The organism is Comamonas aquatilis, assembly GCF_965139575.1.
In the GTDB taxonomy this organism is placed as follows: domain Bacteria; phylum Pseudomonadota; class Gammaproteobacteria; order Burkholderiales; family Burkholderiaceae_C; genus Comamonas; species Comamonas aquatilis.
The window spans coordinates 1-55814 of sequence record NZ_CBCSIW010000021.1 but is presented as its reverse complement, the minus strand read 5'-3'; the positions used below and the strand labels follow the sequence as shown (position 1 = coordinate 55814).

Sequence of the window (55814 nt, the reverse complement as noted above, 5' to 3'; positions counted from 1 at the left end):
AACGCCGCCGGGTGGAAATCGCCCGCGCCCTGGCCACGCAGCCGCGCTTCATTTTGCTCGATGAGCCGTTTGCCGGTATCGACCCCATCGCGGTGATCGAAATCCAGCGCATCATCGGTTTCTTGAAAGAGCGCGGCATTGGCGTGCTGATTACCGACCACAACGTGCGCGAAACCCTGGGTATCTGTGACCACGCCTTCATCATCAGCGACGGCCATGTGCTGGCCGAAGGTACGCCAGAGCAGATTGTGGACAACGCCGATGTGCGCCGCGTCTACCTGGGCGAACACTTCCGCATGTGATGCGTGAGTTGACCTCCGCGCTCCCCCGTTTTCTGTGGCTGCTGTCCCTGCATCGGGGACATGCCGGGGGCGCTTGCACATCAAGGATGTTCAGTTGATGAAGCCGGGCCTGTCCTTACGCGTATCCCAGCATCTCTCGCTCACGCCGCAGCTGCAGCAGTCGATTCAGCTGCTGCAACTGTCCACGTTGGAGCTGGCGCAGGAAGTTGAACAGATGCTGGTGGACAACCCGTTTCTGGAGCGCGATGGCGACGACGCCGCCGATGTGCCGATGGATGCTCCTGCTATGGAAGCGGCTACCGCTGAATCCATGGGCACTTCAGATAACTACTCATCTGAATCTGAATATTCATCAGCGCAAACAGCTTCGGAAACCATAGCTGAGGCGCCGACCGCTGAAACTCCCGAGACGCTGGACTGGAGCGGCGACGGCGCCGACGGACAAGACGGGGAGTGGGGTGGCGAATCCAGCAGCGAATGGGATGGCCCCTCCTCGTCCGGCAGCCGCAAAAGCGATGGCGACGAGGAAACCGACGCCATCGACCTAGCACGCGAGCATGAGAGTCTGAGCGATTTTCTGCACCGCCAGGCGCTCAGCTTGCGTCTGAGTGCCGAAGACTGCGCAGCGCTGCGCTTTCTGATCGAATCGCTGAACGACGACGGTTATCTGGAAGAGCCGCTGGCAGATCTGGCCTATAGCCTGGCCTGTGACGACCTAGAAGAGCGCGAAGAGCTGGAGCAGCGCTTTGCCATGGCGCTCAAGCTGCTGCAAAGCCTGGAGCCCGTGGGCGTGGGCGCACGCGATCTGGCCGAATGCCTGCAGCTGCAGCTGCGCGATCTGATTCGTCTGGCCGAAGATGAGGGCACGACAGCAAAGCACTGGGATGTGCTGCAGCTGGCCCTGTCCATGTGCTGCCAGCCCATGGACTTGCTGGCACGACGCGATATGCGCAAGCTCTCCAGCCTATGCGGCGCGCGCGAGGAGGCTCTGCGCGAGGCCCTGGCCCTGATTGCGCGGCTGGAGCCGCGACCCGGCCGCCGCTTCGTGGATGTGGAACGCCATATCGTGGTGCCCGATGTGATCGTGCGCCCGGTGCGTGTCGGCTCGGGCCGGATGGAGTTTTCCGTTCGCCTCAACACCGAAGTCATGCCGCGGCTCAAGGTGCATGACATCTATGCCGGCGTGCTGCGCCGCCACAAGAACAGCGAAGGCCATGCGGCACTGCAGCAGCGGCTGCAGGAAGCGCGCTGGTTCATCAAGAACATCCAGCAGCGCTTTGACACCATCTTGCGGGTGTCGGAAGCGATTGTGGAGCGGCAGAAAAACTTCTTTGTGCATGGCGAGCTGGCCATGCGTCCGCTGGTGCTGCGCGATATTGCCGATGCCCTGGGCCTGCACGAATCCACCATCAGCCGCGTGACCACGGCCAAGTACATGGCCACACCCCAGGGCACGTTCGAGCTCAAGTACTTCTTCGGCTCGGGCCTGGGCACCGAGACCGGCGGCAGCGCCTCCAGCACCGCCGTGCGGGCGTTGATCAAGCAGTTTGTGGACGCGGAAGACACGAAAAAACCGCTGTCGGACGCCAAGCTGGCCGATATGCTCAAGGAGCAAGGCATTGAATGCGCCCGCCGCACCGTGGCCAAGTACCGCGAGCAGCTGAAGATCCCGACCACCACGCTGCGCAAGGCGCTGTAAGCCACGCCCAACAAAAAAAGCCGCTGATGCCATGCTCAGCGGCTTTTTAATTTGGTGCGCAAAGCGCCTCAGGGGGTATCAATCAATTCGGTATCAACCACCAGATGAACAAAGCCAGCACGCCAATCATCAGCCCGAATTTGAGCACTTTGTAGAACGTGGGGTTCCAGCTGCGGAAGGCGCGGCGGTACTTGCCGGCGTAGAAGGAAATCTTGAACAGCTTGCTGATCATGCCGCGGGGATCGCCCTCGTTGTTGGGCGAGCTGGCGGCGGCCACCACGTTCTTACCCAGCCAGTGATTGAGCCACTGGGCAAAGCCGTTGGTCATGGGGCGCTCCACATCGCAAAACAACACGATGCGATTGCCTTCCGAGCGGTTCTCTGCCCAGTGCATATAGGTCTCGTCGAAGATCACGCCTTCGCCCTCGCGCCAGCTGTAGGGTGTGCCGTCCACTTCGATCATGCAGCGGTCGTCATTGGGTGCCAGCACGGCCAAGTGGTAGCGCAGCGAACCCGCATAGGGGTCGCGGTGCAGATTGAGCTTGGCGCCGGGCGGCAGCTCGGCAAACATGGCGGCCTTCACGCTGGGAATGGATTTGACCAGCGCCGTGGTCTTGGGGCACAGCTCCATGGCCGAGGGGTGGGCATCGCCATACCACTTCAGATAAAAGCGCTTCCAGCCGGTCTTGAAGAAGGAGTTGAAGCCTGCATCGTCATTGTTGGCGGCGGCCTTGATCTGCATGTTTTTTTGCAGATTGACAGCTTCTTCGCGGATTTCGCGCCAATTGGCTTGCAGCGGCGCCAGCTCGGGGAAGGTGCTGGTGGGTAGATAGGGTGTGCGCGGCACCTTGCTGAACATCAGCATGAAGACGTTGAAGGGCGCGGTGAAGGTGGAATGATCAAACAATTGCTTCACCACCTTGTGACGCACCTTGCCGCGCAGGTGCATGTACAGCCCGCAACCGAAAAACAGCACTACCAATGCCAGGACGATGATTTTTGCCATGGCGGCAATTTTACCGGGGTGCTCCAGCCGAGGCCATGGCACAGGTCAAACAGCGTTTTTCTTGAGGGCTCTCAAAGTTGATAGCTGCAGGCGCCTACTCTTCAATGGCTTGAGTCGATATTGATGCCGATCCACTGAATATCGGTCCGGCTTGGTGCCGCCGGGCCGCTCGTCGACGGGAGAAATCGACGTCTAGACAGGCAGGGGATTATTCCTACCCCTATGCACAAAGCCTGAGCCTATAAAACAAGGACTCGGTTAAGGGATTGAGCGCTTGAGGTCTATTTGCGTGGGCTCGGGTTAATACCGATGACAAACCTATAATCCGGCCCTTTTTTCCAAATTGATGGGCCTGAGGCCCGGGAGAGCGGTATGTTGCAACGTCGTCACGCAGTGGTTTCGGTCGGTCTGACAGCCTTGGCACTGGCTGGCGTCTGGGCTCCGGCAGCTCAAGCCCAGGACAAGCCCAAGGTGGCCTTGGTCATGAAATCCCTGGCCAATGAGTTCTTCCGCACCATGGAAGACGGTGCCAAGGCGCACCAGAAAGCCCACGCAGGCGAGTACGTGCTGCTGAGCAACGGCATCAAGAACGAAACCGACACCGCCGCCCAGATCAAGATGGTCGAGCAGATGGTGGCCCAGAAGGTGGATGCGCTGGTGATTGCCCCGGCTGACTCCAAGGCTCTGGTGCCGGTGCTCAAACAGGCGGTGGACAAGGGTGTGCGCGTGGTCAATATCGACAACCGCCTGGACGCCGCCGCCCTCAAGGAAAAAGGCCTGGTCATTCCTTTCGTCGGCCCCGACAACCGTGTGGGCGCTCGCCTGGTGGGCGAACACCTGGCCAAGCAGCTCAAGGCGGGCGACAAGGTCGGCATCATCGAGGGCGTGTCCACCACCACCAATGCGCAACAGCGCACGGCGGGTTTCAAGGATGCGATGACCGCAGCCAAGATGAACGTGGTTGGCGTGCAATCGGGCCAGTGGGAGATCGACAAGGGCAATACGGTGGCCGCCGGCATGCTGCGCGAAAACCCAGACCTGAAGGCTCTCCTGGCCGGTAATGACTCCATGGCCCTGGGCGCTGTGGCTGCCGTCAAGGCCGCCGGCAAGGCTGGCAAGGTGCTGGTGGTGGGCTACGACAACATTCGCGCCATTGCGCCCATGCTCAAGGATGGCCGCGTGCTGGCCACCGCAGACCAGTTTGCGGCCAAGCAAGCGGTTTTCGGCATTGAAGAAGCGCTGAAGGCCGTCAAGAACAAGACGCCGCAGGCCCAGATGCCTGCCGAAGTGAAAACGGACGTGGTGCTGGTGACCAAGTGATTGCTGCCGACAACCACCAGGGGCGGCGCGGCACGCCGGTGCTGACGCTGCAAGGCATGGGCAAGGACTATGGTCCAAGCACCGTGCTGGATGGCGTTTCCCTCGATCTGCGCGCCGGCGAATGTCTGGCGCTGACGGGGGAGAACGGCGCCGGCAAATCCACGCTGTCCAAAATGCTGTGCGGTCTGGTGACTCCCTCGCGCGGCATCATGCAGCTCAATGGTCGGGCGTTCGCGCCCAAATCCCGTGCCGAGGCCGAAGCGCTTGGCGTGCGCATGGTGCTGCAGGAGCTGGGCATGGTGCCCACCCTGACCGTGGCCGAAAATCTGTTGCTCGATCGCCTGCCCCAGCGTTGGGGCTGGCTGGATCGCGATGCCCTGGCCAAAGCTGCCCATGCGCAGCTGGCCAAGATGGGCTTGCAGCATATCGACCCCTTCACGCCCGTGGGGCAGCTGGGCATAGGCATGCAGCAAATGGTGGAGATTGCCCGCAATCTGCGCGATGGCAACCGCGTGCTGGTGCTCGATGAGCCCACGGCCATGTTGACCGCCAAGGAAATCGAGCATCTGTTCGAGCAGATCGATCTGATGAAGGCTCAGGGCGTGGCCCTGGTCTATGTGTCGCACCGCCTGGAAGAATTGCAGCGCGTGTCCGAGCGCGTGGCCGTGCTGCGCGACGGGCGCCTGGTGGATGTGCTGCCCATGCAAGGCCTGAGCGAGCCCGAGCTGGTGGAGCGCATGGTGGGTCATGCCGTGGAGTCGCTGGATACCAAGCCGCGTCGCAAGGCCGGTTCGGTGCTGCTGCGGGCCCAGGGCTTGCGACGCGGCAAGCTGGTGCAGGGCGTGGATGTGGAACTGCGCGCTGGCGAGGTGCTGGGCGTGGCCGGACTGGTGGGTGCAGGCCGTACCGAGCTGCTGCGCCTGCTGTATGGTGCCGACAAGGCCGATGCCGGCTCGATCGAGCTGACCGGCCTGGCCCAGGGCTTGTCCACCTGTTCCGTGACTCCTAACTGGAGCAGCCCCATGCAGGCCACTCGGGCCGGCATTGCGCTGGTCACGGAAGACCGCAAGGCACAAGGCCTGCTGCTGTCCCAGTCCATCCGGGTCAATACCTCGCTGAGCCATATGGGCTCGGTCTCCGGTGCGGGCTGGCTCAAACCGGCGGTGGAGTCGGATCTGGCCCGGCGCATGGTCAAGCGCCTGCGCATTCGCGCGCACAACGCCGAGCAACCGGTAGGCACCTTGAGCGGCGGCAATCAGCAAAAAGTGATTTTTGCCCGCTGGCTGCACCGAGACTGCCCCATCGTGCTGCTGGACGAACCCACGCGCGGCGTGGACGTTGGCGCCCGCGCCGACCTGTATGCCGAGCTCGATGCCATGACGGCCCAGGGCAAGGCGCTGATGGTGGTGTCCAGCGATCTACGCGAGCTGATGGAGCTGTGCGACCGCATCAGCGTCATGCATGACGGTCGCATTGTGGCCACTTTTGAGCGTGGCCAGTGGACGACCCAAGCCTTGCTGGAAGCCGCTTTTGGCGATGCATCGCGCCCTGGCGAGCCCGTGAAAGAACAACTATGAATTCAACCTCTTCAACTCCTGTCGCTGCGGCGCCAGACACCAAGCCTGTGCGCAGCGCCTTGCGCCAGGAACTGGGTACCTATCTCGGCCTTTTCGTGGTGCTGGTGGCCATGGTGGCCTTGTTCAGCAGCCAGTCCGAGTACTTCCTCACGCGTGAGACGCTGCTGTCCATCGCCAATGAAATTCCGGCCCTGGCCGTGATGGCTGTCGGCATGACTTTTGTGCTCATCATTGCGGGCATCGACCTGTCCGTGGGCTCCGTGCTGGCGCTGAGTGCAGCCGTGAGTGCCGCCGCCATCCTGCAATGGGGCATGGGCCCCTGGCCTGCAGCCGCTCTGGGTCTGCTGGTCGGTGTGGTCTGCGGTGCGGTGACGGGCGGCATTTCCGTGGCCTGGCAACTGCCCAGCTTCATCGTCTCGCTGGGCATGCTCGAAGCCGTGCGCGGCGGCGCCTATCTGGTCACGGACTCGCGCACCCAGTACGTGGGCGATGCCATGGGCGCTCTTGCGGCCCCCTGGCTTGGCGGTCTGTCGGCTGCGTTCTTCATCGCGCTGCTGGTGGTGGTCGTCGGGCAGATGGTGCTCAGCCGCACGGTGTTCGGCCGCTATGTGGTGGGTATTGGCACCAATGAAGAAGCCATGCGCCTGGCCGGTGTGGACCCGCGCCCGGTGCGCATTGCCGTGTTTGCCATCACGGGCTTGCTGGCGGCGCTGGCCGGCCTGATGCAATCGGCCCGTCTGGAAGCTGCCGACCCCAACGCCGGTGCCGGCATGGAGCTGCAGGTCATCGCCGCCGTGGTGATCGGCGGCACCAGCCTCATGGGCGGCCGCGGCTCGGTGATCAATACTTTTTTTGGCGTGCTCATCATTGCGGTGCTTGAAGCCGGTCTGGCCCAGATCGGCGCCAGCGAACCCAGCAAGCGCATCATCACCGGCGCCGTGATTGTGGTGGCCGTGATTGTCGATACCGTGCGTCAGCGCCGCGCAGCCCGCCATGCTTGAGCGCGGCATGACTTCCAGCCATCCCATGAACGCGACAACTACCTCCTCTCCAGCCCTCAAAACCGCACGCGTGGCGGTGGTGGGCAGCCTCAATATGGACGTGGTGTTGACGCTGGCTCGCGTTCCCGCAGCAGGCGAAACCGTCGCTGCCGATGATCTGAACTACCTGCCCGGCGGCAAAGGTGGCAATCAGGCCGTGGCCTGCGCCCGCCACGGTGCACAGGTCAGCCTGTTTGGCAGCGTGGGTGCCGATCACCACGGCCAGACCCTGAAGTCTGCCCTGCAGGCCGACGGCGTGAATGTGGAGCATGTCAGCGAGCATGCCGGCGTGCCCACCGGCACCGCCGTCATCATGGTGGAGCCCGACGGGCAAAACCGCATCTGCGTGGTGCCTGGCGCCAATGCCGGGCTGGTGCTGCCTGAGGCGGCTTTGCTGGCGGTGCTGGCGCAGTCCGACTATCTGGTGCTTCAGTTCGAAACGCCTGTGGCGGTGGTGCAGCAGGCGCTGCAGACCGCGCAAAAAGCAGGCTGCCCGGTGGTGCTCAATCCTTCGCCGGTGCGCGAGGTTCCCGATGCATGGTGGCCCTGGATTCACACCCTGGTCGTGAACGAGCACGAAGCGGCGGCCTTTACCGCAATGCCGATTGAGAGCCCGCAAGCGGCAGAGCAGGCAGCGCGCGCATTGCTGGCGCGTGGCGTGCAGCAAGTGGTGGTCACCCTGGGCGCGCAAGGCGCGGTGGCGGTGGCGCAGGGCGCAGCCAGCTTTCACCCGGCTCCCGTGGTCTCCGTGGTCGATACCACGGCGGCCGGCGACACTTTTCTGGGCGCCATGGTCACCCGTCTGGCCGAAGGCAGCGCGCTGGCCGATGCCGTGCCCTGGGGCATACGTGCCGCCAGCCTGTGCATTGGCAAGGCCGGTGCCCAGCCTTCCATCCCCACGCGTGAACAGGTGCAGGCCTGAGGCCGGATCTTCTAGGAGTTCAGATGAAAAAAGCCTTGCTGTTGAACGCGCCCTTGACGGCCGTGATTGCTCGCATGGGCCATGGCGACCGATTGGTGATTGGCGATGCCGGCCTGCCGATTCCCGCAGGCGTGGAACGCATCGATCTGGCCGTGAGTGCCGGCATTCCCGCAATCGCCGATGTGCTCAAGGCCGTGGCTGCCGAGATGCAGGTCGAGCGCGTGGTGCTGGCGCAGGAAACGCTGGATCGCAGTGATGTCATCCCCGGCTGGCTGCCTGCCGAGTGGGCGCAAAGCCTAGCCGAACCCGTGTCGCATGAAGAGTTCAAGCGCCAGTGCGCCACGGCGCGTGCCGTGGTGCGCACCGGTGAATGCACCCCGTATGCCAACGTGATGCTGATTGCCGGCGTGACTTTCTAAAGCGACGTGTCAAGCATCAAATTCAGTAGCTTAAAGCGTATATCCAATGTTGGTTTGAGCCACTTTCCGATATATTTTTTGACTGCTGAAGAGCTTGAGCAAAAGTAGCCCGCCTCGCCCCGTGGCTGGGGCGTCTCGCGTATCCTTGGCGCCCTGCTATGAACCAATTGCACCTGTTTTTGCCCTGCGCCGCCGGCGTTGAGGGCTTTTTGGCCGACGAAGTCCATGCCATCACCGGCGCCACCGGGCAAGATTTGCTCGTGGGTCGCGGTGGCGTCATGTTGCGCGGCATGTGGCGCGACGCGCTGCTTCTGAATTTGCACAGCCGTCTGGCTCAGCGTGTGCTGATCGAGCTCTCGCACACCATGTACCGCAGCGAGAACGATCTGTACCGCGCTGCCAGCGAGGTGGCGTGGGAGATCTGGTTCTCGCCCAAGGAGACCTTCAAGATCGAAGTCACCTCCCAGCACAGCCCGCTGACCAGCCTGAACTTTGCTGCGCTCAAGGTAAAGGATGCGATTGCCGACCGTTTCCGCGAAAAGCGCCACGGCGTGCGCCCCAGCGTGGAAACCCATCACCCCGATGTGCGCGTGCACCTGCACCTGACCACGGACGGCGCCACCATCTACATCGACACCTCGGGCGAGGCGCTGTTCAAGCGCGGCTGGCGCGAGGACAAGGGCGATGCGCCGCTCAAGGAAACCCTGGCAGCCGCCATGATTGCAGCCAGCGGCTGGAATCCGCATGGCGACAATCCTCAGCCGCTGTACGACCCCTGCTGCGGCAGCGGCACGGTGGTGATCGAGGCGGCGCAGATTGCGCGCAAGATTCCGGCCGGCATTCTGCGCCGCTTTGCGTTCGAAAAGCTGGTGCCGTTCCAGCGCCATGTCTGGGAAGCCATGCTGGATGAGGCCGAAAGCCAGATTCTGGCGGAAAGCCCGGTCGGCATTTACGGCTCGGATATCTCTTTCCGTATGGTCGACTTTGCCGAGCGCAATGCCGAACGTGCGGGCGTGGCCAAGACCGTCCAGCTGCGCGGTGGCGATGCGCTGCAGCGCATGCCGCCTTGCGATGAGCCCGGCATGATGCTGCTGAACCCGCCCTATGGCGAGCGGATTGCTGCCGCCGGTGTGGCCGGTCAGAAGGCGCAGGAGCGCATGGAAGTGGTGGAGCGCGCAGGCCGCGAAACTGCGCAGACCGAAGACGGCGGCGAGTTCTTCAGCCAGCTGGCCACGCACTGGAAGAAAAACTACAGCGGCTGGAGCGGCTTCATGCTGACGCCCGACCTCAAGCTGCCGGGCAAGATGCGTTTGAAGGAATCGCGCCGCACGCCGATGTGGAACGGTCCTATCGAATGCCGTCTGTTCCGCTTTGACATGATCAAGGGCGCGGTCAAACCTCGCAAGAATGCCCCAGGCTCGGCCGCCGAAGGCGACACGGCGCAATGAAGATTGCTCCGCTGCGCTGGCCGTCTTGCAACGACGGCTACGAAGGCCCGTTGCCGCGTCCCGTGATACTGGATACCAATGTGGTGCTGGACATGCTGATCTTTGACGATCCGCATATCCCGCCTATCCGTGAATTGGTGGCCAGGGGCGAGCTGCGCTGGATTGCCGACGAAGCCCAGCGCATCGAGCTGGGTCGCGTGCTGCACTACAGCCAGATCGCTCCGCGCGTGAGCTTCTACGGCAAGACGCCCGAAGGCGTGATGGCTGCCTTTGATGCGGCCGTGGAATATGTGGCGCCTGCGCCCAGAATCCGCTTTATCTGTACCGATCCCGACGATCAGCATTTCCTGGATCTGGCCAGCCAGCACCAGGCGCTCTTGGTCAGCAAGGACCGAGCCGTGCTCAAGCAGCGCAAGCGCGTGGCCACGCACTATGGTGCGACCGTGGGCAATATCGTGCTGCTGGAAGAGGCGGCTGCCGAAGCCTGCTGAAATACGGGCTGCGGATTCAGTTTTTCAAACAAAAACGGGCTGAAGCGCCGTTGAGTAAAGCGCTTTCAGCTATCAAACTGAAAGTGCAACTGTCGCGTGGCAACCACCCATGGCCCGCTCGGTAAAACGGCTTGCCCCGGGCCTGCGCTAACATCCAGGCTTCTTTGATGCGGGGACGACCCCGCCGATTGCAGTGCAAGCTGCAACCCCTCTTGCCGCCGGGACGACCTGGCCATCCATCTCTTCAGGAGTTAGTTATGGCTTGGGTTTATCTGTTGATCGCTGGCGTGCTGGAAGTGATTTGGGCCTTCACCATGAAGCAGTCCAATGGCTTTACCAATCTCAAATACAGCGTCATCACCATCGTGGCCATGATTGCCAGCTTTGGCCTGCTGTCGATTGCCATGCGCAGCCTGCCGCTGGGCACGGCCTATACCATCTGGACGGGCATCGGTGCCGTGGGTGCCTTTGCGGTGGGCATCACCGTGCTGGGCGAGCAGATCAGTGCTATGCGCATTGCGGCGGCGGTGCTGATCGTCAGCGGACTGGTGCTGATGAAATTGTCTGCCGGCGAATAAGTTGGTATTGCGCCGCGGCCGCACTACGGCGCGACAATAGCGGCATGACTTCCCACGCCACACCGAATAGCGGCCGCAAGGCGGCCTCCGCCGAGCAGCGTCTGCGCACGCTGGACAAGACCCGCATTGACGACACGCGCATCAAGATCGTGCGCCCGCTGCTCACGCCAGCGCTGCTGGAGGAGTGGCTGCCCATCACCGATGAGGCTTATCAGCTGGTGGAGTCCAGCCGCACCGCCATCTCGCGCGTGCTGCACGGACAGGACGATCGTCTGATCGTGGTGGTAGGGCCTTGCTCGATTCACGATCACGATCAGGCCATGGACTATGCGCGTCAGCTCAAGGTACAGGCCGATGCGCTCAAGGACGACTTGCTGATCGTGATGCGCGTCTACTTCGAAAAGCCGCGCACCACCGTGGGCTGGAAGGGCTATATCAACGATCCCTATCGTGACGGCAGCTTTGCCGTCAACGAAGGGCTGGAGCTGGCGCGTCGCCTGTTGTTGGATGTGCTGGAGCTGGGCCTGCCGGCGGGCACGGAGTTTCTGGATCTGCTCTCGCCCCAGTTCATCAGCGATCTGGTCAGCTGGGGAGCGATTGGTGCGCGCACCACCGAGAGCCAGAGCCATCGCCAACTGGCCAGCGGCCTGTCCTGCCCCGTGGGCTTCAAGAACGGCACCGATGGCGGCGTGAAAGTGGCCAGCGATGCCATGCTGGCCGCCGAGTCCAGCCATGCTTTCATGGGCATGACCAAGATGGGGCAGAGCGCCATTTTCGAAACCCGCGGCAATCAGGATTGCCACATCATTTTGCGCGGCGGCAAGGCGCCCAATTACGACGCAGCCCATGTGCAATCGACCTGCGAGATGCTGGCCAAGGCCGGTTTGCACGAGCAGGTGATGATCGATTTCTCGCACGCCAACAGCAGCAAGCAGCACCGCCGCCAAATCGATGTGGCAGCCGATGTGGCGGGCCAGATTGCGGCAGGCGATGCGCGCATCACCGGCGTGATGATCGAAAGCCATCTGCACGAAGGCCGCCAGGACATCGTGGAAGGCCAGGAGCTGCAATACGGCATCTCGCTGACGGATGCCTGCATCAGCATGGAGCAGACAGTGCCCGTGCTGCAGCAGCTGGCCGCTGCCGTGCGTGCGCGGCGGGCACACGTCAGCTGAATCAGTAGCGCGTACCGCTGATGAATCAAAGGCCTTGGCACTCATTCATGCCAAGGCCTTTTTTGAACGTGCGCCAGCAGCTATTCAAACAGGAGCGCTGCTTCAGTGCTTGATCTGAGTCGTGACCTTGGCGGCGGCTTTTTCCTCACGCTTTCTGCGGTTGAAGAACTGCTTCATATAGCGCACATCGCTGTCCGACAAATGCTTTTGCGCCTGGACGAACTGCTCTTGCTCCTCTTCGCGGATATGGTGCAGATACTCCTCGCGCAGGCCGGCAAAGCGGCGTAGCCAGCCTGGGCTGGCCATGTCGCGTGCCGCCAGATCTGCCAGCATGTCGTCGATTTGCTTGTGTTCGGCGACCGCATGGCGTGCGTCGTCAGTGGTCTTGGGATTGCGCATCACCGTGGACCACAGCGCCTGCTCCTCGGCGGCGGCATGGGCTTTGAGTTCCTTGACCAATTCCTTGAACAGTTTCTTTCGTTCGCCGGATTCACCGCGGGTGGCGGCAATCATGGCCAGTAGGGCGCGGTGGCGGTCATGGTCTTGCACCAGTCGGCCAAAGATGTCGGGGTCGCCGCGAAAGCGGGTTTGCGGCGTACTGCCGATTTGCGCCGGCACCTCGGGGGCCAGGGCCTTGGCTTTGGCAATGGAGCTGCGCTTGGCCTGTGTTGCGGGGATGATTTTGCCGGCAGACCGGCTGTGCAAGGTTTGCGTTGTGGGCATGGCGTGGTGTGCAAGTAGTTGTCGTGCAACTGTTTTAGACCGCTACGCCAGGCCTCGATGTAGGTCATGGGCCCCCATGCCCGCCGATTTGTCTACAGTTGTAGCGCAAGGCGCAGCATGTCCTTGTGCTGAACGCCGTGCTCCCAAAGCTGGGTGGTGTAGTGCTTGAGGAAGAAATCATGTGCCACGCCCGTCACGCGAAAGCCTGCGCGCTGGTAGAAGATCAGCTGGTCGCCAAACGTGCCGGTGCCGACCTCCAGCCGGGTTGCACCTTGCTCGCGCACCCAGGCAATGCAGCGCTGCAGCAGGGCGGAGCCCACGCCATGACCTTGCCAGGCCGTGGAGACGGCGATATTCATCAGCTCCCAGCTCTGCGGTGCCTGGGCCGGCACCAGCACGGCAACGCCCACCAGCATGCCCAGGCCGCTGGGCGTGAAATGCGCGGTCTGGCGGGCCGCAAAGCAGGTGGAGCCGCGCAGATAGCGTTTGACCTTTTCGCGCGAAGGATCGGCCAGAAGCAGCAGCGACCAGGGCGCTTCGTCCGGGTTCATAGGCATGACGCGCCAGGATGCCGGAGCGTTGGGGCCTGAGACGGCTGAACTCATAGGCCATCCCTCCTGTCGGTGGCGTGAGCAGCGTTAGTCTGGCGGTCCTTGTCGGACGGCCGCCGCAAACAGGCGCCGCAGCCGGGCTGGATGGCAGTATTTACGGGGCGGCCCCATCGCCTGGCCACCTGCTGCAAACCATGATCTCGCACCATTTCCACTTCCCGGGCGCATGCACAAAGAACGTGCGCGCTGCAATTTGTATTGTCAACAGCCTCTAGCGTAGCAGCCGGCGCAATGTCGCGGGGCAAGGTGGCTTTTTCGCCGGCCAAAGCGCCTGATTTTGCTGCAAAAACACGCTATACCGTCATGAATCCGCACCTTATTTTGCGTAACTCCCGGCTTTTTACTGCCGACAGGCGTCATGGTGGAGATTGGCGCCAAACAGGCACTTGGCAAAATCAGACCTGTGGTTTATACTTAGCACAAAGGGTTAACACTTAGTCGTTTTCCCCAATCTGACGGTGTTTGAGATGCCCGCCGTCCTTTGCTTGCAGTGCATCTCATGATTCAACAAAGAAAGTTCATCATGCGCCAAGCTCTCGAATCCCTGATCCAGTTCATCCAGGAAGCCCGCGAATTCCACCTGGAAGTCGCAAACCAGTAAGTCGCTTTCAGCGCAACAGAAACGGCCGCTTTTTCAAAGCGGCTTTTTTGTGCCTGCCGTCTGCTGGTTTCGGTTGCTCAGCGCGCCGCCAGCAGCCCTTGGGATTCGATGAATGCCACCACTTCGTCCAGGCCGTCCAGCGTCTTGAGATTGGTCATCACAAAGGGCTTGAGCCCCTTGGCCGTGGTGCGCATGCGCACGGTGTCGCTGCGCATGATGTCCAGATTGGCGCCCACATAGGGAGCGAGATCGGTTTTGTTGATGACGAACAGGTCGCTCTTGGTGATGCCGGGGCCGCCTTTGCGCGGAATCTTCTCGCCGGCCGCCACATCGATCACGTAAATCGTCAGGTCCGACAGCTCCGGGCTGAAGGTCGCGGCTAGGTTGTCGCCGCCTGATTCGATGAACACGATGTCGGCGTTGGGGAACTGCCCCAGCATGCGGTCGATCGCTTCCAGGTTGATGGAAGCATCTTCGCGGATGGCCGTGTGCGGGCAGCCACCGGTCTCCACTCCCATGATGCGTTCGGCAGGCAGGGCGCCGCTGACGGTGAGCAGACGCTGGTCTTCCTTGGTGTAGATGTCGTTGGTGATGGCGATCAGGTCCCATTTGTCGCGCATGGCCTTGCACAGCATTTCAAGAATGGTGGTCTTGCCCGAGCCCACGGGACCGCCTATGCCCACGCGCAGCGGTGGCAGCTGTTTGCTGCGGTTCGGGATATGGTGCAGTGCGGAAGTGCTCATGATCTAAACAGGCGTGAATACTGGTGTTCATGCTGGGCCGAAAGTATGGCCAGCATGGGCGAGAAAGCCTGGCGCGTGCTGTCGGTCAGAGACTGCGCATGTGCCACGGCGGCGGGAATTTCCTGGGCCAGTTGCGCCAGAATGCGCTGGCCTGCGTTCTGGCCCAGCGGCACGGCCTTGATGGCGGCCTGCACCATGTTTTCGGCCCAGCCAAAAGCATAGGCCAGCAGCGCTTCTTGTACGGGCGCCTGGGCATAGGTGGCCGCCAGTGCAAAAGCGATGGGATAGCTCGGCGTTCGCTGCGAGAGCGCAGCCAGCTGGTCGATCTGCGCACTGCGTTCGGCATCAGCTGCATGCTGGTTGCGCAGCCAGTCGCTCAGTGATTTGCCCATTTGCTCGGTCTGCAAGCGCAGCTCGCTGGTCTCGCGGGTGCTGAGCACCCAGTCGTTGAGCTGCTGCACCCGCGCCAGGTCCCGGTTTTGCCAGGCCGGTAGCGCCTGGGCAATGGCCGCCATGTCGCTGCGCGACTGCGCCAGATGCAGCTGCTGCAGCAGCCAGGTGGATGCTTCTTTTTCGGTAGTGACCAGCGCAGCATTGATGGCCGCTTCAAGCACTTCGGAGTAAGAAAATCCGCCAATCGGCAGCGCGGGCGAAGCCAGCCACATCAGCTGCAGAAAGCTGTGCGGCGTCAGCCCGGCTGCAGCGTCAGTGTGCATGACCGCAGTCGTGGCCGTGGGCATGGCTGTGGTGATGGTGGCTGTGGCCGTCATTGGTCACATGGCCGCCATAGGCGCCGCCTTCGGGCTCGAACGGCAGATCGGTTTCGATCACCGTCATATGCATGCTGCGCAACATGTCGGCCAGCACATGATCGGGTTCAATCTTCAGGTGATCGGGCTGTAGCTCGATGGGCACATGGCGGTTGCCCAGATGGTAGGCGGCGCGCATCAGATCGAAGGGCGAGCCATGCTCTTTGCAAGCCGTGATCTGCAGCACTTTTTGCGGCGCGGCGATCACGCGGATCAGCGAGCCGTCTTCGGCCACCAGCACGTCGCCGCCGCGCACAGCCTGGCCGCGCGGCAAAAAAACTGCCAGCGCGCGGCCCAGGCTGTCGTTGGCGGCGAAGCGGCTTTTCTGGCGCACATCCCAGTCCAGCTCTATGGTGGCCGCGCGCTTGAGCAGCACGGCAGACAGTCCCTGGCCTTGAGGCAATAGTTTGTTGGCAGTCAGCATGGTGAGTGAGAGATCAAAATAAGAGAGATGGCGTCCAGACTGGCGCGCATGTTGCATGTGTTGCTCATATACCTAAGCTGGATGATGCTAGCCCTATGACAACTTCTCTGGAAGCTTTTGCAGAAATGGATTCCCCGATTTCTTCGACCGACGCTGCGAGCGACTGGCAGGCCTGTGGCGCCACCTGCGTGGCGGTCTACGGGACCTTGCGTGCCGGTGGTGTCAATGACATTGCCAAACTCCGCCCCGGCATCGCCTGCCTGGGAAGAACCCGCTTGAGCGGGACTTTGCACGACCTGGGCTGGTACCCGGGCCTGAGGCTTGAAGGCACGCAGACCGTGCTGGCCGAGGTCTACCCCATGGACGAGCCACTGGAGCAGGCGATGGACCGCATCGAAGGGCTGTGGCCCGAGGATCTGGGCGAATACCGCAAGCGCATTCTGACCCTGCCGGTGATGCTGACCCATGGCGGTCAGCAGACCATGACGCTGCTGGTCTATGAAGCCCTGCCGGCCACCGTGCACGGCGCGCCCGTGATTGCCGCCAGTGACTGGATTGAGTGGTTCAAAAGCCAGGGCATCCAGCATCCGGGCACCGCGTTTGAGCTCAACTCGGCGCCGGGCAAAATCTAGCGCGGCGTTATCAGATGGCACGGCTCATGAAGCAACTGTTGGGGTCTGGCTGATAGCTGCCAAAGGGCTCGCAGGGCAGAAAGCCGTTGCGGGCGTAAAGACGCCGGGCCGGGGCAAAAAAGTCTTCCGTGCCCGTCTCCAGGCTGATGCGCTGGCCGCCGCCCTGCTGGGCCTGCGCCAGCACAAAATCCAGCAACTGCTGTGCTGTCCCCGTGCCTCTATGTGCCGCATCCACGCGCATGCTCTTGAGTTCAAGATGGTCGCTATCGAGCTGCTTGAGCGCGCAGCTGCCGACCAGCTTGTCGCCGGCCCAGGCCGTCCAGAAGCGGATATCGGGCTGGCGCAATTGCTCCACATCCAGTGCGTGCACGCTCTCGGGCGGCGAGATGCGGTACATATCGTCCAGATGCGCCTGCAGCAAGGCGAGCACGCGCGGGTCGCTGGCAGGGTCGAGTGCAAATCGCAAGAGAGTCATGCTGTGCTTCAGAACAGAAAGTAGCGCTGGGCCATGGGCAGGTTGTGGGCCGGCTCGCAGGTCAGCAAATCGCCGTTGGCGCGCACGGCGTAGGTCTGGGCATCCACCTCCATATGCGGTGCCAGATCATTGTGAATCATGTGCTGTTTTTGCACGCCGCGTATGCCTTTGACGGCAGACAGCGGCTTTTGCAGTCCAAAACGCTGGCCTATGCCCCCAGCCAAGCCGGCCTGCGAGACAAAGGTCAGCGAGGTCCTGGCCAGGGCCCCGCCATAGGCGCCAAACATGGGACGGTAATGCACGGGCTGGGGCGTGGGAATGGAGGCATTCGGGTCGCCCATGGCCGCCATGGCGATAAAGCCGCCTTTTAGGATACAGCTGGGCTTGACGCCGAAAAACGCGGGTTTCCAGATCACGATATCCGCCCATTTGCCCACTTCCAGACTGCCAACCTCGTGGCTGATGCCGTGGGCAATCGCGGGGTTGATGGTGTATTTGGCGATATAGCGCTTGATGCGGAAGTTGTCGTGGCGCGAAGAATCACCAGGCGACCCGCCGGGCCGCGTGTCGCCGCTCAGCGGGCCGCGCTGCTGCTTCATCTTGTGCGCCGTCTGCCAGGTGCGCAAAATCACTTCGCCCACGCGGCCCATGGCCTGGCTGTCGGAGCTGAACATGCTGATGGCACCGATGTCGTGCAGTATGTCTTCGGCCGCAATCGTTTCCTTGCGGATGCGGCTTTCGGCAAAAGCCAGATCTTCGGCAATGCCGGCATTCAGGTGGTGGCAGACCATGAGCATGTCCACATGCTCGTCCAGCGTGTTGATGGTGTAGGGTCGGGTGGGGTTGGTGGACGAGGGCAGGACATTGGCTTCGCCCACCACTTTCAAGATGTCGGGCGCATGGCCGCCGCCCGCGCCTTCGGTGTGGAAGGTGTGGATGGTGCGACCCTTGAAGGCGGCCACCGTGTCTTCCACAAAACCGCTTTCGTTGAGCGTGTCGGTGTGAATCGCCACCTGGGTATCGGTCTCTTCGGCCACCGTCAGGCAGTTGTCTATGGCTGCCGGCGTGCTGCCCCAGTCCTCGTGCAGTTTCAAGCCGATGGCACCGGCGCTGATCTGCTCATGCAGGCCTTGCGGCAGGCTGGCATTGCCCTTGCCCAGAAAGCCCAGGTTCATGGGAAAGGCGTCGGCCGCCTGCAGCATGCGCTCCATATTCCAGGGGCCGGGCGTGCAGGTGGTGGCAAACGTGCCGGTGGCCGGGCCCGTGCCGCCGCCAATCATGGTGGTCACGCCACTGGTCAGCGCCTCTTCGATCTGCTGCGGGGCGATGAAGTGGATATGGGTGTCTATGCCGCCGGCCGTGACCAGCTTGCCTTCGCAGCTGATGATCTCGGTGCCCGGGCCGATGATGATGTCCACGCCGGGCTGGGTGTCGGGATTGCCGGCTTTGCCTATGGCGGCAATGCGCCCGTCCTTGAGGCCGATGTCGGCCTTGACTATGCCCCAGTGGTCGATGATCAGCGCATTGGTCAGCACCGTGTCCATGGCGCCTTGTTCGCGGCTGCGCTGGCTTTGCGCCATGCCGTCGCGTATGGTCTTGCCGCCGCCAAACTTCACCTCTTCGCCATAGCCGCCGGCGGCCAGCGTGAAATCTTTTTCGACCTCGATGATCAGGTCGGTGTCGGCCAGGCGCACGCGGTCGCCCACGGTGGGGCCGAAGGTTTCGGCATAGGCGCGTCTATCCATGGTGGCCATTACAAATCTCCCATCACCAGGCCGCGAAAGCCGTAGATTTTTCTGTCGCCGGCGATGTCCACCAGCTCGACCGTGCGTTGCTGCCCGGGCTCAAAGCGCACGGCCATGCCGCTGGCAATATTCAGGCGCATGCCGTGGGCTTGCGCGCGATCGAATTGCAGGCCGGCATTGGTCTCGGCAAAGTGATAGTGCGAGCCGACCTGAATCGGCCGGTCGCTGGTGTTTTGCACCACCAGGGTGAGCGTGCGGCGGCCGGGGTTGAGTTCGTGCTCGCCCGCGTCCAGCAAATATTCTCCGGGGATCATGGCTGCTCCTTTGCGTCAGGCCAGGCGCGTCAGCATGAAGACACCCAGGACTGCCGTGGCTACGCCGCCCAGGCTGGCCAACCACCGGTGGCGCTGCAGCAGGGTCTGGCCCAGCACCATGCCGCAGACATGCAGCAGCGCCGATCCAAGCGCCATGCCTGCCAGCGCCCCCACGGCCACCATGCCGGTATCTGCCGCCAGCTCATAGCCGTGGGCCGCACCATGGAAGAAGGCAAACACGCCTGCCATCCCTGCGGCCGCACCCCAGGCCATTTTTTGCTGCACTGCAAGCAGCAGGCCCAGCACCAGTACCGAGGCCGCAATCATGGGCTCGACACCGGGCACCCAGAGACCGGCAAAGCCGGCCAGCGCACCCGCTACCAGCAGGGCTATAAAGGCCGCCGGAGCCCGCCAGGCCGGGCGGACCGTCAGCGCGCTCCAGGCACCCACGGCCAGCATGGCCGCCAGATGGTCGGCGCCGGTAAACGGGTGGGCGATGGCGTGGCTGAAGCTGTCGAGCAAAGAATGATGGCCGCCGCCGTCTGCGCCCACATGGGCCATGGCAGACAGGGGCACAGAGGCCGCCGCGGCGGCCGTCAGCAAGACGGTGAATTTATTGAATTTCATAGCGGTATGCGCAGATAGTCAAAGGGCTAGAGGCCGAAAACACTCAAAATTCGTTCCATGCCAGCTCAGGCAATCGGTTCATGCACCGTCACCAGCTTGGTGCCGTCGGGAAAGGTCGCCTCGATCTGGATGTCGGGAATCATCTCGGCAATGCCGTCCATCACATCGCCGCGCGTGAGGACGGTGCGGCCCTCGCTCATCAGCTGGGCCACGGTCTTGCCGTCGCGAGCTCCCTCCATCACATAGGCGCTGATCAGTGCCACGGCCTCGGGGTAGTTGAGCTTGAGGCCGCGCGCCATGCGGCGCTCGGCCAGCAGGGCAGCGGTGAAGATCAGCAGCTTGTCTTTTTCGCGAGGCGTCAATTCCATATCGTTGCAGCAGGGCTAGTCAGCTCGCGCGGTCGACGGCGTCGACAGAACGCGCGGTGTGAGTTCCATATGGGCTCCATGAAGCAAGTGCTATGCCAAAGCGGTGCGTTGGCGCAGGTGCTTCGGGGTCAAAAGGCTCGGTGCTTGCACTGAATTGGGGCGATCTGAAAGCGTTTGTGCACCAATACATTTCAGCGTGCGCGGTCTCGGTGCGTTTTGCTGCGGGGCACGATCTGAATCGGTGCATTGCATGGCACAAAGCTTGCGTTTGCCGTGGCATGAGTACCCAACGGATTCCAAAGAGCAATGCGCAGCGCAAGGCTGCTTCACCCCGGTATGCAGCGCTGGCCATAGCCTGTTTTGCGCTGATGCATGGCCATCTGTGGGCACAGCAGGCCGAGGTCCGTCTGGCCGAGGTGCAGGTCAAGGGCCAGATGCTGGATGCCGTGCAGCCTGCCTTTTCGGTGACCGAGTTGGGGCGCGACGAATTGCGCGAGCAGCCGAGGCCCGAAGTCGAGACGCTGTGGAGCAAGGTGCCCGGCGTGCACGTGAACCACTATCACCTGAGCGGCGTGGCCAACGGGCTGGTGCTGCGCGGCTTTGGCGGTGGCGGCCATGGCGGCGATGTGGCCGCCACGCTGGATGGAATTCCTCTTAACGAAGCCACTTCACATGCCGATGGCTACTTCGATCTGAACGTGGTGGTGCCGCTGGAGCTGGACAAGGTCAATGTCTATCGCGGCCCGGTTTCGGTGCTGCAGGGCAATTACAACCGCGCCGGGCTGGTGGAGCTGCGCACGCGCCGCAGCGGCAGCTATGCCGATATGGATGTCAGCGCTGGTTCGCACGGCCTGCTGGACGCGCAAGCCGCGCTGGGGCGGGAGCTGGAGGGCGGCGATCAGTTCAATTTGGCGGCCCAGCATTCGCGCGGCGATGGAGACAGGCCCAGCTCGGGCTTTGAGCGCAGCACTCTTAGCGGCCACTGGAAGCACCAGGTGCATGAAAAGCTGGATATTTCGCTGTCCGGGCGCTGGCATGAGGCGCGCGGCGATTCACCCAGCTATCTGACCGAGGCGCAGTGGCTGCAGGACCGGCAGGGCACGGATGCGCATGTGGTCGGCGATGGCGCCAACAAGCACTTTGGTACGTTACGGCTGGATGCGCAGTACGCGCTGGATGCCGACACGCGGCTGCTGGGCTTTGTCTACGGCACGCAGCAGGATTTTGTGCGCTGGTTCACCCGTCCGCGCAGCGGAACCTGGATGCAGCGCGAGGAACGCTATGAGCGCAGCGTGCTGGGTGCCGGGCTGAATCTGAATGGCAAGAGCCAGCTGGCCGCGCGCGAGCTGAACTGGATGCTGGGGCTGGAGCAGGTGCGCGAGTCCACCGACTACGGTTACTGGGATGGTTTGGTGAACCGCCAGCGCACGGCTGCTGCGCTGGACGACCGCAATACGCGGCTGAACAACACGGCGCTGTACGGACAGGGCAGCTGGCAGGCGACCAACTGGTTGCAGACCACAGCCGCGTTGCGCTGGGATCACTTTGACGGCAGCTGCCGCCTGCTGGGGGCCGAAACCGGCGGCGATGAATGCAACCGCATGCAGGGCCGCAGCCACGCCAGCCCCAAGCTGGGCGCGCTGGCGCAGCTCAACCCGCAGACGGCGGTGCGCGCCAGCTGGTCGCAAGGCTTTGCCCTGGCCAGCGACTTTGCCAAATATGCGCTACGCAACAGCGAGCTGAGCGCCAATGTCTTTCGCCAGACCGAGCTGGGCGTGCAGTGGAAGCCGTCCGGCCAGTGGCTGATCGATGCTGCGGTGTACCGCATCACGTCGAGCAACGAGATTCGCAACACCGCGCCCGGTGAATATGAAAACCTGGGCGCCACGGTGCGCAAGGGCGCGGAGCTGCAGCTGCACTGGATGCCCGGCCGTGCCTGGCATGTGGAATGGGCCTATGGCTTCAACCATTCCGAAGTCACGCAGAGCGCCAATGCCGCTTTGCTGGGCCAGCGCGTGGTGAGCGTGCCTCAGTCCACCAGCACCCTGCATGCGCGCTGGATGCCCAGCGGTGACGTTACCGTGCATGGCGTGCTGCGCCATGTGGGCCGGGCGCCCATCAATGCTACGAATACCGAATGGGCCAGCAGCTATCACTGGCTGGATTTGGGCCTGCAATACCGGCTACCAGCCAGCATGGCCCGCAATGCCAGTCTGAACCTGTGGCTGCGCAATGCGGCCAACACCCAATACGCCAGTACCACCACCCTCATCGGCGGCCAGCGTCTGGTCGCTCCCGGTGCACCGCGCAGCGTGCAGTTGGGGCTGCAGTTTTCTTTGTGATTTCCGGAGCTTCCATGTCTGTTTTCAAGACACATCAAAACATCATTGCGCGCATTCTCTGCACCACGGCCGCCGCCTGGCTGCTCTGCGCCAATCCCGTATATGCCCATAACGTCTGGCTGGAGCCCGACGCCCAGGGCGGCTATGTCATGCAGTTTGGCGGCCATGAAGGCAAGACCGAAACCTTCGACCCCGCCAAGCTGCAGCGCGTGCATGCCTATGACCTGCGTGGGCGCGAGGTGCCCAGCGATGTCAAGAACGTGCGTGGTGGGATTCGCGTCAAACCCGATGCCAAGACCGCGCTGATTGCGGTGGAGCTGGACAACGGCTATTTCAGCAGTGCCAGGCCCGAGGGCGACATGCTGCCCTTGCCCATGGACAAGAACCCCGGCGCGGTGCGCGGCGTGCATGCGCGCAAGTTCCACAAGACCGTGGTGCAGTGGGGGGCGGTGCTGCAAAAGCCGCTGGCCCAGGATTTTGAAATCGTGCCTTTGCAAGGCCGGTCGCCACATGCGGGTCAGCCGTTTCAGGTGCAGGTGTTGCTGCATGGAAAGCCCAAGCCCGGCGTTCGTGTGAGCTGGGGCGAACATGGCTCGCCCACCTTTACCGATGTCCAGGGCAAAGCCCAGATGACGCCGACCCAGGGCGCCAACAGCTTGCAAGCCATATGGCGCGAGTCCATCCAGGGCGATGTCAGAACCACGCAACGCAGCTACGAATATTTGCTGCGCTTTACGGTGCATTGAGTGTTTGTGGTGCATGGCTCACCACAACGGTGCTGCATGTGGTGCAAAGGCCGTGTATCGATCAATCTTGGTGCATGTCGGCGCGAAAGACCGGCGTAATCACCATCGCGGCGGCCATCAAGCGCGCGTGGCACACCTCTTGCTAAGTGCATTGCATACGACAAGCCCTCTGCTTGCCGTAGCCCATCCGAATCACTGATGCACAAGGGGTTGATCACCATGTTCAAGCGTAGAACTGCCATGAAAACTTTGGCTGCTGCCGCAGCCGTCGCCGGTCTGGGTCTGACGGGCTTGAGCGCCCAGGCTGCCGACACCATCAAGGTCGGCGTACTGCACAGCCTCTCGGGCACCATGGCGATCTCGGAGACGGTGCTCAAGGACACGGTGTTGATGGCGATCGAGGACATCAACGCCAAGGGCGGCGTGCTGGGAAAGAAGCTGGAAGCCGTGGTGGTGGACCCCGCCTCGAACTGGCCGCTGTTTGCGGAAAAAGCCAAGCAGCTGATCACCCAGGACAAGGTGGCCGTGGTCTTCGGCTGCTGGACCAGCGTCTCGCGCAAGTCGGTGCTGCCGGTGTTCGAACAAAACAACGGCCTGCTGTTCTACCCCGTGCAATACGAGGGTGAGGAACTCTCCAAGAACGTGTTCTACACCGGCGCTGCGCCCAACCAGCAAGCCATTCCAGCCGTTGAATATCTGATGAGCAAAGAGGGGGGTGGCGCCAAGCGCTTTGTGCTGCTGGGCACCGACTATGTGTACCCGCGCACCACCAACAAGATTTTGCGTGCCTTCCTCAAGTCCAAGGGCGTGAAAGATTCCGACATCCTGGAAACCTATACGCCCTTTGGTCACAGCGACTACCAGACCATCGTGGCCGATGTGAAGAAGTTCTCCACCGGCGGCAAGACGGCGGTGATCTCCACCATCAACGGCGACTCCAACGTGCCGTTCTACAAAGAGCTGGGCAATGCCGGTCTCAAGGCCAAGGATGTACCCGTGGTGGCCTTCAGCGTGGGCGAGGAAGAGCTGCGCGGTGTGGATACCAAGCCCCTGGTCGGTCACCTGGCGGCATGGAACTATTTCATGAGTGTGAAGAACCCCACCAACACGGCTTTCATCAAGCAGTGGGGCGACTATGCCAAGGCCAAGAACATCGCCGGTCACAAGGACAAACCCCTGAGCAACGACCCGATGGAAGCCACCTGGGTGGGCATCCATATGTGGAAGCAGGCCGTGGAAAAAGCCAAGAGCACGGACACCGACAAAGTGATCGCCGCCATGGCCGGCCAGACCTTTGTTGCGCCCGACGGCTTTACCGTGAAGATGGATGAGAAAAACCACCATCTGCACAAGCCGGTGATGGTGGGCGAGATCAAGGCCGACGGCCAGTTCAGCGTGGTGTGGAAGACCAAGGGCCCGATCAAGGCCCAGCCCTGGAGTCCTTTCATCGCAGGCAATGACAAGAAGAAGGACGAGCCCGTGAAGTAAGACTCCCCCTGAGGCGCTGCGCGCCTTCCCCCTCTCTCGATGCGTTGCATCGGGATGGTGACAACAGCCTCACTGCGGGGCGGCCCTTGCTCGCTGTTGCTGACCTTGGGTATGCCTGATCCAAAAGCAATGAACTGAGCATTTATCGCTAGGTCTATACGATGAAATTCACGCACAAGCCATGGGTATGGGCGGCGGTTGCCAGCCTCGGCGCCTTGCTGAGCTTTTCCAGTCATGCGCTGACTGCAGAGCAGGCATACGCAATGGCTGCAGCCGATGATGCCGAGCAACGTGCGCAGGCCATCAATCAGGCCGTGATGGACCCTGCGGCGCAGGCCGATGGCGGGCGTCTGTCGGCCTATCTGGCAGCGCTCTCGGCTGACGAGGTGCGCGTGGCAGGCGGCAAGGTGTTTGTGCTGGCCGGTGATGCCGCCACCGACCCGGTGACGGGCGGCAAATTGTCCCTGCCTGCCGATGCAGAAGAGGTCGTCAACAACAATTACATGCGCGGCGTGATCGACACCGCGCAGGCGGCGCTGGCGCTGCAAAGCGGCGATGTGCAGCAGCGCCGCTCGGCCGCAGAAAAGCTGGCAGCAGAACCCGACGCGGATCGTCTGCCGCTGATTGAAAAAGCGCTGGCGGCGGAGAAGGACGAGCAGGTCAAAACCCTGCTGCAGCGGGCGAAGGCCGCCAGCTTGCTGGGCAGCGACGACGCCCAGCAACGCCTGCAGGCGGTGGAGCAGTTGTCGCACCAGCAGACACCCGAAACGCAGCTGTTGTTGAACCAGCGCCTGTCTGACGAGACCGATCCGGCGGTGCAAAAAGCCATCAAGGCCGCGTTGTCCGGCATTGCCGAAGGTCTGGCCTGGGGCGACCGGCTGGGCGCAATTTTCAGCGGTATCAGCCTGGGTTCCGTGCTGCTGTTGGCCGCGCTGGGCCTGGCCATCACCTACGGGCTGATGGGCGTCATCAACATGGCGCATGGCGAGCTGATCATGATCGGCGCCTATGCCACTTATCTGGTTCAGGTCGCGTTTCAGCGCTGGGTGCCTGAGGCGGCTTTTGGCTGGTATCTGGTGGTAGCGATTCCCGTGGCCTTTCTAGCCTCGGCGCTGGTCGGGGCGGTGCTGGAGCGTGGCGTGATCCGCTTTCTCTACGGCCGCCCGCTGGAGACGCTGCTGGCCACTTTCGGTATCAGTCTGGTGCTGCAGCAAACCGTGCGCAGCCTGTTTGGCGCGCAGAACGTGGGCGTGGAAAACCCCGCCTGGATGAGCGGCGGCATTGCGCTACTGCCCAATCTCACGCTGCCCTTCAACCGCATTGCCATCATCGTGTTTGCTTTTGCCGTGCTGGGCGCCGTGGCCTTCATGATTGCCAAGACGCGCCTGGGCCTGTTTGTGCGCGGCGTCACGCAAAACCGCGCCATGGCGTCCTGCGTGGGCGTGAACACCGCGCGCACCGACACTTATGCGTTCGCCTTGGGCTCGGGCATTGCGGGCCTGGCCGGTTGCGCCCTGAGCCAGATCGGCAATGTGGGGCCGGATCTGGGTCAGAACTACATCGTGGACAGCTTTCTGGTGGTGGTGCTGGGCGGTGTGGGACAGCTGGCCGGCACCGTCTATGCGGCGCTGGGCCTGGGCGTGCTCAGCAAGCTGCTCGAAGGCTGGACCGGCGCGGTGCTGGCCAAGATTGCCGTGCTGCTGTTCATCGTGGTGTTTATTCAGAAACGTCCTCAGGGCATTTTTGCTCTCAAGGGCCGTAGCGCGGAAGCCTGAGTCATGACTACCCATACCCCAATGCAACTCCCCGCGCCGGAACCTCTGCTCAGCCGCAAGGGCTGGACGGTATTTCTCGTCGCGCTGATCGTGATCTGCGCCGTGGCTCCGGTGCTCAATCTGTGGGTGCCAGAAGGCAGCGCTCTGCACCTCTCGGACTACATGGTGGGCCTGCTGGGCAAGTTCATGTGCTATGCGATTTGCGCGCTGGCCATCGATCTGATCTGGGGCTATACCGGCATTCTGAGTCTGGGCCACGGCCTGTTCTTTGCGCTGGGTGGCTATGTGATGGGCATGTATCTGATGCGCGAAGCTGCAGGCCCCGATGCGCTGCCGGCCTTCATGGGCTTTCTGGACTGGAAGACGTTGCCCTGGCATTGGGCACTGTCGGGCAGCTTTGCGGCCACCGTGCTGCTGGTGTTTCTGGTGCCGGGCCTGATTGGGGGGCTGTTTGGTTACTTCGCTTTTCGCTCGCGCATCAAGGGCGTGTATTTCTCCATCATCACCCAGGCGCTGACCTATGCGGCCATGCTGCTGTTCTTTCGCAACGAGACCGGCTTTGGCGGCAACAACGGCTTTACCGGCTTCAAAAGCCTGGTGGGCTTTTCGCTGACTTCGCAGCGCATTCAAGTGCTGTTGTTTGCGCTGTCGGGGCTGGCGCTGCTGGGCTGTTTTCTGTTCTCGCGCTGGCTGGTGCGCAGCAAATACGGCCGCGTGTTGCAAGCCGTGCGCGATGCCGAAACCCGCACCATGTTCTGCGGCTACAACCCGTTGCCCTACAAGCTGTCGATCTGGGTCATCTCGGCCATGATGTGCGGCCTGGCCGGCGCGCTCTACGTGCCGCAGGTGGGCATCATCAATCCCAGCGAAATGAGCGTGGGCAACTCCATCGAAATGGCGGTGTGGACGGCCGTGGGCGGCCGTGCTTCCCTGGTCGGCCCCATCATCGGCGCCTTCGCCGTCAACGGTGGCAAAAGCTGGCTTACCGTGGCGGCTCCAGAGTACTGGCTGTATGTGCTGGGCGCGCTGTTCATCGTGGTGACGCTGTTCATGCCCGGCGGGCTGATTCGCCTGCCGCAACAGCTCAGGCAGTGGCGCGAAAAGCGCAGGGCGCAGGCACAGGGGTCGGCTGAAATCCGGTCGCCATCTCAGACGCCAGCGCAGCCGCAGGCTGCAGCCACAGAAGCCTCTGTTCCATTGAATCAAGGAGCCCGCGCATGACGCCCGATCTGATGCAGGAAGGCGCAGAGCGCCTGGCCGATTACCAGGCCCGGCAGCAGGCCGTGTTCGCCACGGAATCCGGCGGCCGCAGCGCCAGCATGGCGCGGCCCCTGGTGGCTGGAGAAGTCGATGTGACCCACGGCCGCATCCTCTACCTCGAAGACGTGCATGTAAGCTTTGACGGCTTCAAGGCCATCAACGGCCTGAATCTCGATATTGCGCCCGGCGAGCTGCGCTGCATCATCGGCCCCAACGGTGCGGGCAAGACCACGATGATGGACATCATCACCGGCAAGACCCGGCCCGACAGCGGCACGGTGTACTTCGGCTCCACCATTGATCTGCTGCGCTACAGCGAGCCCGAGATTGCGGCCATGGGCATTGGGCGCAAGTTTCAGAAGCCCACGGTGTTCGAGCAGCTCAGCGTGTTCGAGAACCTGGAGCTGGCGCTCAAGACGCACAAGGGCATAGCGGCCTCCATGCTGTTCAAGCTCAGCGGTGCACAAAAGGATCGCATTGCCGAGGTGCTGCACACCATTCATCTGGCCGGCAACGTGACGCGTCAGGCGGGGCTGCTGAGCCACGGCCAGAAGCAGTGGCTGGAAATAGGCATGCTGCTGGTGCAGGAGCCCAAGCTGCTGCTGCTCGATGAACCCGTGGCCGGCATGACCGATGAGGAAACCGTGCGTACCGCCGAGCTGTTCCTGACGCTCAAGGGCAAACATTCGCTGATGGTGGTGGAGCACGACATGAGCTTTATCGACACCATCAGCGAGAAGGTCACGGTGCTCTGCGATGGCAGCGTTCTGGCTGAAGGCACGCTGGCGCAAGTGCAGGCCGACGAGCGCGTGATTGAAGTGTATTTAGGACGTTAACCCCCCTGAGGCGCTTCGCGCCTTCCCCCTTTCTCTTCGGAAGGGGGACGACACCCTCGCCTGGGCGGCGCCGCTGCGAGGCGGCTCTTGCTCGGTGTCTCTGGCCGGAGGAGCGTCAGCTTTAGGGATGGTGAATCAAAAGGGATAGCTGCTTGCGCATGACATGTAAGCGTTGGAGGTCAAAAATGCTTAAAGTTCAAAATCTGCACCAGTACTACGGCGGCTCGCACATTCTGCGCGACGTGAACCTTACCGCCGAGATCGGCAAGGTCACGGTGCTGCTGGGCCGCAATGGCGTGGGCAAGACCACGTTGCTCAAAAGTTTGATGGGGCTGGTGCCCATCAAAAGCGGCAGCATTCAGTGGCAGGGCGCCGATATCGCCCGAAAAACACCTTACGAACGGGCGCGCAGCGGTATCGGCTATGTGCCCCAGGGACGCGAGATTTTTTCGCGCCTGTCGGTGCAAGACAATCTGCGCATGGGCCTGTCCTACTGCTCGGCGCGCACCCAGGTTCCAAGCGAGCTGTATGAGCTGTTTCCCGTGCTCAAGCAGATGCTGAACCGCCGCGGTGGCGATCTCTCTGGCGGCCAGCAGCAACAGCTGGCGATTGCCCGCGCGCTGGCGCCGCAGCCGCAGATCCTGATTCTGGATGAGCCCACCGAAGGCATTCAGCCCAGCATCATCAAGGACATAGGCCGGGTGATACGCATGCTGGCCAATCGCGGCGATATGGCCATCCTGCTGTGCGAGCAGTATTACGACTTTGCCGAAGAGCTGGCCGACCACTATGTGGTGATGGAGCGCGGTGAAGTGATCGCCTCCGGCCCGGGCAGCGAGATGCAGCAAAAGAATGTGCGAAGCCTGGTGGCCATCTGACATGAGGCCGAGGCAAAAAAAGGTGCCGCAAGCGGCACCTACAAACCCCGGAGTGTTCCGCAGGAGACAAATTTGATATCAGTACGCGGCGCCATGTGCGGCCAGCACCGGGTCGCCCTGAACCGCCGTGGATTCGCGGCCGTCGGCCCCCACGGGAATCTTGCCGACCAGCGTGCTGCGATAGAGCTGGCGGTCAAACTCCAGGGCAAAAATATCCTGCGGAGCCACGTGTGCCGTTGCGCGGTTGTCCCAGAAGGCCAGCGAGCCCGGCTCCCATTTGAAGCGCACCGTGAACTCGCTGCTGACGGCGTGCTCCCACAGAAACTCCAGCAGCACGCGCGATTCGCGGGTGTTCAGGCCGCTGACGGTTTTGAGAAAACCGGGGCTGATGTAGAGCACTTTCTCGCCGGTTTCGGGGTGGACGGTGATCAGGGGATGTTCGCTGACCAGGGTGTTGTTGCGCACCAGCTCCAGATACTCGGCCGATGCCGTAGCGCCCTGTGGCGCGCTGAAACGGTGCTCGCCGCGCAGAGTCTGCAAAAAAGCCTGCAGCGGAGCAGACAGCGCGTTGTAGGCCGCAGCCAGATTGGTCCATTGGGTGTCGCCGCCATAGGGCGGGATGGTGACGCCGCGCAGTATGGAGGCCGCAGGCGGGTTATGGGCCGCAGTCACATCGGCATGCCAGCCCGTCCACGGGCGCTGCTCTGCCTGGCCGCTGTGGCGGTTGGCCTTGCGATGTTTGGCAATCGAGTACAACTCGGGGTGGCCGTCCACATGGCCAAACACCGGGTGGCCCAGCGTGAGTTCGCCGAACTGGCGCGAGAAGGCCAGATGCTGTTCGTGCGTCAGATGCTGATCGCGAAAGAACACGACTTTCCAGCGCAGAAGGGCCGAGCGCACGGTGTGCACTTCCGCCGCGCTGAGAGGGCGTTCCAGCACCACACCGCTGATCAAGGCGCCGATATGGGCCGATTGAGGCGCCACGCGGATGTGGGGGGTGAGCGTGTTGGCGGCCTGCAGCTGTTCATCGAGACGCTGCAGCGGGGCGTGGGGCAAGGGCATGTTCATGAGAGGCTTCCTTCGATGCTCGCGCTTCAGCGGGCTTTGGCAATGTGGACGGCCGCGGCTGGCAGCAAGCCCAGCTCGGCAAGCAATGCATGGTTGCGCTGAACCTGGGTATGCAAGGCGCTGGCCGTTTCCTGTGGGCCGAGGAAGATGGGTTCCCACTGGTTGAGTGCCACAAAGTCCTTCCATTCGCGCGTCTCGGAGACGCGGCGCAGCGCGCCGACCCAGTAGGTCTGCTGCTGTGCGGTGGCCGCGGGGGTGGTCATCACGCCCTGAAACGAATCGCTGACATAGTCGATGCCTTGCTCCTTCCAGGTGGGGGACTGGGCGAAAGCGCCTTCCAGTCGCTGGTTGGCGGCGATGGCCAGCACGCGCACCCGGCCTGCCTGCAGATAGGGCAGCAGATTGGGGGTGGTGGCAGACACCACATCCAAATGCCCGCCCACCAGAGCCGTCATGGATTCGGCCGAGGACTTGTAGGGAACAATGCGCAGCTTCTGGATATGGACCCCGCCTTGCCGCAGCGGTTGTGCCACTCCCAGGTGGATGTGATTGCCCAGCGTGGTGGCAATGCCTATGGAGTATTTCTCGGGGTCTTGACGCAGCTGGGCAATCAGATCCTGGGCATTGCGAATCGGCGAATCCGCGCGCACCACCACGGTGGTGAATTCTCTGAACAAGGTCACCAGCGGTGTCGCTTTTTGCAGATGGGCGGGCAGGGCGTTCTGCGCCAGACTGTTGCCGTAGCTGCTGCTGAGCGTCATCAACGTATGCGCATCGCCGGCATGGCGGTGCAGGCTCTCCAGTGCGGAGATGGAGTGCGCGCCGGACTTGTTGCTGACTACAAAGCTGGGCGACAGGCCTTCTCTGGCCAGCAGCTCGGTGAGCTTGCGCGCCGCCACATCCAGCGCCGCGCCGGCGCCGCTGGGAACAATGAATTCCGGCGACTTGCTGGGCTTCCAGACGGGCGCGGCTGCGGAGCTGTTTTGTGCCGATGCGATGCCGCCCAACAGAGCGCAGCAAGCCACACCCATGACGGCCAGCCAGCGCGGCCGCTTGGGGTGAAAAGCCTGGTGTGCAAACGCTTGGGCAGACATGAAACAGCTCCTGAAATCAAGGGCCATGCGCCGTGGTCGGCATGGCATGTGAGAGACTGTAGAAGCTGCGCTGCATTGCAACAACGAACGTTTTTCTATGAGTTAACAAGCAAAAGAGCTGAGGTGTTTTCAGCACCGGTTTCTGCACAAGCGACGCAAGTCGGACGAGGCTGAAACCGCTGTGAAAAACAAGGCAGCTGAGGCGATGAAGAATGGGACGGATATGACTTGGCACGCGCAGCTTGCGCTGAACTACAGCTCGCAAACGCTTTCTGAGGGCGCACGCAAAACCTCGGTGCACTTCACCCACGATGGTCCGCTGCGCGTACTCAAAAGCCTGTATCCGGAAGGCTCGGAGATTTGCCACAACGTGCTGGTACATCCGCCCGGCGGCCTGGTCGGTGGCGATGTGCTCGATATTGCCGTGCAGGTAGAGGCCGGTGCACATGCGCTGGTGACCACGCCCGGGGCCACGCGCTTTTACAAAAGCAATGGAAAGCCGGCGCTGCAGCACACGCGTCTGAAACTGGCCGCCGGCGCGCGACTGGAGTGGTTGCCGCTGGAAGCCATTGCCTATAACGCTTGCGATGCCGTCAATCAGCTGGAGTTCGAGCTGGCCGAAGGCGCGCAGCTGCTGAGCTGGGATGTGACGGCGCTAGGCCTGCCTTTGGCGGACCAGCCTTATGCACAGGGCGTGTTCACCCAGCACCTGGAATGGCCGGGCCGTTTTCTGGAGCGAGGCGTGATCAGCGCCCAGGATGGCTTGCTGCTCGATGGCGCTCTGGGTCTGGCGGGGCGGCGCTGCATGGCCAGCCTGGTGTTTGCCAGCGGCTCGCCTATCTCGCGCCCGCTGCGCGAGACGCTGCTGGAGAGTACCCATGCGCTGCTGCAAACCTCGGCATCAAGCGCAGGGCAAGCGGTGGTGGCTGGTGTGACGGCGCCCAATGAACACATGCTGGTGCTGCGCGGCCTGGCGCCGGTGGTGGAGCCGGTGATGAATGTCTGGAAACAGGTCTGGACACATTGGCGCGCCGAACTCTGGGGGCTGCAAGGCAGCACTCCCAGAATCTGGAACATGTAGCGATCGTCGCGCGGCCAGGCTATCGATTACAAGGCCAGGACGATCTTGCTTTCGGCGGTTCTGGCGCGCGAGCAGCAGCTCATCATCTTGGTGCAGGCGGCGCGCTCCGAACGGGTCAGCACCATGTCGCGGTGGTCGATGTCGCCGGCAAGCACGGGGACTTCGCAGGAACCGCACAGGCCTTCGCGGCAATCGCATTCCACATCGATATTGGCGCTGCGCAGCGCGTCCAGCAGGGTCTCGTCCTTGCGTACCTGCAGCGTGATGCCGGACTCGCGTAGCTCCACTTCAAAGCCATGCTCCTTGGCCGGATCGAGTCCGCCCAGAGTGGAAGAAAAATGCTCCACGCGCAGGCTGTCTTCGGGCCAGTGGCGGCTGGCTTGTTCCAGGCCTTGCAGCATGCGCTGCGGGCCGCAGGCGTAGATCTGGGCGCCGGTTTTTGCGATGGCCAGCAGGTCGGAGTAATCGGCGCGCCGGCCTTCTTCGCCCACGTAAACATGCAGCCGATCGCCATGCAGCTCCTGCAATGATTTCAATAGCGCCATGCGCGCACGCTGGCTGCCGCTGTAGTGGATTTCATACGAGATTCCCAAGGCCTTGGCGCGCGCAGCCATGCTGGCAATCGGCGTGATGCCTATGCCGCCGGCGACCAAGATCAAATGCCCGGCGCTTTCATCGAGCTTGAAGTGATTGCGCGGGCCGCGCATCTGCACGCGCATGCCGGGCTGCAGCTGGGTATGCATCCATTCGGAGCCGCCGCGGCTGTGCTCTTCGCGCAGCACGGCGACTTCAAAGCTGTCGGTCTGCTCTGGGCTACCGCAGAGCGAGTATTGGCGGGAGATGCCGGTGTCGCCGCATTGCAGATCGATATGTGAGCCCGGCGTCCAGCGCGGCAGGTCGCGGCCGTCGGGGGCCTTCAGGCGCACGCGCAGCACGCCCTGGGCAATCTGCTCGGTGCTGGCAACGACCATGGAGCGGCTCACGCTGCCCGAAGATTCGCCGATGCGCACGGCTTGCTGCGCTTGCAGCACGGCCGGGTCTTTGCGCTCGGGATTTTGCGCGGTATCCCACTGCACCCACAGATGCTCGGGGCCGCGGAATGAGGTGTTGGGCACATAGCTGAACTCCTGCTCGGACAGGCGCATATGCGGCAGGCGACGGGTGAATTCTTCGAGGAAGATCTGCATTTCCATGCGCGCCAGATTCTTGCCCATGCACTGGTGCGAGCCATAGCCGAACGTCAGGTGGTCGCTGGCATTGTCGCGGTGGATGTCGAAGAAATCGGCGTCCACAAAATGCTGTTCATCGTGATTGGCCGAGGAGGTGACGATCAGCAGTTTGGATCCGGCGGGAATCGCTTGTCCGCCAATGACGGCATCCTGGGTGACCAGGCGTCGCCAGGCGGCGACCGAGCCGTTGTGGCGCAGGCATTCCTCCACGGCATTGGCGATCAGCGAGGGGTCTTCGCAGATTTCGCGCCATACCTTGGGATGCTGCAGCAGCAGCTTCATGGCATTGGCCGTGGCGTTGGCCGTGGTCTCGTGCGCGGCGACGATGCCGGCCATCATCATGGAGTGCAGATAGGAGTCGGTGACGACCTCGGGCATCTCGCGCTGCTTGCGTATGCCGTATTGCATCCAGCCCGGCGCCTCGGGGTCGGCGCGCATCTTGTCCAGCACCTTGCCGGCGTACTGCCAGAAGTTGCCCACGGCATGGGCCACGGCCACCTGCTCTTCTGGCTTGGGGCGGCCCCAGGTGTTGACGGTGTGGGCAATGCTGTACTGGCGCAGCGTGTCCATATCGTCCTTGGGCACGCCCAGAAAATGCATGGCCACCGTCAGCGGCACTTCCCACAGCATTTGATCGACTAGGTCGGCACTGCCGTCGTTGATGAAACGGTCCACATACTCGCGGGCCAGCTCGCGCACCATGGGTTCGTGATGCTTGAGCTCTTCGGGGGTGAAGGGCTCCATCAGCGCCCGGCGGCGCGGCATATGGGCGGGCTCGTCCTCGTTGACCAGCGTGCGGTTCAGCGCAAAGCCGTAGCTGGCCAGCACGGCATTGGCTTCATCGCCGGTGGGCGTGATTTTTTCCAGCGCAATCGAGGGGCTGAAGGTGAGGTTGTCGCGGAAGATGGCCTTGATGTCGTCAAAGCGGGTGACCACCCAGTAGCCCAGCTGCGGGCTGAAGAACACCGGCTCCTGCTCGCGCGCCCAGCGCACATATTCGGGCGGGTCCTGCTGATAGGCATCGCCAAAGGGATTGAAGTCGGCCGCACCGTGGCTGATGGGGCAGCCGGTCGGGCCTTTCTGGGCCGTGGCCTGGGTGAACTGGCTGTGATCTATGGGGCAGCGGGCGGGGGCGGAAACTGTCATGGCTATCTCACTCAAGGAGGCAGATTCAAGAGGCAGGCGGATGGGTCTGGAGCCATCGAAACGAAAGGCTGAGGAAAGGCAGAGGCGGCCTGCCGCCAGCCTCTGCGGGGAGCGTGCGAACGTTTAATCCAGCGTGATGTTCAAGTCCTTGATCAGCTTTTGCCAGCGCGTGCTTTCGCTGTTGATCAAGCTCTGGAACTGCTCGGGTGTGTTGCCCACGGGCTCCACGCCAAAGTCGATCAGTTTTTGCTTGACGGCCGGCTCGTTGATGGCGGCCACGACCTGCTTGTTGAGTGCGGCAATCACCGTGGCCGGCGTCTTGGCCGGGGCCACCATGCCGACCAGGGCTGCGGCCTGCACATTGGGCAGACCCAGCTCGGCAAAAGTGGGCACATCGGGCAGCTGTGGCAGGCGCGTGGCATTGGCCACAGCCAGCGGGCGCACCTTGCCGCCCTTGATGAAGCCAGCACCTGCGGCCATGTCCACCATCATCACGGGCAACTGGCCGCCGGCTACATCGGCCAGTGCCGGGGCCGCGCCGCGGTAGGGGGCGTGGGTGAGCTTGATGCCGGTCTCGCTCTTGAGCAGTTCCATGGCCAGATGGTGGGGGCTGCCGGCGCCGGCAGAGGCATAGTTGATGCCTTCTTTGCTGGCTTTGCCTTCGGCAATGAATTCCTTGGCGGTCTTGGCCTTCTCGCCCGGACCGGCCACCAAAATCATGGGGAAGCGGCCCATGAGCGTGACCGGTGCCAGGTCTTTGCCGGGGTTGTAGCTCAGGGTTTTGTAGAGCACGGGGTTGAAGATCAGCGTGCCGTTGTCGGCCGACAAGATGGTGTAGCCGTCGGCCGTGGCGCGGGCAGTTTCCGATGCGCCGATGGCGGTGTTACCGCCCGGACGGTTATCCACCACGATGGGCTGGTGGATCTGGCCACCCCAGGCCTGGCCTATGGTGCGCGCCAGGAAGTCCGAGCCGCCGCCGGCTGCGTAAGGCACGATCCAGCGCACGCTCTTGCTGGGGAATTTCTCCTGCGCTATGGCAGCTGTGGGTGCGCCGGCCAACCACAACATGCTGGTGGCCAGAACCGAGGCGGTAAAAAGGCGTTTGTTCATCGGATGTCTCCTTGGCGAGGGTGGTGTGTTTGCGGGTTTCTCGGGTGCCGCCCGGTCCGCTGTTCCGCTTTAATACGGATTCTTGATTTGCGTAATTTTGGTACGCATTGCGTAATTTCAGCGCAAGGGATTACCCGAAAACGGGCAGTTCTTGAGCGAGAATGGCCTGAAGTTGTTGATTGATAAGCGCAAGTAGCTATGAAAATTGATAAGAAAACTCGCTTGCAGACCGCCGTCCAGGCGCCACCCCCCAGTGCAAAACCGCTAGTCGAGCCAGACCAGCGCCGCCAGCGCGTGCAGGCGGCGGAAACCTGTCTGGCCGTGCTCAAGACCCTGGCCGGTCTGGGCGGGCGCGCCAGCCTGACGGCGATTGGTGCGGCGGTGGATGAGAGTCCCGCCAAGGTGCACCGCTACCTGGCCAGTTTGATGGCCGAAGGTCTGGTGGAGCAGGATCGAGGAGGCACGCAGTACGCGCTGGGCAGCGAGGCGATTCGCGTGGGTTTGGCAGCCATGCGCCAAAGCGATCCGATACGCGTGGCCGAGCCGGCCTTGGCGCATCTGCGCGAGAGTCTGCAGGTGACCAGTTTCATCGCCGTCATGGGCAACAAGGGGCCGGTTATCGTGCGCTTCGAGGAACCCGGCCTACCGGTGACGGTGAATGTGCGCGTGGGTTCGGTCATGTCTCTGCTGTGGTCGGCCACGGGCCGGGCATTTCTGGCCTTTATGGACGATCAGCCGCAGATTCAGGCCTTGCTGGAGCAGGAGCTGGCGCAGGCACCCAGGGAAAAGCGGGCGTTGCTGGATAAAACCGACCCGCTGGGGCGTTTGCGGGCCGAGATTCGTGCGGCCGGCTGCGCCTCGATTCGCGATATCAATCTGCCCGGCATCAGCGCCGTGGCAGCGCCCTTGTTCGACTACAACGGCCATGTCGTCGGTGTGCTTTGCGCGCTGGGCGCCAGCGGCGGGTTCGACCCTGACCCGCAAGGCCCGATTGCCCAGGCGATCTGCGCGGAGGCGGCGCGCGTCAGTGCCTCGCTGGGCTATCGGGCTCAGAGCTGACGAGAAAAATCAGGCCGGCTGTGGCGACTGTACGTTGACCATCCACGGCGTGCCGAAACGGTCCGTTACCATGCCAAAGCCCGGCGACCAGAACGTGGCCATGAAGGGCATGGTGACCTGCCCGCCTGGCACCAGGCCGTCAAACACGCGCTGGCCTTCGGCCTGGGTCTCCACGCCTATGGATACCCACAGACCTTGCGGTTTGCGGTAGCCGCCGCCACAGCTGTCGCTGGTCTGCGAGGGATCGGCCGGCATGGCGTCCGAAGCCATGATTGCCTGGGCGCCGACCTGCAGATGGATATGCATGATTCGTTGCTTGGCGGCATCCGAAAGTGGCGGTATGTTCTCGCCCGGCGGCATTTCGTCGAAACGCATCTGATGCAGGATCTGCCCGCCAAAAAGCTGGGCGTAAAACGCCATGGCCTCGGCGCAATCGCCGTCGAAGTTGAGGTAAGGAATGAACTGCATGGGCGTACTCTCCTGTGAAGGGTGGTGTGAACATGGGTCGCAAGGCATCGTAGGCAGGCGGTGCAGCGCTGTCCATGGGGTATTTGTCACCGTGCTGCACATCGTGTGCTCAGCTGTGACGAAGCCGCAGCCCTGTGTCAGCACGGTAAAGCGCGGCCATGGCAGACTTGCGCCTATGTCAGATCCCACTTTTCTTGTTGCCGATGATCACCCGCTGTTTCGTGCAGCGCTGATACAGATGCTGCGCGAACGCTTTGCGCTGTACAAGATTGTGGAAGCGGCCAGTGCCCAGACCGTGGGTGCTGCCATGCAGGACCATCCCGAGATCGAGCTGGTGCTGCTGGATCTGGCCATGCCTGGGGCCCGCGGCTTTTCGTCGCTGCTGCATGTGCGCGGCGAGTATCCCGAAGTGCCGGTGGTGGTGATCTCCTCCAATGAGCACCCGCGTGTGATTCGCCGGGCCCAGCAGTTTGGTGCGGCAGGATTTATTCCCAAGTCGGCCTCAGCCGACGATATGGCTGCTGCGTTGCTGGCCGTGCTGGATGGGGATAACTGGTTTCCCTCCATGGCTGCCGAGCGCTCGGAGGCCGATGCGGCGCTGGCGGCCAAGCTGGCCCAGCTCACGCCCCAGCAGTTTCGCGTGCTGCTGTGCATTGCCGACGGCCTGCTCAACAAGCAGATCGCCCATGAGCTGGGCCTGGCCGAGAACACCGTCAAAGTGCATGTGACGGCGATTCTCAAAAAGCTGGAGTGCTACAGCCGCACCCAGGCGGCGGTACTGGTCAAAAGCCTGGAGCCGGAGAGCGATCTAGGCTAGGCTGAGAACGCCAACACGTTCTTAGTCCTTCTCGCGGCGCAGCAGCATCTGGCTGATCAGTGCCCGCAAGGCTGCGGGACGCACGGGCTTGAGCAAAAAACCCCAGCCTTTTTCTGCCGCCTGGCGGCGCAGAGCAATGTTGTGCTCTGCGGTCACGAGAATGACCAGCGGCTCCTGGCCCCAGCGCTGGCACAGCTGAGGATAAAGATCAGGTCCGTAAAACTCGCCCATGCGCACATCGAGCAGAAGCATCTGTGGTGCGTTGCCGGCGGCCGCCAGATCCAGCGCGGCTTGCGGGCCGCCCGCATGCTGCACCTGGCAGCCCCAGCGTTGCAACAGAGCCGAGGTGGCCTGGCAGCTGGGGGCATCGTCGTCTATGTACCAGGCGGTGGCGCCTTGCATGCTGTCTTCTCTGGCGGGATCGGCTTGGGCCGGCGGGTCCGCCGCTTCGGGTGCGGGCACGGCTTCGTGGCCCAGCGGGACGACGACCCAGAACACGCTGCCTTTGCCCAGCTCGGAACGCAGTCCGATCTCATGGCCTAGCAGTTTGCCGAGTCTGTCCACGATGGCCAGGCCCAGGCCTGCGCCCCGGTCTTGGTCGTGGCCCTCGTTGAGGCGGCGAAACTCCTCAAAAATCTCGCGTTGCAAGCCCTTGGGAATGCCTGGGCCCTGGTCGTGCACCTCGATGCGCAAAGAGTCGCCCTGGCGGCGACAGCCTATCAGTACCCGTCCCTGGGGCGTGTAGCGGATGGCATTGGAGAGCAGGTTTTGCAGAATGCGCCGCAGCAGCGCTTCATCGCTATGAATGGTGTAGCGCGAATCGATGGCGGTGAGCTCAAGGCCGCGGCTTTCGGCAATGATGCCGAAGTTGTGCTGCATGACCTGCAGCAGCGGGCCCAGCGCAAAGTCGCGTCGGTGCACTGCCAGCTGGCCGGATTCCATGCGCGAGATATCGAGCAGGCTGTTGAGAATGCCGTCCTGGGCGGCCAGGGCTCCGTCAATGCTGTCTGCCACGTGGCGTGAGGATTCGTCGTGCAGATGGCTGCGCAGCAGCGAGCTGAACATGCGTGCCGCATTCAGCGGTTGCAGCAAATCGTGCACGGCTGCGGCCACAAAGCGGGTCTTGTAGCGGTTGGCGCGCTCGGCTTCGCGCTTGGCCTGGGCCAGATCCCGGGTGCGCTCTTCCACGCGTTTCTCCAGCGTATCGGCCAGAGTGCGCAGCTCGCGTGCCGCATTCTTGTAGCTGGTGATGTCGGCGTAGCTGGTGACGAAGCCGCCGTCGGGCAGGGGGGTGCCGCGGATTTCCAGCACCGTGCCGTCATCCTTGGCGCTTTCATGCAGATGAGCTTTGCCGCTGCGCAAATGCTCCAGGCGCCGCTCTATGGCTTCTTCCACGTCGGTCTTGCCCAGCAGGCCGCGCCTGGCGTTGTGGCGTATCAGGGTCTCGATGGGCTGGCCCACACGCATCAGCTCGGGCGGGTAGCGAAACAGCTCCACATAGCGTGAATTCCAGGCGACCAGATGCAGTTGTGCGTCGATCACTACCACGCCTTGCGGCAGATGTTGCAGGCTGCGCGAGAGGCCGGTATCGGCCTGCTTGGCGGCTTGGACAATACCGTCCTGTGCGGTGCGCAGCTCCTGGGCATGCTGGTGCAGCACGGTTTCCAGCTCCTGGCGGCTGCGTTGGCGCAAGGCCGCCAGACGCTGGCGCTGGCGTATGTAGAGCACCAGAAGCGCCACGGCCAGCCACAGGCCGCCAGCGGCCAGCGCAGCCCAGCGGCTGTGGGTAGAGGCGTTTTGCGTGTTGTGCAACAGGTGCAGCTGCCATTGGGTATCGGGCAGGTTCAGGCTTTGCCAGAGTACCGGTGCGGCAAGTGGAGGCTCGGAAAAGCGGACCAGCCGGCCGCCGTCTGCAGCCTCGTTGTCGAGCTTGTACTGCATGGGCTGCAGGTTTTCGTCCGCGAACTGGCGGGTGGCCTCCATCTCGCTGACTTCGTGTGCTGCCAGCGGGCGCAGCAGCCGGTAACGCCAGGCTTCGTTACTGGTCAGAAAGACCACGCCATGGTCGTCGGTGGCCATCACGATATCGGGCGACTGCCGCCACTCGCGCTCCAGCTCCTGCAGCTCGATCTTGATCGCCACCAGCCCCAGTATCGCGCCCTGATCGTCGCGTATGGCCTGCGACAGAAAGTAGCCGGGCTGGCCTGTTGTCATGCCTATGCCGTAAAAGCGCCCGCTGCCCATGGCCAGGGCTTGTTGCACATAGGGGCGAAAGCTGTAGTCCTCGCCCACATTGCTTTGGTTGCCGCGCCAGTTGCTGGCGGCCAGGGCTTTGCCGTGCAGATCCAGCAGGGTGAGGGTGGAGGCGCGGCTGGCGCCATTGGCCTGCTCCAGCTTGCGGTTGAGCTGATCGACCTCGACCGCAGACAGGCGGTGGCCCAGGGCGGTCTTGAGCTGCTCATCCAGCGCCAGCACTTCCGGTAGCGTGCGGTAGCGGTCAATGCGCTGGCTCAGCGTCTGGGCGTACAGCGTCAGCTGGCGCTGCACGCTGGCGCTTTCATCGAGCATGGCTTTTTGCAACGCAAGCTGGCCGGCGACCAGCATGACGATGCACATGCTGACCAGTAAAAACAGCAGGGTCCAGATCAGGCGGTGGCGTACAAATCGCATGGGCAGGCAAGGCGCAAAGGTGTTGGCAGGGTGAAATGCTCTCCAGTGTGAGCTTTTGGCGTCAAGGGATTACCCTAGGTTTGCACGGACTCTCCATAGGGAGAGCGGATTCTCTAATACCAATAGGTTATCGGCACAAAAACTGGGCAGCAGTACAACCGGACACCACGGCGCACCCACATGGTGCATTCCCATTTGCTTTTCGCAGGCACAGCATGCACGCCATACCTACCGAAGTCGCTCAGCTCGAGCGCTTGCCTTTTTACCGCCAGCTGTACTTTCAGGTGGTGTTCGCCATCATCCTGGGTGTGTTGCTGGGGCACTTCGAGCCGGCCTATGGCGCGGCCATGAAGCCTTTTGGCGATGCCTTCATCAAGCTGATCAAGATGATCATCGCGCCGGTGATCTTTTTGACCATCGTCACCGGCATTGCCAATATGACGCATCTGAGCACCGTGGGTCGCGTGTTCGGCAAGGCCATGGCGTACTTCCTGACCTTTTCCACGCTGGCGCTGATCGTGGGCCTGATCGTGGCCAATGTGATGCAGCCGGGCTCGGGCATGCACATCAATGTGGCCGATCTGGACCAGAAGGAAGTCAACTCCTATGTGGCCAAGTCGCACGACATGACGCTGACCGGCTTTGTGATGGACATCATCCCCAAGACGCTGATCAGCCCGTTTGTGGGCGACAACATCCTGCAGGTGCTGATGGTGGCCGTGCTGTTCGGCATCTCGCTGGCCATGGTGGGTGATTCGGGCAAGCCCGTGCTGAATTTCTTCGAAGCGCTGACCAAGCCGGTGTTCAAGCTGGTGAACATCGTGATGAAGTTCGCTCCCCTTGGTGCTTTTGGTGCCATGGCCTTTACCATTGGCAAGTTTGGTTTGGGATCACTGCTCAATCTGGCCGAGCTGGTGCTGACCTTCTACATCACCTCGGCCGTGTTCGTGCTGGTGATCCTGGGCACCGTGGCCCGCCTTTGCGGCTTCTCCGTGCTCAAGCTGATCCGCTACCTCAAGGATGAGCTGCTGCTGGTGCTGGGCACTTCCTCGTCGGAATCGGCCCTGCCTTCGCTGATGCAGAAAATGGAAAAAGCCGGCTGCAGCAAGTCTGTGGTGGGTCTGGTCGTGCCCACGGGCTATTCGTTCAATCTGGACGGCACGAATATCTACATGACGCTGGCGGCCCTGTTCATTGCCCAGGCCACCGACACCCATCTGACGCTGGGCCATCAGGTCGCGCTGCTGCTGGTGGCCATGCTGTCGTCCAAGGGCGCGGCCGGCGTGACCGGCGCTGGCTTCATCACCTTGGCCGCGACCCTGGCCGTGGTGCCCGAAGTGCCCGTGGCCGGCATGGCCCTGATTCTGGGCGTGGACCGCTTCATGTCCGAATGCCGCTCGCTGACCAACTTCATCGGCAATGCCGTGGCTACCGTGGTTGTCTCCCGCTGGGAAAATGCTCTGGATTACCAGCAGCTGGATGCCGCCCTGGAGGGCAAGGCGCTGCCTGAGCCCGTGGTGCAGCAGCATGCCTGATCGCTGCATGCAGAGGCGGATGTGACACCTCTGACCTGCTGATACAGCCAACCGCCCCGACGGCAAAGTCGGGGCGGTTTTTTTATGGATTTTGAATTACAGCCTTTGATGAGCCTGCGCAGTCAGCTATGAATTTTGCAGATGTGCTGTGAGCGATTGTCACCAGCAAAAACATCTGCCAGCGCCTCCTCAATACCTAGATCTGTGTGCTGAGCGCAACTCATAGCCCAACAGGTCTGACAGGGTGTTACAGAAAGCGCGGCTTTCGCTGATAGATTGTGTAGGTTTGCCCATTCACCCGGATAGAGATGAAACCAAAAATCAATTTCATTGAGAGGGAGCGCATGTTCAGGCGTGAGCTGAAAAGACGACGAGTGAAATTCTTGCCCATGCAGGTCTTGCGACGCATGTTTGAGCAAGCCGGTATCTAGCGCCGCCAAAGCGCCCTACCGGCGGCCAGCCGCAGAAAATCGCTGAAATGCCGCTTCAGTGCTGCGGCTGGGGCGCTGCAGCCAGCAAGTCATAAGCCGCGCGCACGCGCAGCGCGTCGCGGCCCAGGCGCCGGCTCAGCGGCAAAAAGCGCACCCAGGCCAGTTTGCGCACGGTCGCTGCCAGGACCTCCTGGGCATCTGCGGGCATCGCTTTCACAAAGGCCGCCCATTGCGTCTGAGCCTGGGTCATGCCCCCGCTTTCCAGCACAAACAAGGCGGTGGACTGGGCGTAGTTGAGCGCATCACGCGCCAGGCATACGGCCCGGGGCAGATGGGCGGCCGGGTCGTCTTCAAAGTCGATGAAGCCGATTACGCCATCGGCGCAGCACACCATGTTGCGGGCCACGGCCTGGCTCAGCACTTCGCCTTTGGCGTGCACCTGGGCCAGGGCATCCAGCCCCTGCTGCCAGAGGGCGAGCACGGCCTGCGCTCCCTCTGGGATGGCGCTTTCTATGGCATTGGTCAGCGATGGGGAGTCTTCGCCCGGGCGGCCCAGATGGCGCATGACAAAAGCCGTTTGCGAGACGGCCAGCACCTGGGGCACACGCAGGCCCAGAGCCTCAAAACTGCGCAGGCGGCGCACCTCGGTGGCAAGGGACTGCGCTCCGCCGGGGTTGGGCACGGGTTGCAGCACGGGGGCGCTGAACAAACGGGCCAGCCAGCGCAGCAACTGGTAGTTCAGAGCCGGGTTGCCCTGGGCCGCGCGTTTGACCCACAGCGTCTCATGCGGCAGCTCGTAACGCATGATGTTGTGCGCTTGCTGCTCATGCCCCTTCAGGAAAACTTCGTAATTGATAGCTTTATCCGCAAGCGTTGTATTGGCTTGAGGCGAAAAATGATCAGAATTCTTGGTGTCGGACACGGGAGAGTGCTATCGAAGTAAGGAACAGGGGCCGCACCTTGGAGCATCAAGTCCAGATACTGTTGCGCGACGGCAAAGCCTGCGATTGTGCCGCGCCCGAGGGCCCCGGCGCAGAAGGGCGCAGCATGGGTTCGCGCAGCGCCTGGAAACTCTGGGCCGAGGCCAGCGGCCAGTAGTTCTGAAACACCTTGTGCTGCTTGTCCAGCGAGTGCAGCAAAGCGCCGGGCTCTACCCGCAAAATCAGGTTGGACAAGAGGCTGACCTGGGTATCGTCCAGCCTGCGCACGATGTGGTGTGCCGTGATCTCGTTGGGATGCTTGAGGCCGGCGGCCTGCACCAGCTCCATCAGCGCATGCAAGGTGTTCTTGTGAAAATTGGCCACGCGCGTGGCCTTGTCCGGAACGACCAGGGCTTTCTGGCGCACCGGGTCCTGGGTGGTCACGCCCGTGGGGCAGGTGCCGGTATGGCAGGTTTGGGCCTGAATGCAACCCAGGGCCATCATGAAGCCGCGCCCCGAATTGCACCAGTCCGCGCCCAGGGCCATCATGCGGGCGATATCGAAGGCGGTGATGACCTTGCCTGCCGCGCCAATCTTGATACGGTCCCGCAAATTGGCGCCGATCAGCGTGTTGTGGACCAGCAGCAAGCCCTCCTGCAGCGGCACGCCCACATGGTCGACAAATTCCACGGGGGCGGCGCCGGTGCCGCCTTCTGCGCCGTCGACCACGATGAAATCCGGGGTGATGCCGGTCTCCAGCATGGCTTTGACCATGGCAAACCACTCCCAGGGGTGGCCCACGCAGAACTTGAAGCCCGTGGGCTTGCCGCCCGAGAGGCGACGCAGCCTGGCGATGAACTGCATCAGCTCCACCGGTGTAGAAAACGCGCTGTGACTAGACGGTGAAATGCAGTCAACCCCCACGGGGATGCCGCGAGCTGCTGCGATTTCAGGAGTGACCTTGGCGCCGGGCAGCATGCCGCCGTGGCCGGGCTTGGCGCCCTGGCTGAGCTTGACCTCAATCATCTTGACCTGCGGGTCGGTGGCGTTGGCCACGAATTTTTCTTCGCTAAAGCTGCCATCCGCGTTGCGGCAGCCAAAGTAGCCCGAGGCCACTTCCCAGATCAGATCGCCGCCATGTACGCGGTGGTACTGGGAGATGGAGCCTTCGCCCGTGTCGTGAATGAAACCGCCCATTTTGGCGCCCTGGTTGAGCGCCTGAATCGCATGGGCCGACAGCGCACCAAAGCTCATGGCCGAGATATTGAAAACGCTGGCGTGATAAGGCTGGGTGCAGCTTTCCTCGGAGGGCGAGAGCGTATCGGGCGAGGCCCCGATCCAGAGGCGAAAATCGTGCGAGGGCAGTTTGGTGGGCTGCATGGAATGGTTGACCCATTCATAGCCTTGCTGGCCCACATCCAGCTGGGTGCCGAACGGGCGGTTGTCCACCTGGCCTTTGGCGCGCTGGTAGACCAGCGAGCGCTGGGCGCGGGAAAAAGGCTGGGCTTCGGTATCGCCCTCGATGAAGTACTGGCGGATCTCGGGGCGGATGAACTCGAAGATAAAGCGAAAGTGCCCCATGACGGGGTAGTTGCGCAAGATGGCATGGCGGGTTTGCAGCAAATCCCAGAGACCCAGCAAGACCAGCAGGGCCGAGACCAGCAGCCAGCCCAGGCCTTTTTGCTGGGTCAGCAGCGTGTAAAACGACAGGCACAACACCAGCGCAGAAATGATCAGCGCGCTGTAGCGCAGGGGCAGACTATTGAAGAAGCGATGCACTGCAGATACTCCCATGGCAGGGTATGTTGATGATGGCCCGCTAAAATTCGGCCCTGTACGGGTGCATCCAATCTGGATGCTTGAGCCCCATGGTCTATCGCCCATCGCCCGGCCCTGCACTTCGATAGTGATGAAAACAGTCCGGGCCATCATAGAAGCCTTTCCCAATGCAAGAACAAGCAACAACCCCCGCCGCTGCAGATGCAGCCACCTCCGACATGCCCCAGGGCGCGCTGAGCAACGAGCAGCTCGAAGAACTGGATGCGCTGCTCGACGAGCTGCGTACACGCGGCGACGAAGTCCCTCAGTGGGAGTTCTGCGACGGTTTTCTGACCGCCCTGGTCTGCACACGCCGTCCCATCGAGGCTGCCGAATACCTGCCCATGCTGCTGGGCGATGGCGAAGCTTTGGACGTGGCGCAAGGCCAGCCGCTGCCCAAGCTGGACGTGTTCAAGGACGAGGCTCAGCAAGCACGCTTCATGGAGCTGTTCGAGCTGCGCATGGCCGAGGTGCGCGAGCAACTGGGCACCGAAGTCAAGTCCCTGGCCGATGACATGGCCTTCCAGCCCGAAGCGCTGGACACCCGTGGCGCCATCCTGATGCTGCCCGAAGCCGAGCAAGCTGAACTGGCAGACGAGGAAGTGCCTTCCTTCTCCCAGGTCTGGGCGCTGGGCTTTATGTTCGTGGTGGAAAACTGGGCCGAGGAATGGGCCGCTCCCCGCGACAAGGAAGCCGCCCAGTGGCTGGATGCCGCCATGGAGTTCATCGTCAACCTGACCGAAGACGACACCGACACGCCGGCGCTGAACCTGTACGACGAAGCCGGCCCCGCATCGACCAGCCAGGAACGTGTGGACGCCTTTGGAGAAGCCATCTGGGCCGTGTATGACCTGCACCAGCTGTGGAAGAGCATGGGCCCGCGCCAGGAAACCATCGTCAAGGGCGAGCAACCCGGCCGCAACGATGCCTGCCCTTGCGGCAGCGGCAAGAAGTTCAAGAAGTGCCACGGCGCCTGATCTAGCGATCCGCAGACGGGCTTGATTGAAACCTGGGAGCATCGGGCATGACGCATATCGGTGAGCGTATCCGAGCCCGCCGTGGCGAGCTGGGCATGTCGCAAGGGCGGCTGGCCGAGGCTGCGGGCATCACGGCTTCGGCCGTGTCCCAGATCGAGTCCGGTGCCATTCGCAACCTCAAAAGCGAGACCTTGAACCGTCTCGTCTTTGCCCTGCAGACCACGGCGCTGGAACTGACGGCCGGGCTGGGCGCCGAGAAACAGAGTCTGCCTGCCGACGAGCTGCTGCTGCTGGAGGCTTACCGCTCACTGCCGGAGTCATTCAAGCTTATTGCGCACAAACTCATCAAAGCCCTGCAATAAGGCTTTGCCGCCCATCGAAAAGGCCTGCTGACAGCAGGCCTTTTTCGTTTTGAAACCACATCACTGAAATAAATAAGGGGTTTCACTAGTTCTCGTTGTAGGAGAGATTTCTTGGGAATGTAAGAAACAAATGATTGTTTTGTACAGGAGATAAGAAAGACGGCGTGAGACAGGTGCGATGGCTGTAAGTTTTCCGACGCTTTGATATCTAAGTATTTGTTTTTTAATGATTATTTAAAGAAATTTATTTTTCATCTTGTCTAGACTTAGTTGTCAGCTACTTCTCTGTAAGTGTCGATAGATATTTCAAATATTTCTATTTGTATCTTTATTCTCTAAGATTTGTTCCACGGTGGTTCAAAGAGTCTCCGTAGTTCTCAACCTGTTGATGAAGGAGCAAATCATGAAAGACCAGATCGTTCAATTTCTGCGGGATGAAGAAGGTGCAACTGCTATTGAGTACGCATTGCTTGCCGGGCTTGTAGCAGTTGGTTTGGTTGCTGCACTCGGTGATCTGAAAACAGGTTTGGCAGATCTTTTTAAGCTGGTTGTAGATAAACTTCCAAAAACTTAATGAGCTCTGCAATCGGATTTGTATTTTTGATTTGGCTTTGTGCTGGAGCGGCATGTGATGCCATTTATCGAAAATGTTTTAACTGGCTTGTGATTTCAGGATTCGGATTGGCATTGGGGACTGTTGTTCTGGCTCCTGAAACTCACCCTATAGGTATTGAGCTGAAAGAGAGTTTAATAGGCGGTTTACTGGCGTTTGGTACATTATTATTTTTTTATATGTTAGGGCTGATGGGGGCTGGTGATGTGAAATTTGCTGCAGTCCTTGGTGCCTGGGTTGGCTGGAAGTTATTGTTGCCTGTTTGGGCTCTAAGTTGTGCTTTTGCTTTAGTGCATGGCTTGATAGCGCGGTACGATCATAAATATATCTTTATGAATTTTATCCATGTCAATAAAGAGGAGATGAATATAAAGAGGAAATTTATTCCTTATGTAACTTATATGTCATTGGCTACTATTATCGTGCTAATGTTAAAAATTAATTAAAAAGAAATGAGGGCATATGCAAGTTAGAAAGCGTGAGCAAGGTGCCGCTTCTATTGAATTTGCCATTGTTTTCCCATTTTTCTTTTTGATTTTTTATGCCGTTGTCACTTACGGTCTGATTTTCGCTGCACAGCAAACTTTAACTTTGGCCGCTGCTGAAGCTGCGCGAGCGGCGGTTAGATATCCGGCGCAACTGCCCGCCAATACGTCGCAACTGGCGGCACGCAAGAGCGCGGCTTGCGCCATGGCGAATGGTGCTGTGGATTGGCTAAGAAAAATAGGGGCAGGCTTAGGTGGAACAGCTTGCTCAGACAGCGCAACAAGCGATGCGGCAGGGATTTATGTTTCTTCAGGTGACTGCACAGGAATTGCCGCGAGTTCAGGCTTTTCCTGTGTGAATGTCCGTATCAATTACAGCTATGCAAGCGCACCTTTGATCCCAAGATTGCTGGGGCCGTTGTTGAGTTTGCCTACGCCGGATGTATTGAGAGCGCGCGCAGTGGCGCAGGTCAGTCTGGTGGATGGATGAGGTTGAAAAGTCTTGCCAACGATGCAAGGCATAAAAAAGGGGGGAGCTATGGTGAACCTGGCCAAAATTGCAGTCGGGGTGTTGTTGGCGCTTGCGCTGACCTTGGGCATTTACGGTTGGATGCTGGCAGGCTCGCCCAACACCGCCGATCCACCGAGCTCGGAGGCCCATGCCAGCCCAAGGCCCGCTGCGGAGCTGGAGGTGGTGGTTGCGGCACAGGCCGTGATTGCAGGCCAGGCGCTCAAGGCCGAGGATTTGCAGATGGCAGCTTTGTCTTCCAGGCCCGATGGTGCTTATGACTCGGTGCAGGCCGCTGTGGGTGCAGTTCCCGCAGTGGATGTACCTAAAGGAGCCCCCGTCTTGGCGGGGCAGATGGCGACTGGCCTGGCACTCAAGGTGCCGGATGGCGAGCGTGCCGTAGCCGTCAAGGTGGATGAAAGCATTGGTGCCGGCAACCGCATTCGCCCCGGTGACTTTGTCGATGTGTTCTTTGTGCTGCGCCGCGATGGCAATGAGATTGACCAGAGTCAGGCGAGATTGCTGCTCTCGCGCAAGCGGGTGCTGGCCTATGGCGCGGCGTCGGTGGATGCGTTGAGCAGCAGCGCGGAAAAGACCGAGGGCAAGCAAAGCCCTAGCAGCCCGGAAAATGCACGTACTGCCGTGTTGTCTGTACCTGTGGACGAGGTCAGCCGCCTGGCGTTGGGCGGCTCCAGCGGCAGCCTGCTATTGGCGCTGCGCAATCCCGCCGATCTGGGTGAGCCCGACCTGGAACGCTTTGCGCCCATGCCGGGGGTGCTGGCGGTTTCTCTGCCCAAAGGCGCTGCGGCCAGCGCTAGCACCAAGGCCAAGCTGGACGGTGTGGATGCGGCACAGGCCGGAGTGGCCATGAGTTCCTTGTCTGGCGGTGGGGCTCTTGTGCGACCTACCGTACGAGCCGTCGCTCCAATGCAGGCCAAGGCTGCAGTACCTCGGGTGCGACCCGCGTCTAGCGATTCTTCGCTGGCCGTGGAGTATGTTCGCGGCGCTACCACACAAACAGTGCATTACTAATATGAAAAAAAATAGCACTTACCCCTTGCTTCGTATGCCTCTGGGTCAGATTTTTATTCGGAAAACTACGCTGATGCTGAGCTTGTCTCTGCTGCTGGCAAGCGGTGTGTCGGCACAGGATGCGCAAAGCGGCTCCAGCCCCGGCGCAGCAAGCGTGGCGCGGCCTGCAGGTGTCGGCGAAGTGCCTCTGATCATGGGGGCCCAGCACGAAATGAGCTTTCCGTCCGGTGTGGAGCGCATTGCCATTGGCGACGATGCTGTGGCCAGCGTGAATATCCAACGCGTCGGCAAAGGCGCTGCCGCAAGAATTCTGATCACGCCCTTGAAACCGGGCGCCACCACGCTCATGGTCTGGCCGCGCGGTGCGACGCAGGCGCACAGTTACTGGCTCAATGTCCAGCAGCGCGTTCAGCTGCGTACCAACAAGGCATCCAGTCTGGTGGAGCAGCAGTTTGCCAGCGAGCTGGCCGCTGCTCAGGTGGCAGAAAAGGTCAAGGCGGTCGACCTGTCCAGCGTGCAACTGAAAAGCAATGTGGTGCAGGTGGATGTGAAAGTGGTGGAGTTCAACAAGTCCCTGATGAAAAAAGTGGGCATGAACCTGTTCAGCACCGGAGCCAACAGCCACGGATTCAGTTTCGGCATTCTGGGCAGAGGCAGCTTTGCCGGAGGTGGTAGCTCCATCACGGGAGCGCTGGCAACGCCCATGAGCCAGGCCTTCAATTTGCTCATGCAGTTTGACAAGGCGGGTATTGGCCTGAACCTGGGCATGTTGGAGGGCAATGGCTTGGCGCGCGTCATGGCATCTCCTACGCTGGTGGCCATGTCGGGGCAAAGCGCCAACTTTCTCTCCGGCGGTGAAGTGCCCGTGCCCGTGCCTGCGGGCCAGGGCCTGGTGGCCATTCAATACAAGCCCTACGGCATTGGCCTGACGGTATCGCCCACCGTGCTCTCAAATGAACGCATCGTGCTCAAGGTGGCCCCGGAAGCCAGCGAGCTGGACTACAACAACTCGGTGGCCATACAGGGTGTCTCTGTGCCTGCGATCACCACCCGTCGCGCCGACACCACGGTGGAGCTGGGAGATGGCGAGAGTTTTGTGATTGGCGGCCTGGTCAGTCGCAACACCATCTCCTCTGCCGACAAGGTGCCGCTGCTGGGTGACATACCCATTCTGGGCGTGCTGTTCAAGCGCCAGGAGTTCAGCCAGAAAGAAAGCGAACTGGCCATTGTGGTCACCCCAAGATTGGTCAAGCCGCTGGCGCGGGACGTGAATGTGGAGCCTTTGCTGCCAGGGCGCACCGAGCAGCGCGATCCCATGGTCTGGGGGCCGTGGCTGGCTGGCGGCATATCGCGAAGTATTGCGCCAGGTTTCTCGCGCTGAAGGGCAAGGCATGAATATGCGTATGGACCCGTTGCATGTGAAAACGCCACCATCCCAGGGGCAGGAGAGCGGCCTCCTGCGCGTCGTACTTGCAACCCAGTCATCGGCACATGCCTTCTGGCTGGCCAGTGCTCTGGGCGATGCCGCACAGGTGGTTCCTGCTCCTCTGGACGCTGCGCAGCTTCAACCCTTGCTTGTCGCATCCGGTCTGGGCGCGGTGGTGGTGGATTTCTCAGCACCGAGCACCGAGGCTGCTGCCATGGTGGTTGCCGAAGTGCGCAGACAGTGGCCCGGCGTGGCATTGCTGGGGGCAGGTTCCCCCGCCGATCCGGCTTCCATGCTGGCTGCGCTGCGCTCCGGTGTGGTGGAGTTCGTGGACTGGCAGGCCAGTGCCGCAGAAGCCGGCAGCACGCTCAAGCGCCAGCTGCTGGCAAGGCCGGCCTTGGCCGCAGTGAACGAGAGTGATGACAGTCACTTCATCTTGCCCTTGCTGGGGGCACGGGTCGGCATGGGCGTGACCACGTTGGCCACCCATCTAGCCGTGATGCTGCAGCAGATGCAGGCCCATGATGCACAGCAAGCCAATCATCCAAAGGCGCAACGGAAATTCGGCCTGCATCAGCCGTCGCAGTCGCACGAGCACCACGCCGCCTTGCTGGATCTGGGCCTGCCGGCACGCGATGGGCTGCTGTATCTGGGGGTCAGCGGCAGCTTCAGCTTTGCCGATGCTGTGCACAACCTGCGCCGGCTCGATGCAACATTGTTGGACTCTGTACTGGACCAGCATGCATCCGGGGCCACGACTCTGGCTTGGCCTGCGGACCTCTCCAAGCTGCGCGAAGTCAGTCCCGCGTCGGCCACCAGCGTGATGCAGACGCTCAAGCCCTTGTTCAAGGCGCAGGTCGTGGATCTGGGAGGGCTGGGGCAGGTGGACTTTGTGGTACCTGTGCTGCGAGAGGCATCTCGGGCCTGGGTAGTTTGCGATCAGTCCATGGGCGGCATTGTCTCCACGGCGCAGATGCTCAAGGAGCTGGAATCCAAAGGCGTGGATCGCAGCATGCTCAAGCTGGTCATCAACCGCTTCAATGCGCAGGCAGGTCTGCCTGCCAAAGAGCTGGCCCTGAGGCTGGGTCTGGAGCTGATGCATGTGGTGCCTGACCGGGCCACGGCTTTGCTCAATGCCGCCAGCTGTGGGCAGTTGTTGAGCGAGACCATGCGCGGTGATCTGTTTGTGACCAGTATTCGCAATATGTCGCGGGGATTGCTGGGCAGCCCGCTCAAGGATGAGGTGGCTTCCAGCGGCGTGCTGTCCCAGTGGGCCAAGCGCCTGAGGAGAGGTGCATGAGCATGGACATTGTGTTTGCAGCGCAGACCAGCAAGTTCTCGGACTCCAAGCAGCTGCTGCTGATCAAGAACGTGGCGCATGAGCATCTGCTTACGCGGGTGGAGGAGCTGGGTGCGATCTTTGCCAAATGGTCGGTGGGCCGGGTACGCCTGTTTGTGCAGCAGGAGCTGGATCAGTTTGTGCGTCAGCAGCGCTTTCCCGTCAACGATGAGGAAGTGCAGTGGATTGCTCAGGCGCTGATCAAGGAGCTATCAGGTCTTGGGCCGCTGGATGATCTGATGGCCGACCCTGAGGTCGAAGACATTCTGATCAACGGTTACGAAAGAGTTTTTGTCTCGCGCAGAGGCGTGCTCAAGCAGGAGACACTGCATTTCACCGACAACGCCCATGTACTGCGCATCGTGCGGCGTATCATCTCGCCTTTGGGGCGCAGGCTGGACGAGTCCACCCCCATGGTGGATGCCCGCTTGCCGGATGGCGGGCGTATCAATGTGGTGATTGAGCCGCTGTCGCTCGATGGCCCGGCAGTCTCCATTCGCAAGTTCCGCAACGATCCGCTCAAAGTGCAGGACATGGTGCAGTTCGGTACGCTGGATGAAGGCATGGCCAAGCTGCTGGAGCTCGCTGTCAGGGAACGTTGCAATATTCTGATCAGCGGCGGCACCAGCTGCGGCAAGACATCCATGCTCAATGCCATAGCCGGCTTCATCCCTGAAAACGAGCGGGTGGTGACGATTGAGGACACGGCCGAGCTGACACTGCCTCACCCGCATGTGGTGCGCATGGAAAGCCGCCCGGGCGGCTTTGATGGCGCGGGTGTGGTCTCGATCCGTGATTTGCTGCGCAATAGTTTGCGCATGCGGCCCGACCGCATTGTGGTCGGTGAGGTGCGCGGTGCCGAGGTGCTGGAGATGCTGCAGGCCATGAACACCGGCCACGACGGCTCCATGGCCACCATCCATGCCAGCTCGGCGCGCGAGTGCCTGCATCGCATGGAGATGCTGGCCGGGTTTGCCGGCTTTCAGGGCAGCGAAACCAGCTTGCGCAGACAGATATCGAACGCGCTGGATTTCATTGTGCAGATCAGCCGTCTGCCCAATGGCAAGCGGCGCATCACGTCCATCACGGAAGTGACGGGTATTGTGGATAACGTGATTGCGACGCAGGAGCTCTATCGCCACGAATTCATCCCACAAGCCAATGGTGAGGATCTGGAGCGCTGGACCAGCATGGGCCTGGTGCCGCATACGCCCAAGCTGGCCCGCTACAGAGCGGTGCTGCAACATGCCGTTGGCAATGGGGTGCGTCATGGATAGCCGTGCCTTGATCCTGCTGAGTCTGGCGTTGCTGATCGCCGCCGCCGCTGTGGGGCTATGGGTGTATGTCGGGCGGCGGCAGCGCCATCAGAAAATGGTGGCGCATGTGCAGCAAAGCCTGGTCAAAACTGCTCAGGCCGCCGCAGGCAAGGCCTTTGATCCTGCGGACACCGCGCCTGGCGAGCCGGCTTTGCTCAAGGAAAAAAGCAAAGGTTTGCCGGTGCCTGCCATGCTGCTGGGCACGGTCAGCGTGTATTTTTTCTATGCGGCACTGGCGCTGATTGCCGTGGTATTTCTGTGGGTTAGTGTCCAGGCTGGCTGGCTTGCCGGTGCGGCCATGCTGGTGGTCTTGTCGATCGGTTTTTTCTTTCTCCTGTTGACCCGCGTGCAGAAGTACCGCTTGCGGCTGACTCAGCAGCTTCCCGGTTTTCTGGACAACATGGTGCGCCTGGTGACTCTGGGAAATTCCATTCAGGCGGCTTTTCAGATGGCGTGCATGACCAGCAAGGAACCGTTGCGCGCCGTGATGGAAAAGGCTGCCAGCTTGGCGCGAGCGGGTATGGAATTGGATCAGGCGGTTGCCTTGGTGGCCCGCCAGACCCGCCTGGATGAGTTGCATTTGCTGGCCGCCATTTTGCGTATCAGCGTGCGCTACGGAGGCCGGGTCGATGTACTGCTGGAGCGTGTCGCCAATTTCATGCGGGACCGTGAACAAGCCGAGCAAGACCTGTCTGCCATGACCTCCGAGACACGCATGTCGGCCTGGGTGCTCAGTCTTTTGCCGCTGGTGGTGTGCGGTCTCATCATTTCATTCAATGCCGGCTACTTTCTGCGCATGTGGGAAGACGCCAGCGGTCGCAACATCATCTGGGCTGCGGCCGCGCTGCAGGTCTTTGGCGTGCTGCTGCTGTACCGCTTGGCCAAGCTGGAAGACGGAGGCTAGACGATGGAAACCTCTCGAATGCTGGTACTGCTCAGCTTGGCCTTGCTCGTGTTGGCCCTGCTCATCGCCGCTGGTGTGATTGCCCATGCTCAGCAGCGCAAGGAGCGTATCAGCGGAGTGGTGCAGGCGGCATTGGATCGCCAAGGTACAGCTGCAGCATCCTCGACCCTCAATGCCGGGTTTGAAGCGCAGATCCAATACGGAGAAAGCGGTGAGAAGCTGCCTTTGCACTGGCTCAATAGCTCTTTTGGCAAGGCGCTGGTCGCCGACGAAGACCGTGCGCTGCTGGGCCAAAGCGGTTGGGGTTCGTCGCGCGGGCAGCTGTATTTTTTGATAGTCCGCTGCGCAGCTGCCTTGTTGCTGCCGGTGGTTACTGCCTTTGTGTTATCGAACAGCAAACACTTTTTCCTGAGCCTGTGCCTGGCGTTTGTGCTGGGATTTTTGTTGCCCAAATGGGCGTTACGCAGCATGGCCAAACGGAAAAAATCCTGCGCGGCTAGGGAGCTGCCACTACTGGTGGATTTGCTGGGCTTGTTGCAAGGCACGGGTATGAGTCTGGATCAGACCCTGCAAGTCATTGCCGCCGATTTTGGCAATGTGATGCCTGTACTCTCCAAGGAGGTGAGCATGGTCAATCAGCAATACAGCCACGGCAGTACCCGAGAGCGCTCTTTTACCCGGATGAGCGAGATTTACCAGAACGAGAATCTGGCCAATCTCACGGCCTTGTTGTTGCAGATCGATAGACACGGCGGTGCCGTGCAGGAGCCGCTCAAGGTTTTTGGCGAGCGTCTGCGCGAGCAGCGCAAGGCCCGCATGAAAGAAATGATTGGGAAGATCTCGGTCAAGATGACAGGCGTCATGGTGGTGACCCTGCTGCCGGCCTTGATTATTGTGACGGCGGGGCCAGGCTTTTTGGCCGTGATCCGTGCGTTGGGAGGAATGAGCCGATGAGAAAAAACCATAGCGCTTTGGTGTTGCCTGCGGTGGCGGCCATTACAACCTTGCTGACGGGGTGTGCCGGGCTGGGGC

General features: G+C 61.7%; 52 protein-coding genes and 1 pseudogene (1 of these 53 running past the window's edge). 34 read left to right on the top strand and 19 right to left on the bottom strand.

Going from position 1 to position 55814, the window contains the following annotated elements; translation table 11 throughout:
* Positions 1-302, top strand: partial view of an LPS export ABC transporter ATP-binding protein gene (lptB, locus tag ACNAZA_RS18835; protein ID WP_415798054.1) — the final stretch only. It extends 475 nt beyond the left edge of the window; only the last 302 of its 777 coding nucleotides appear in the window; its start codon lies off the left edge, out of view; it ends in the stop codon at positions 300-302.
* 97 nt (positions 303-399) lie between these two features.
* Positions 400-2001, top strand: coding sequence for an RNA polymerase factor sigma-54 (locus ACNAZA_RS18830; protein ID WP_415798053.1), 1602 nt, complete (start codon positions 400-402; stop codon positions 1999-2001).
* Positions 2002-2083: 82 nt separating this feature from the next.
* Here the strand turns inward: ACNAZA_RS18830 and ACNAZA_RS18825 are convergent, their stop codons facing one another.
* The gene (locus tag ACNAZA_RS18825; protein ID WP_415798052.1) at positions 2084-3007 is read right to left on the bottom strand and encodes an aspartyl/asparaginyl beta-hydroxylase domain-containing protein; all 924 of its coding nucleotides are present in this window, start codon (positions 3005-3007) and stop codon (positions 2084-2086) included.
* Positions 3008-3379: 372 nt separating this feature from the next.
* Between ACNAZA_RS18825 and ACNAZA_RS18820 the strand changes: the two genes are divergently transcribed.
* The 9 genes from ACNAZA_RS18820 (at position 3380) to ACNAZA_RS18780 (ending at position 11977) form a co-directional block, all read left to right on the top strand.
* Positions 3380-4327, top strand: coding sequence for a sugar ABC transporter substrate-binding protein (locus ACNAZA_RS18820; protein WP_415798051.1), 948 nt, complete (start codon positions 3380-3382; stop codon positions 4325-4327).
* A 56-nt stretch (positions 4328-4383) separates the two neighbouring features.
* Positions 4384-5904, top strand: a complete 1521-nt coding sequence (locus ACNAZA_RS18815; protein WP_415798072.1) for a sugar ABC transporter ATP-binding protein — start codon at positions 4384-4386, stop codon at positions 5902-5904.
* On the top strand, positions 5901-6905 hold the full coding sequence (locus ACNAZA_RS18810) for an ABC transporter permease (RefSeq protein WP_415798050.1): 1005 nt from the start codon (positions 5901-5903) through the stop codon (positions 6903-6905). The genes ACNAZA_RS18815 and ACNAZA_RS18810 overlap by 4 nt, the downstream gene beginning before the upstream one ends.
* A 7-nt stretch (positions 6906-6912) precedes the next feature.
* Entirely contained in the window at positions 6913-7866 is a 954-nt protein-coding gene (rbsK, locus tag ACNAZA_RS18805) for a ribokinase (protein ID WP_415798049.1), read from the top strand.
* A gap of 23 nt (positions 7867-7889) precedes the next feature.
* The gene (gene rbsD, locus ACNAZA_RS18800; protein ID WP_120971831.1) at positions 7890-8285 is read left to right on the top strand and encodes a D-ribose pyranase; all 396 of its coding nucleotides are present in this window, start codon (positions 7890-7892) and stop codon (positions 8283-8285) included.
* Between the two features lie 158 nt (positions 8286-8443).
* Positions 8444-9733, top strand: coding sequence for a THUMP domain-containing class I SAM-dependent RNA methyltransferase (locus tag ACNAZA_RS18795; RefSeq protein ID WP_415798048.1), 1290 nt, complete (start codon positions 8444-8446; stop codon positions 9731-9733).
* Positions 9730-10224 (top strand): putative toxin-antitoxin system toxin component, PIN family, encoded by a 495-nt coding sequence (locus ACNAZA_RS18790; RefSeq protein WP_120971829.1) that lies wholly within the window; start codon positions 9730-9732, stop codon positions 10222-10224. The genes ACNAZA_RS18795 and ACNAZA_RS18790 overlap by 4 nt, the downstream gene beginning before the upstream one ends.
* Positions 10225-10481: 257 nt before the next feature.
* Positions 10482-10802: a DMT family transporter gene (locus ACNAZA_RS18785; RefSeq protein WP_415798047.1), complete on the top strand. Its 321-nt coding sequence runs from the start codon at positions 10482-10484 to the stop codon at positions 10800-10802.
* A 44-nt stretch (positions 10803-10846) separates the two neighbouring features.
* Positions 10847-11977 carry a 3-deoxy-7-phosphoheptulonate synthase gene (locus tag ACNAZA_RS18780; RefSeq protein ID WP_415798046.1) on the top strand — a complete coding sequence of 377 codons (1131 nt, stop codon included), beginning with the start codon at positions 10847-10849 and terminating at the stop codon, positions 11975-11977.
* Between the two features lie 102 nt (positions 11978-12079).
* On the opposite strand, the gene ACNAZA_RS18775 is transcribed toward ACNAZA_RS18780, so the two are convergent.
* The 5 genes and pseudogenes from ACNAZA_RS18775 to ureE form a co-directional block, all read right to left on the bottom strand.
* A complete protein-coding gene (locus tag ACNAZA_RS18775; protein WP_415798045.1) occupies positions 12080-12700 on the bottom strand; it encodes a hemerythrin domain-containing protein in 621 nt (206 codons plus the stop codon).
* 92 nt (positions 12701-12792) lie between these two features.
* Positions 12793-13305, bottom strand: coding sequence for a GNAT family N-acetyltransferase (locus ACNAZA_RS18770; RefSeq protein ID WP_415798044.1), 513 nt, complete (start codon positions 13303-13305; stop codon positions 12793-12795).
* A gap of 684 nt (positions 13306-13989) precedes the next feature.
* The gene (gene ureG / locus ACNAZA_RS18765; protein ID WP_415798043.1) at positions 13990-14655 is read right to left on the bottom strand and encodes an urease accessory protein UreG; all 666 of its coding nucleotides are present in this window, start codon (positions 14653-14655) and stop codon (positions 13990-13992) included.
* Positions 14652-15371: an urease accessory protein UreF gene (locus ACNAZA_RS18760; protein WP_415798071.1), complete on the bottom strand. Its 720-nt coding sequence runs from the start codon at positions 15369-15371 to the stop codon at positions 14652-14654. The genes ureG and ACNAZA_RS18760 overlap by 4 nt, the downstream gene beginning before the upstream one ends.
* Positions 15364-15888 (bottom strand): annotated as a pseudogene (gene ureE / locus ACNAZA_RS18755) (urease accessory protein UreE); the annotation flags it as partial. The gene ACNAZA_RS18760 and the pseudogene ureE, both read right to left, overlap by 8 nt.
* A gap of 95 nt (positions 15889-15983) precedes the next feature.
* Here ureE and ACNAZA_RS18750 point away from each other — a divergent pair.
* Entirely contained in the window at positions 15984-16520 is a 537-nt protein-coding gene (locus ACNAZA_RS18750; protein WP_415798042.1) for a gamma-glutamylcyclotransferase family protein, read from the top strand.
* Between the two features lie 10 nt (positions 16521-16530).
* Here ACNAZA_RS18750 and ACNAZA_RS18745 read toward each other — a convergent pair whose 3' ends face one another.
* From ACNAZA_RS18745 to ACNAZA_RS18725, 5 genes are all read right to left on the bottom strand, one after another.
* Entirely contained in the window at positions 16531-16995 is a 465-nt protein-coding gene (locus ACNAZA_RS18745; RefSeq protein ID WP_415798041.1) for a GNAT family N-acetyltransferase, read from the bottom strand.
* Positions 16996-17003: 8 nt separating this feature from the next.
* Positions 17004-18749 carry an urease subunit alpha gene (gene ureC / locus ACNAZA_RS18740; protein ID WP_415798040.1) on the bottom strand — a complete coding sequence of 582 codons (1746 nt, stop codon included), beginning with the start codon at positions 18747-18749 and terminating at the stop codon, positions 17004-17006.
* On the bottom strand, positions 18749-19054 hold the full coding sequence (locus ACNAZA_RS18735) for an urease subunit beta (RefSeq protein WP_415798039.1): 306 nt from the start codon (positions 19052-19054) through the stop codon (positions 18749-18751). Before ACNAZA_RS18735 ends, ureC begins: the two co-directional genes overlap by 1 nt.
* A gap of 15 nt (positions 19055-19069) precedes the next feature.
* Complete coding sequence (locus ACNAZA_RS18730; protein ID WP_415798038.1) at positions 19070-19681, bottom strand: HupE/UreJ family protein; 612 nt, start codon at positions 19679-19681, stop codon at positions 19070-19072.
* A gap of 65 nt (positions 19682-19746) precedes the next feature.
* Complete coding sequence (locus tag ACNAZA_RS18725) at positions 19747-20049, bottom strand: urease subunit gamma (protein ID WP_120971817.1); 303 nt, start codon at positions 20047-20049, stop codon at positions 19747-19749.
* A gap of 278 nt (positions 20050-20327) precedes the next feature.
* Between ACNAZA_RS18725 and ACNAZA_RS18720 the strand changes: the two genes are divergently transcribed.
* The 7 genes from ACNAZA_RS18720 (at position 20328) to urtE (ending at position 29374) form a co-directional block, all read left to right on the top strand.
* A complete protein-coding gene (locus ACNAZA_RS18720; RefSeq protein ID WP_415798037.1) occupies positions 20328-22391 on the top strand; it encodes a TonB-dependent receptor in 2064 nt (687 codons plus the stop codon).
* 14 nt (positions 22392-22405) lie between these two features.
* A complete protein-coding gene (locus tag ACNAZA_RS18715; protein WP_415798036.1) occupies positions 22406-23137 on the top strand; it encodes a DUF4198 domain-containing protein in 732 nt (243 codons plus the stop codon).
* 240 nt (positions 23138-23377) lie between these two features.
* Entirely contained in the window at positions 23378-24625 is a 1248-nt protein-coding gene (gene urtA / locus ACNAZA_RS18710; RefSeq protein ID WP_415798034.1) for an urea ABC transporter substrate-binding protein, read from the top strand.
* A 161-nt stretch (positions 24626-24786) separates the two neighbouring features.
* A complete protein-coding gene (gene urtB, locus ACNAZA_RS18705) occupies positions 24787-26400 on the top strand; it encodes an urea ABC transporter permease subunit UrtB (protein ID WP_415798033.1) in 1614 nt (537 codons plus the stop codon).
* 3 nt (positions 26401-26403) lie between these two features.
* Positions 26404-27621: an urea ABC transporter permease subunit UrtC gene (gene urtC / locus ACNAZA_RS18700; RefSeq protein WP_415798032.1), complete on the top strand. Its 1218-nt coding sequence runs from the start codon at positions 26404-26406 to the stop codon at positions 27619-27621.
* Positions 27618-28496, top strand: a complete 879-nt coding sequence (gene urtD, locus ACNAZA_RS18695) for an urea ABC transporter ATP-binding protein UrtD (RefSeq protein WP_415798031.1) — start codon at positions 27618-27620, stop codon at positions 28494-28496. Before urtC ends, urtD begins: the two co-directional genes overlap by 4 nt.
* Before the next feature lie 185 nt (positions 28497-28681).
* On the top strand, positions 28682-29374 hold the full coding sequence (gene urtE / locus ACNAZA_RS18690) for an urea ABC transporter ATP-binding subunit UrtE (RefSeq protein WP_415798030.1): 693 nt from the start codon (positions 28682-28684) through the stop codon (positions 29372-29374).
* A 78-nt stretch (positions 29375-29452) separates the two neighbouring features.
* Here urtE and ACNAZA_RS18685 read toward each other — a convergent pair whose 3' ends face one another.
* The gene (locus ACNAZA_RS18685; protein ID WP_415798029.1) at positions 29453-30442 is read right to left on the bottom strand and encodes a TauD/TfdA dioxygenase family protein; all 990 of its coding nucleotides are present in this window, start codon (positions 30440-30442) and stop codon (positions 29453-29455) included.
* A 26-nt stretch (positions 30443-30468) separates the two neighbouring features.
* On the bottom strand, positions 30469-31536 hold the full coding sequence (locus ACNAZA_RS18680; RefSeq protein WP_415798028.1) for a tripartite tricarboxylate transporter substrate binding protein: 1068 nt from the start codon (positions 31534-31536) through the stop codon (positions 30469-30471).
* 223 nt (positions 31537-31759) lie between these two features.
* Between ACNAZA_RS18680 and ACNAZA_RS18675 the strand changes: the two genes are divergently transcribed.
* Positions 31760-32617, top strand: a complete 858-nt coding sequence (locus ACNAZA_RS18675; protein ID WP_415798027.1) for an urease accessory protein UreD — start codon at positions 31760-31762, stop codon at positions 32615-32617.
* 26 nt (positions 32618-32643) lie between these two features.
* On the opposite strand, the gene ACNAZA_RS18670 is transcribed toward ACNAZA_RS18675, so the two are convergent.
* Together ACNAZA_RS18670 and ACNAZA_RS18665 are read right to left on the bottom strand one after the other, a co-directional pair.
* On the bottom strand, positions 32644-34992 hold the full coding sequence (locus ACNAZA_RS18670; protein WP_415798026.1) for a cytochrome P450/oxidoreductase: 2349 nt from the start codon (positions 34990-34992) through the stop codon (positions 32644-32646).
* Positions 34993-35115: 123 nt separating this feature from the next.
* Positions 35116-36102, bottom strand: a complete 987-nt coding sequence (locus ACNAZA_RS18665) for a Bug family tripartite tricarboxylate transporter substrate binding protein (RefSeq protein ID WP_415798025.1) — start codon at positions 36100-36102, stop codon at positions 35116-35118.
* A 198-nt stretch (positions 36103-36300) separates the two neighbouring features.
* On the opposite strand from ACNAZA_RS18665, the gene ACNAZA_RS18660 reads away from it, so the two are divergent.
* Positions 36301-37161: an IclR family transcriptional regulator gene (locus ACNAZA_RS18660; RefSeq protein ID WP_415798024.1), complete on the top strand. Its 861-nt coding sequence runs from the start codon at positions 36301-36303 to the stop codon at positions 37159-37161.
* A gap of 9 nt (positions 37162-37170) precedes the next feature.
* Here ACNAZA_RS18660 and ACNAZA_RS18655 read toward each other — a convergent pair whose 3' ends face one another.
* The gene (locus ACNAZA_RS18655; RefSeq protein ID WP_415798023.1) at positions 37171-37629 is read right to left on the bottom strand and encodes a VOC family protein; all 459 of its coding nucleotides are present in this window, start codon (positions 37627-37629) and stop codon (positions 37171-37173) included.
* A 175-nt stretch (positions 37630-37804) separates the two neighbouring features.
* Between ACNAZA_RS18655 and ACNAZA_RS18650 the strand changes: the two genes are divergently transcribed.
* On the top strand, positions 37805-38446 hold the full coding sequence (locus ACNAZA_RS18650) for a response regulator (protein WP_120971806.1): 642 nt from the start codon (positions 37805-37807) through the stop codon (positions 38444-38446).
* A 21-nt stretch (positions 38447-38467) separates the two neighbouring features.
* Here the strand turns inward: ACNAZA_RS18650 and ACNAZA_RS18645 are convergent, their stop codons facing one another.
* A complete protein-coding gene (locus ACNAZA_RS18645; protein WP_415798022.1) occupies positions 38468-41116 on the bottom strand; it encodes a hybrid sensor histidine kinase/response regulator in 2649 nt (882 codons plus the stop codon).
* Between the two features lie 215 nt (positions 41117-41331).
* On the opposite strand from ACNAZA_RS18645, the gene ACNAZA_RS18640 reads away from it, so the two are divergent.
* The gene (locus tag ACNAZA_RS18640) at positions 41332-42651 is read left to right on the top strand and encodes a dicarboxylate/amino acid:cation symporter (protein WP_415798020.1); all 1320 of its coding nucleotides are present in this window, start codon (positions 41332-41334) and stop codon (positions 42649-42651) included.
* Positions 42652-43137: 486 nt separating this feature from the next.
* Here the strand turns inward: ACNAZA_RS18640 and ACNAZA_RS18635 are convergent, their stop codons facing one another.
* Together ACNAZA_RS18635 and ACNAZA_RS18630 are read right to left on the bottom strand one after the other, a co-directional pair.
* The gene (locus ACNAZA_RS18635; protein ID WP_415798019.1) at positions 43138-43887 is read right to left on the bottom strand and encodes a BUD32 family EKC/KEOPS complex subunit; all 750 of its coding nucleotides are present in this window, start codon (positions 43885-43887) and stop codon (positions 43138-43140) included.
* Positions 43888-44050: 163 nt separating this feature from the next.
* Positions 44051-45796 (bottom strand): FMN-binding glutamate synthase family protein, encoded by a 1746-nt coding sequence (locus ACNAZA_RS18630; RefSeq protein ID WP_415798017.1) that lies wholly within the window; start codon positions 45794-45796, stop codon positions 44051-44053.
* Between the two features lie 203 nt (positions 45797-45999).
* On the opposite strand from ACNAZA_RS18630, the gene ACNAZA_RS18625 reads away from it, so the two are divergent.
* The 11 genes from ACNAZA_RS18625 (at position 46000) to ACNAZA_RS18575 (ending at position 55736) form a co-directional block, all read left to right on the top strand.
* A complete protein-coding gene (locus tag ACNAZA_RS18625; protein ID WP_415798070.1) occupies positions 46000-46797 on the top strand; it encodes a UPF0149 family protein in 798 nt (265 codons plus the stop codon).
* A 47-nt stretch (positions 46798-46844) separates the two neighbouring features.
* Positions 46845-47159 (top strand): helix-turn-helix domain-containing protein, encoded by a 315-nt coding sequence (locus tag ACNAZA_RS18620; protein WP_415798016.1) that lies wholly within the window; start codon positions 46845-46847, stop codon positions 47157-47159.
* Between the two features lie 403 nt (positions 47160-47562).
* Positions 47563-47733, top strand: a complete 171-nt coding sequence (locus ACNAZA_RS18615; RefSeq protein ID WP_415798015.1) for a Flp family type IVb pilin — start codon at positions 47563-47565, stop codon at positions 47731-47733.
* Positions 47733-48218, top strand: a complete 486-nt coding sequence (locus ACNAZA_RS18610) for an A24 family peptidase (RefSeq protein WP_415798014.1) — start codon at positions 47733-47735, stop codon at positions 48216-48218. The genes ACNAZA_RS18615 and ACNAZA_RS18610 overlap by 1 nt, the downstream gene beginning before the upstream one ends.
* A 16-nt stretch (positions 48219-48234) precedes the next feature.
* The gene (locus tag ACNAZA_RS18605; protein ID WP_415798013.1) at positions 48235-48747 is read left to right on the top strand and encodes a TadE family protein; all 513 of its coding nucleotides are present in this window, start codon (positions 48235-48237) and stop codon (positions 48745-48747) included.
* Between the two features lie 48 nt (positions 48748-48795).
* Positions 48796-49797 carry a Flp pilus assembly protein CpaB gene (gene cpaB / locus ACNAZA_RS18600; RefSeq protein ID WP_415798012.1) on the top strand — a complete coding sequence of 334 codons (1002 nt, stop codon included), beginning with the start codon at positions 48796-48798 and terminating at the stop codon, positions 49795-49797.
* Positions 49798-49870: 73 nt separating this feature from the next.
* Complete coding sequence (locus ACNAZA_RS18595; protein ID WP_415798011.1) at positions 49871-51178, top strand: type II and III secretion system protein family protein; 1308 nt, start codon at positions 49871-49873, stop codon at positions 51176-51178.
* 10 nt (positions 51179-51188) lie between these two features.
* A complete protein-coding gene (locus tag ACNAZA_RS18590; RefSeq protein ID WP_415798010.1) occupies positions 51189-52523 on the top strand; it encodes an AAA family ATPase in 1335 nt (444 codons plus the stop codon).
* Entirely contained in the window at positions 52520-53839 is a 1320-nt protein-coding gene (locus tag ACNAZA_RS18585; RefSeq protein ID WP_415798009.1) for a CpaF family protein, read from the top strand. The genes ACNAZA_RS18590 and ACNAZA_RS18585 overlap by 4 nt, the downstream gene beginning before the upstream one ends.
* Positions 53832-54782, top strand: a complete 951-nt coding sequence (locus ACNAZA_RS18580) for a type II secretion system F family protein (RefSeq protein WP_415798008.1) — start codon at positions 53832-53834, stop codon at positions 54780-54782. The genes ACNAZA_RS18585 and ACNAZA_RS18580 overlap by 8 nt, the downstream gene beginning before the upstream one ends.
* A gap of 3 nt (positions 54783-54785) precedes the next feature.
* Positions 54786-55736 carry a type II secretion system F family protein gene (locus tag ACNAZA_RS18575; protein WP_415798007.1) on the top strand — a complete coding sequence of 317 codons (951 nt, stop codon included), beginning with the start codon at positions 54786-54788 and terminating at the stop codon, positions 55734-55736.
* The last annotated feature ends 78 nt before the right edge of the window (positions 55737-55814 follow it).

Bases quoted from the DNA above. Each gene is read 5' to 3' on its own strand.
- ACNAZA_RS18750 (WP_415798042.1), top strand. From the start codon at position 15,984: ATGACAACTTCTCTGGAAGCTTTTGCAGAAATGGATTCCCCGATTTCT.
- ACNAZA_RS18630 (WP_415798017.1), bottom strand. From the start codon at position 45,796: ATGGGAGTATCTGCAGTGCATCGCTTCTTCAATAGTCTGCCCCTGCGC.
- ACNAZA_RS18810 (WP_415798050.1), top strand. From the start codon at position 5,901: ATGAATTCAACCTCTTCAACTCCTGTCGCTGCGGCGCCAGACACCAAG.
- ACNAZA_RS18715 (WP_415798036.1), top strand. From the start codon at position 22,406: ATGTCTGTTTTCAAGACACATCAAAACATCATTGCGCGCATTCTCTGC.
- ACNAZA_RS18625 (WP_415798070.1), top strand. From the start codon at position 46,000: ATGCCCCAGGGCGCGCTGAGCAACGAGCAGCTCGAAGAACTGGATGCG.
- ACNAZA_RS18725 (WP_120971817.1), bottom strand. From the start codon at position 20,049: ATGGAATTGACGCCTCGCGAAAAAGACAAGCTGCTGATCTTCACCGCT.
- ACNAZA_RS18655 (WP_415798023.1), bottom strand. From the start codon at position 37,629: ATGCAGTTCATTCCTTACCTCAACTTCGACGGCGATTGCGCCGAGGCC.
- ACNAZA_RS18790 (WP_120971829.1), top strand. From the start codon at position 9,730: ATGAAGATTGCTCCGCTGCGCTGGCCGTCTTGCAACGACGGCTACGAA.
- ureG (WP_415798043.1), bottom strand. From the start codon at position 14,655: ATGAGCACTTCCGCACTGCACCATATCCCGAACCGCAGCAAACAGCTG.
- ACNAZA_RS18575 (WP_415798007.1), top strand. From the start codon at position 54,786: ATGGAAACCTCTCGAATGCTGGTACTGCTCAGCTTGGCCTTGCTCGTG.
- ACNAZA_RS18795 (WP_415798048.1), top strand. From the start codon at position 8,444: ATGAACCAATTGCACCTGTTTTTGCCCTGCGCCGCCGGCGTTGAGGGC.
- ACNAZA_RS18620 (WP_415798016.1), top strand. From the start codon at position 46,845: ATGACGCATATCGGTGAGCGTATCCGAGCCCGCCGTGGCGAGCTGGGC.
- ACNAZA_RS18720 (WP_415798037.1), top strand. From the start codon at position 20,328: ATGAGTACCCAACGGATTCCAAAGAGCAATGCGCAGCGCAAGGCTGCT.
- ACNAZA_RS18730 (WP_415798038.1), bottom strand. From the start codon at position 19,681: ATGAAATTCAATAAATTCACCGTCTTGCTGACGGCCGCCGCGGCGGCC.
- ACNAZA_RS18780 (WP_415798046.1), top strand. From the start codon at position 10,847: ATGACTTCCCACGCCACACCGAATAGCGGCCGCAAGGCGGCCTCCGCC.
- ACNAZA_RS18815 (WP_415798072.1), top strand. From the start codon at position 4,384: ATGGGCAAGGACTATGGTCCAAGCACCGTGCTGGATGGCGTTTCCCTC.
- ACNAZA_RS18650 (WP_120971806.1), top strand. From the start codon at position 37,805: ATGTCAGATCCCACTTTTCTTGTTGCCGATGATCACCCGCTGTTTCGT.
- ACNAZA_RS18770 (WP_415798044.1), bottom strand. From the start codon at position 13,305: ATGAGTTCAGCCGTCTCAGGCCCCAACGCTCCGGCATCCTGGCGCGTC.
- ACNAZA_RS18825 (WP_415798052.1), bottom strand. From the start codon at position 3,007: ATGGCAAAAATCATCGTCCTGGCATTGGTAGTGCTGTTTTTCGGTTGC.
- ACNAZA_RS18675 (WP_415798027.1), top strand. From the start codon at position 31,760: ATGACTTGGCACGCGCAGCTTGCGCTGAACTACAGCTCGCAAACGCTT.
- ACNAZA_RS18685 (WP_415798029.1), bottom strand. From the start codon at position 30,442: ATGAACATGCCCTTGCCCCACGCCCCGCTGCAGCGTCTCGATGAACAG.
- ACNAZA_RS18580 (WP_415798008.1), top strand. From the start codon at position 53,832: ATGGATAGCCGTGCCTTGATCCTGCTGAGTCTGGCGTTGCTGATCGCC.
- ACNAZA_RS18635 (WP_415798019.1), bottom strand. From the start codon at position 43,887: ATGCGTTACGAGCTGCCGCATGAGACGCTGTGGGTCAAACGCGCGGCC.
- ACNAZA_RS18735 (WP_415798039.1), bottom strand. From the start codon at position 19,054: ATGATCCCCGGAGAATATTTGCTGGACGCGGGCGAGCACGAACTCAAC.
- ACNAZA_RS18610 (WP_415798014.1), top strand. From the start codon at position 47,733: ATGAGCTCTGCAATCGGATTTGTATTTTTGATTTGGCTTTGTGCTGGA.
- ureC (WP_415798040.1), bottom strand. From the start codon at position 18,749: ATGGCCACCATGGATAGACGCGCCTATGCCGAAACCTTCGGCCCCACC.
- ACNAZA_RS18760 (WP_415798071.1), bottom strand. From the start codon at position 15,371: ATGCACACTGACGCTGCAGCCGGGCTGACGCCGCACAGCTTTCTGCAG.
- ACNAZA_RS18785 (WP_415798047.1), top strand. From the start codon at position 10,482: ATGGCTTGGGTTTATCTGTTGATCGCTGGCGTGCTGGAAGTGATTTGG.
- rbsK (WP_415798049.1), top strand. From the start codon at position 6,913: ATGACTTCCAGCCATCCCATGAACGCGACAACTACCTCCTCTCCAGCC.
- urtD (WP_415798031.1), top strand. From the start codon at position 27,618: ATGACGCCCGATCTGATGCAGGAAGGCGCAGAGCGCCTGGCCGATTAC.
- ACNAZA_RS18590 (WP_415798010.1), top strand. From the start codon at position 51,189: ATGAATATGCGTATGGACCCGTTGCATGTGAAAACGCCACCATCCCAG.
- ACNAZA_RS18595 (WP_415798011.1), top strand. From the start codon at position 49,871: ATGCTGAGCTTGTCTCTGCTGCTGGCAAGCGGTGTGTCGGCACAGGAT.
- ACNAZA_RS18775 (WP_415798045.1), bottom strand. From the start codon at position 12,700: ATGCCCACAACGCAAACCTTGCACAGCCGGTCTGCCGGCAAAATCATC.
- ACNAZA_RS18830 (WP_415798053.1), top strand. From the start codon at position 400: ATGAAGCCGGGCCTGTCCTTACGCGTATCCCAGCATCTCTCGCTCACG.
- ACNAZA_RS18605 (WP_415798013.1), top strand. From the start codon at position 48,235: ATGCAAGTTAGAAAGCGTGAGCAAGGTGCCGCTTCTATTGAATTTGCC.
- ACNAZA_RS18820 (WP_415798051.1), top strand. From the start codon at position 3,380: ATGTTGCAACGTCGTCACGCAGTGGTTTCGGTCGGTCTGACAGCCTTG.
- ACNAZA_RS18640 (WP_415798020.1), top strand. From the start codon at position 41,332: ATGCACGCCATACCTACCGAAGTCGCTCAGCTCGAGCGCTTGCCTTTT.
- rbsD (WP_120971831.1), top strand. From the start codon at position 7,890: ATGAAAAAAGCCTTGCTGTTGAACGCGCCCTTGACGGCCGTGATTGCT.
- urtA (WP_415798034.1), top strand. From the start codon at position 23,378: ATGAAAACTTTGGCTGCTGCCGCAGCCGTCGCCGGTCTGGGTCTGACG.
- urtE (WP_415798030.1), top strand. From the start codon at position 28,682: ATGCTTAAAGTTCAAAATCTGCACCAGTACTACGGCGGCTCGCACATT.
- ACNAZA_RS18745 (WP_415798041.1), bottom strand. From the start codon at position 16,995: ATGACTCTCTTGCGATTTGCACTCGACCCTGCCAGCGACCCGCGCGTG.
- ACNAZA_RS18645 (WP_415798022.1), bottom strand. From the start codon at position 41,116: ATGCGATTTGTACGCCACCGCCTGATCTGGACCCTGCTGTTTTTACTG.
- urtC (WP_415798032.1), top strand. From the start codon at position 26,404: ATGACTACCCATACCCCAATGCAACTCCCCGCGCCGGAACCTCTGCTC.
- ACNAZA_RS18670 (WP_415798026.1), bottom strand. From the start codon at position 34,992: ATGACAGTTTCCGCCCCCGCCCGCTGCCCCATAGATCACAGCCAGTTC.
- urtB (WP_415798033.1), top strand. From the start codon at position 24,787: ATGAAATTCACGCACAAGCCATGGGTATGGGCGGCGGTTGCCAGCCTC.
- ACNAZA_RS18615 (WP_415798015.1), top strand. From the start codon at position 47,563: ATGAAAGACCAGATCGTTCAATTTCTGCGGGATGAAGAAGGTGCAACT.
- ACNAZA_RS18585 (WP_415798009.1), top strand. From the start codon at position 52,520: ATGAGCATGGACATTGTGTTTGCAGCGCAGACCAGCAAGTTCTCGGAC.
- ACNAZA_RS18665 (WP_415798025.1), bottom strand. From the start codon at position 36,102: ATGAACAAACGCCTTTTTACCGCCTCGGTTCTGGCCACCAGCATGTTG.
- cpaB (WP_415798012.1), top strand. From the start codon at position 48,796: ATGGTGAACCTGGCCAAAATTGCAGTCGGGGTGTTGTTGGCGCTTGCG.
- ACNAZA_RS18680 (WP_415798028.1), bottom strand. From the start codon at position 31,536: ATGTCTGCCCAAGCGTTTGCACACCAGGCTTTTCACCCCAAGCGGCCG.
- ACNAZA_RS18660 (WP_415798024.1), top strand. From the start codon at position 36,301: ATGAAAATTGATAAGAAAACTCGCTTGCAGACCGCCGTCCAGGCGCCA.